This window comes from Aquitalea pelogenes (assembly GCF_001515305.1).
Classification (GTDB): Bacteria; Pseudomonadota; Gammaproteobacteria; order Burkholderiales; family Chromobacteriaceae; genus Aquitalea; species Aquitalea pelogenes.
The window spans coordinates 114,581-166,715 of sequence record NZ_LNQV01000002.1; the positions used below are offsets into that span (position 1 = coordinate 114,581).

47 protein-coding genes, 1 rRNA gene and 3 pseudogenes (1 of these 51 only partly in view) are annotated in these 52,135 nt (G+C 60.3%); 18 read left to right on the forward strand and 33 right to left on the reverse strand.

The genetic code is table 11. The annotated features are described in order from the left end of the window. From rffA to AWT75_RS01640, 12 genes are all read right to left on the reverse strand, one after another. A protein-coding gene (gene rffA, locus AWT75_RS01585; RefSeq protein WP_062786512.1) for a dTDP-4-amino-4,6-dideoxygalactose transaminase crosses the window boundary here: on the reverse strand, window positions 1–80 show its beginning. 1,069 nt of this gene lie to the left of the window's left edge; the window shows 80 of its 1,149 coding nt (coding positions 1–80); its start codon is at window positions 78–80; the stop codon falls past the left edge of the window. Next, complete coding sequence (locus AWT75_RS01590; RefSeq protein WP_045846805.1) at window positions 77–1,090, reverse strand: class I SAM-dependent methyltransferase; 1,014 nt, start codon at window positions 1,088–1,090, stop codon at window positions 77–79. The genes rffA and AWT75_RS01590 overlap by 4 nt, the downstream gene beginning before the upstream one ends. A 55-nt stretch (window positions 1,091–1,145) precedes the next feature. After that, window positions 1,146–1,370 (reverse strand): hypothetical protein, encoded by a 225-nt coding sequence (locus AWT75_RS01595; protein WP_045846804.1) that lies wholly within the window; start codon window positions 1,368–1,370, stop codon window positions 1,146–1,148. Window positions 1,371–1,411: 41 nt separating this feature from the next. After that, window positions 1,412–1,900, reverse strand: a complete 489-nt coding sequence (locus AWT75_RS01600; RefSeq protein ID WP_045846803.1) for an acyltransferase — start codon at window positions 1,898–1,900, stop codon at window positions 1,412–1,414. 8 nt (window positions 1,901–1,908) lie between these two features. Beyond that, on the reverse strand, window positions 1,909–3,021 hold the full coding sequence (locus tag AWT75_RS01605; protein WP_045846802.1) for a radical SAM/SPASM domain-containing protein: 1,113 nt from the start codon (window positions 3,019–3,021) through the stop codon (window positions 1,909–1,911). Window positions 3,022–3,110: 89 nt separating this feature from the next. Then, the gene (locus tag AWT75_RS01610; RefSeq protein ID WP_062786516.1) at window positions 3,111–4,493 is read right to left on the reverse strand and encodes an aldehyde dehydrogenase family protein; all 1,383 of its coding nucleotides are present in this window, start codon (window positions 4,491–4,493) and stop codon (window positions 3,111–3,113) included. After that, on the reverse strand, window positions 4,490–5,905 hold the full coding sequence (locus tag AWT75_RS01615; protein WP_062786520.1) for a class I adenylate-forming enzyme family protein: 1,416 nt from the start codon (window positions 5,903–5,905) through the stop codon (window positions 4,490–4,492). Before AWT75_RS01615 ends, AWT75_RS01610 begins: the two co-directional genes overlap by 4 nt. Before the next feature lie 44 nt (window positions 5,906–5,949). Then, complete coding sequence (locus AWT75_RS01620; RefSeq protein WP_062786523.1) at window positions 5,950–6,690, reverse strand: S-methyl-5'-thioinosine phosphorylase; 741 nt, start codon at window positions 6,688–6,690, stop codon at window positions 5,950–5,952. A gap of 182 nt (window positions 6,691–6,872) precedes the next feature. After that, window positions 6,873–7,337 carry a DUF3592 domain-containing protein gene (locus tag AWT75_RS01625; protein WP_062786526.1) on the reverse strand — a complete coding sequence of 155 codons (465 nt, stop codon included), beginning with the start codon at window positions 7,335–7,337 and terminating at the stop codon, window positions 6,873–6,875. Further along, window positions 7,330–7,842: a DUF3592 domain-containing protein gene (locus AWT75_RS01630; protein ID WP_062786529.1), complete on the reverse strand. Its 513-nt coding sequence runs from the start codon at window positions 7,840–7,842 to the stop codon at window positions 7,330–7,332. The genes AWT75_RS01625 and AWT75_RS01630 overlap by 8 nt, the downstream gene beginning before the upstream one ends. A gap of 11 nt (window positions 7,843–7,853) precedes the next feature. Beyond that, the gene (gene ruvX / locus AWT75_RS01635) at window positions 7,854–8,291 is read right to left on the reverse strand and encodes a Holliday junction resolvase RuvX (RefSeq protein ID WP_062786532.1); all 438 of its coding nucleotides are present in this window, start codon (window positions 8,289–8,291) and stop codon (window positions 7,854–7,856) included. Continuing rightward, the gene (locus tag AWT75_RS01640; RefSeq protein WP_062786536.1) at window positions 8,275–8,835 is read right to left on the reverse strand and encodes a YqgE/AlgH family protein; all 561 of its coding nucleotides are present in this window, start codon (window positions 8,833–8,835) and stop codon (window positions 8,275–8,277) included. Before AWT75_RS01640 ends, ruvX begins: the two co-directional genes overlap by 17 nt. A 142-nt stretch (window positions 8,836–8,977) precedes the next feature. On the opposite strand from AWT75_RS01640, the pseudogene AWT75_RS23915 reads away from it, so the two are divergent. The 5 genes and pseudogenes from AWT75_RS23915 to AWT75_RS01655 all read left to right on the forward strand — a co-directional run. Then, window positions 8,978–9,683, forward strand: a pseudogene (locus AWT75_RS23915) (chromosome segregation SMC family protein); the annotation flags it as partial. A gap of 913 nt (window positions 9,684–10,596) precedes the next feature. Then, a pseudogene (locus tag AWT75_RS23920) lies at window positions 10,597–10,752 on the forward strand (hypothetical protein); the annotation flags it as partial. Window positions 10,753–11,028: 276 nt separating this feature from the next. Beyond that, the gene (locus AWT75_RS22520) at window positions 11,029–12,459 is read left to right on the forward strand and encodes a coiled-coil domain-containing protein (protein ID WP_476726739.1); all 1,431 of its coding nucleotides are present in this window, start codon (window positions 11,029–11,031) and stop codon (window positions 12,457–12,459) included. 124 nt (window positions 12,460–12,583) lie between these two features. Further along, window positions 12,584–13,963: an MFS transporter gene (locus AWT75_RS01650; protein WP_062786541.1), complete on the forward strand. Its 1,380-nt coding sequence runs from the start codon at window positions 12,584–12,586 to the stop codon at window positions 13,961–13,963. A gap of 16 nt (window positions 13,964–13,979) precedes the next feature. Beyond that, window positions 13,980–14,675, forward strand: coding sequence for an energy transducer TonB (locus AWT75_RS01655; protein ID WP_062786544.1), 696 nt, complete (start codon window positions 13,980–13,982; stop codon window positions 14,673–14,675). Between the two features lie 77 nt (window positions 14,676–14,752). On the opposite strand, the gene AWT75_RS01660 is transcribed toward AWT75_RS01655, so the two are convergent. The 6 genes and pseudogenes from AWT75_RS01660 to moaA form a co-directional block, all read right to left on the reverse strand. Next, entirely contained in the window at window positions 14,753–15,295 is a 543-nt protein-coding gene (locus tag AWT75_RS01660) for a hypoxanthine-guanine phosphoribosyltransferase (RefSeq protein ID WP_045846793.1), read from the reverse strand. Window positions 15,296–15,359: 64 nt separating this feature from the next. Beyond that, entirely contained in the window at window positions 15,360–16,229 is an 870-nt protein-coding gene (gene galU, locus AWT75_RS01665; RefSeq protein WP_045846792.1) for a UTP--glucose-1-phosphate uridylyltransferase GalU, read from the reverse strand. A gap of 82 nt (window positions 16,230–16,311) precedes the next feature. Beyond that, the gene (locus AWT75_RS01670; protein ID WP_062786631.1) at window positions 16,312–17,751 is read right to left on the reverse strand and encodes a tetratricopeptide repeat protein; all 1,440 of its coding nucleotides are present in this window, start codon (window positions 17,749–17,751) and stop codon (window positions 16,312–16,314) included. 10 nt (window positions 17,752–17,761) lie between these two features. After that, entirely contained in the window at window positions 17,762–20,188 is a 2,427-nt protein-coding gene (gene ligA / locus AWT75_RS01675) for an NAD-dependent DNA ligase LigA (protein WP_062786547.1), read from the reverse strand. A gap of 55 nt (window positions 20,189–20,243) precedes the next feature. Beyond that, a complete protein-coding gene (locus tag AWT75_RS01680; RefSeq protein ID WP_062786550.1) occupies window positions 20,244–21,431 on the reverse strand; it encodes a cell division protein ZipA C-terminal FtsZ-binding domain-containing protein in 1,188 nt (395 codons plus the stop codon). Window positions 21,432–21,527: 96 nt separating this feature from the next. Then, window positions 21,528–22,507, reverse strand: a pseudogene (gene moaA / locus AWT75_RS01685) (GTP 3',8-cyclase MoaA). A gap of 139 nt (window positions 22,508–22,646) precedes the next feature. Between moaA and AWT75_RS01690 the strand changes: the two are divergent. From AWT75_RS01690 to AWT75_RS01705, 4 genes are read left to right on the forward strand one after another with little or no spacing between them, the layout of a single operon-like run. Continuing rightward, a complete protein-coding gene (locus AWT75_RS01690) occupies window positions 22,647–23,207 on the forward strand; it encodes a MarR family winged helix-turn-helix transcriptional regulator (RefSeq protein WP_239689418.1) in 561 nt (186 codons plus the stop codon). Continuing rightward, a complete protein-coding gene (locus tag AWT75_RS01695; RefSeq protein WP_045846786.1) occupies window positions 23,194–23,739 on the forward strand; it encodes a cytochrome b in 546 nt (181 codons plus the stop codon). Before AWT75_RS01690 ends, AWT75_RS01695 begins: the two co-directional genes overlap by 14 nt. 26 nt (window positions 23,740–23,765) lie before the next feature. Continuing rightward, window positions 23,766–24,317: a YceI family protein gene (locus AWT75_RS01700; RefSeq protein WP_239689419.1), complete on the forward strand. Its 552-nt coding sequence runs from the start codon at window positions 23,766–23,768 to the stop codon at window positions 24,315–24,317. 21 nt (window positions 24,318–24,338) lie between these two features. Beyond that, a complete protein-coding gene (locus AWT75_RS01705) occupies window positions 24,339–24,911 on the forward strand; it encodes a YceI family protein (RefSeq protein WP_045846784.1) in 573 nt (190 codons plus the stop codon). A 67-nt stretch (window positions 24,912–24,978) separates the two neighbouring features. Here AWT75_RS01705 and AWT75_RS01710 read toward each other — a convergent pair whose 3' ends face one another. The 9 genes from AWT75_RS01710 to AWT75_RS01750 all read right to left on the reverse strand — a co-directional run bounded on the left by AWT75_RS01710 (window position 24,979) and on the right by AWT75_RS01750 (window position 35,320). After that, on the reverse strand, window positions 24,979–26,448 hold the full coding sequence (locus tag AWT75_RS01710) for an amidase (protein WP_062786561.1): 1,470 nt from the start codon (window positions 26,446–26,448) through the stop codon (window positions 24,979–24,981). Window positions 26,449–26,577: 129 nt separating this feature from the next. Beyond that, window positions 26,578–27,903, reverse strand: a complete 1,326-nt coding sequence (locus AWT75_RS01715) for a citrate-proton symporter (RefSeq protein ID WP_062786635.1) — start codon at window positions 27,901–27,903, stop codon at window positions 26,578–26,580. A 334-nt stretch (window positions 27,904–28,237) separates the two neighbouring features. Continuing rightward, window positions 28,238–29,179, reverse strand: a complete 942-nt coding sequence (gene ylqF, locus AWT75_RS01720) for a ribosome biogenesis GTPase YlqF (RefSeq protein WP_045846781.1) — start codon at window positions 29,177–29,179, stop codon at window positions 28,238–28,240. A 3-nt stretch (window positions 29,180–29,182) separates the two neighbouring features. Then, window positions 29,183–29,395 carry a DUF3820 family protein gene (locus tag AWT75_RS01725; RefSeq protein WP_045846780.1) on the reverse strand — a complete coding sequence of 71 codons (213 nt, stop codon included), beginning with the start codon at window positions 29,393–29,395 and terminating at the stop codon, window positions 29,183–29,185. Window positions 29,396–29,748: 353 nt separating this feature from the next. Continuing rightward, entirely contained in the window at window positions 29,749–30,087 is a 339-nt protein-coding gene (locus AWT75_RS01730) for a DUF4870 family protein (RefSeq protein WP_062786568.1), read from the reverse strand. Between the two features lie 9 nt (window positions 30,088–30,096). Beyond that, a complete protein-coding gene (locus AWT75_RS01735; RefSeq protein ID WP_062786572.1) occupies window positions 30,097–30,711 on the reverse strand; it encodes a hypothetical protein in 615 nt (204 codons plus the stop codon). A 325-nt stretch (window positions 30,712–31,036) separates the two neighbouring features. Further along, a complete protein-coding gene (locus AWT75_RS01740; protein ID WP_062786640.1) occupies window positions 31,037–32,656 on the reverse strand; it encodes an electron transfer flavoprotein-ubiquinone oxidoreductase in 1,620 nt (539 codons plus the stop codon). A gap of 105 nt (window positions 32,657–32,761) precedes the next feature. Beyond that, the gene (locus tag AWT75_RS01745) at window positions 32,762–33,952 is read right to left on the reverse strand and encodes a CaiB/BaiF CoA transferase family protein (protein WP_062786577.1); all 1,191 of its coding nucleotides are present in this window, start codon (window positions 33,950–33,952) and stop codon (window positions 32,762–32,764) included. A 180-nt stretch (window positions 33,953–34,132) separates the two neighbouring features. Then, on the reverse strand, window positions 34,133–35,320 hold the full coding sequence (locus AWT75_RS01750) for an acyl-CoA dehydrogenase (protein ID WP_062786581.1): 1,188 nt from the start codon (window positions 35,318–35,320) through the stop codon (window positions 34,133–34,135). 190 nt (window positions 35,321–35,510) lie between these two features. Between AWT75_RS01750 and AWT75_RS01755 the strand changes: the two genes are divergently transcribed. Then, window positions 35,511–36,284 (forward strand): IclR family transcriptional regulator, encoded by a 774-nt coding sequence (locus AWT75_RS01755; protein ID WP_062786585.1) that lies wholly within the window; start codon window positions 35,511–35,513, stop codon window positions 36,282–36,284. Between the two features lie 59 nt (window positions 36,285–36,343). On the opposite strand, the gene AWT75_RS01760 is transcribed toward AWT75_RS01755, so the two are convergent. Together AWT75_RS01760 and argB are read right to left on the reverse strand one after the other, a co-directional pair. After that, window positions 36,344–36,778, reverse strand: a complete 435-nt coding sequence (locus AWT75_RS01760) for a CBS domain-containing protein (RefSeq protein WP_062786589.1) — start codon at window positions 36,776–36,778, stop codon at window positions 36,344–36,346. Window positions 36,779–36,923: 145 nt separating this feature from the next. Beyond that, window positions 36,924–37,796 carry an acetylglutamate kinase gene (gene argB / locus AWT75_RS01765; protein ID WP_231588865.1) on the reverse strand — a complete coding sequence of 291 codons (873 nt, stop codon included), beginning with the start codon at window positions 37,794–37,796 and terminating at the stop codon, window positions 36,924–36,926. Between the two features lie 164 nt (window positions 37,797–37,960). Between argB and AWT75_RS01770 the strand changes: the two genes are divergently transcribed. The 6 genes from AWT75_RS01770 (at window position 37,961) to AWT75_RS01795 (ending at window position 47,148) form a co-directional block, all read left to right on the forward strand. Next, complete coding sequence (locus AWT75_RS01770; RefSeq protein WP_045846772.1) at window positions 37,961–38,605, forward strand: TetR/AcrR family transcriptional regulator; 645 nt, start codon at window positions 37,961–37,963, stop codon at window positions 38,603–38,605. A gap of 14 nt (window positions 38,606–38,619) precedes the next feature. Further along, window positions 38,620–39,699: an efflux RND transporter periplasmic adaptor subunit gene (locus AWT75_RS01775; RefSeq protein WP_062786594.1), complete on the forward strand. Its 1,080-nt coding sequence runs from the start codon at window positions 38,620–38,622 to the stop codon at window positions 39,697–39,699. Next, window positions 39,700–42,762, forward strand: coding sequence for an efflux RND transporter permease subunit (locus AWT75_RS01780; RefSeq protein WP_062786599.1), 3,063 nt, complete (start codon window positions 39,700–39,702; stop codon window positions 42,760–42,762). It abuts the gene before it with no gap. After that, a complete protein-coding gene (locus AWT75_RS01785) occupies window positions 42,759–44,063 on the forward strand; it encodes a TolC family outer membrane protein (protein ID WP_062786603.1) in 1,305 nt (434 codons plus the stop codon). The genes AWT75_RS01780 and AWT75_RS01785 overlap by 4 nt, the downstream gene beginning before the upstream one ends. A 271-nt stretch (window positions 44,064–44,334) precedes the next feature. Next, window positions 44,335–45,600: a 4-aminobutyrate--2-oxoglutarate transaminase gene (gabT, locus tag AWT75_RS01790; RefSeq protein ID WP_045846768.1), complete on the forward strand. Its 1,266-nt coding sequence runs from the start codon at window positions 44,335–44,337 to the stop codon at window positions 45,598–45,600. 87 nt (window positions 45,601–45,687) lie between these two features. Beyond that, window positions 45,688–47,148: an NAD-dependent succinate-semialdehyde dehydrogenase gene (locus tag AWT75_RS01795; protein WP_045846767.1), complete on the forward strand. Its 1,461-nt coding sequence runs from the start codon at window positions 45,688–45,690 to the stop codon at window positions 47,146–47,148. A gap of 64 nt (window positions 47,149–47,212) precedes the next feature. Here the strand turns inward: AWT75_RS01795 and AWT75_RS01800 are convergent, their stop codons facing one another. The 3 genes from AWT75_RS01800 to AWT75_RS01810 all read right to left on the reverse strand — a co-directional run bounded on the left by AWT75_RS01800 (window position 47,213) and on the right by AWT75_RS01810 (window position 49,896). Continuing rightward, window positions 47,213–48,652, reverse strand: a complete 1,440-nt coding sequence (locus AWT75_RS01800; RefSeq protein WP_062786607.1) for a hypothetical protein — start codon at window positions 48,650–48,652, stop codon at window positions 47,213–47,215. Window positions 48,653–48,733: 81 nt separating this feature from the next. Then, a complete protein-coding gene (locus AWT75_RS01805; RefSeq protein ID WP_062786611.1) occupies window positions 48,734–49,498 on the reverse strand; it encodes a GNAT family N-acetyltransferase in 765 nt (254 codons plus the stop codon). Between the two features lie 8 nt (window positions 49,499–49,506). Further along, window positions 49,507–49,896, reverse strand: coding sequence for a rhodanese-like domain-containing protein (locus tag AWT75_RS01810; RefSeq protein WP_062786615.1), 390 nt, complete (start codon window positions 49,894–49,896; stop codon window positions 49,507–49,509). A 103-nt stretch (window positions 49,897–49,999) separates the two neighbouring features. On the opposite strand from AWT75_RS01810, the gene pdxR reads away from it, so the two are divergent. Beyond that, window positions 50,000–51,454 (forward strand): MocR-like pyridoxine biosynthesis transcription factor PdxR, encoded by a 1,455-nt coding sequence (gene pdxR, locus AWT75_RS01815; protein WP_062786618.1) that lies wholly within the window; start codon window positions 50,000–50,002, stop codon window positions 51,452–51,454. Continuing rightward, a complete protein-coding gene (locus AWT75_RS01820) occupies window positions 51,451–51,951 on the forward strand; it encodes a 2-thiouracil desulfurase family protein (protein WP_062786623.1) in 501 nt (166 codons plus the stop codon). Before pdxR ends, AWT75_RS01820 begins: the two co-directional genes overlap by 4 nt. A 77-nt stretch (window positions 51,952–52,028) precedes the next feature. On the opposite strand, the gene rrf is transcribed toward AWT75_RS01820, so the two are convergent. Next, window positions 52,029–52,135 (reverse strand): 5S ribosomal RNA (rrf, locus tag AWT75_RS01825); the annotation flags it as partial.

Sequence of the window (52,135 nt, forward strand, 5' to 3'; positions counted from 1 at the left end):
CTCATCACCGCCTGTGCGATGTAAAACAGCTCCTTGCCAACAATAAAAGGTTTGCCAAAAGGTATACGCGGAAGCGTCATGCCGCTACTTTCTGGAATAGTCCAAATAATTTGTAACCCAGCATTGCTTGATGAACATCATCAACGGTCAGTGCTTGCGGATCAGCCAGACGCTGATGCGTCAATTGCTGCCAGGCATCGGCTATCTCTGCGTCGGGATAAGCTTTTACCCGGTCCAGCTCGCTGATATATGTTTCCAGAAAGTGCATTTCAAACCCTGCCGCTTGCATCATGTCAGTCAAGGTCTCTGCTTCGAAATAGCTCCAGTGACCATGACAGATATTATTGTTACGGCTGCCTTCCATGGTAATCAGCAAGCTGCGGAAGTTGGGAACCTGTACCACGAGCCAAGCGCCCGGACGCATGTCCTGCGTCAGCCGCGCCAAAAATGCCAGCGGGTCTGGCAAATGCTCCAGCACGTCCAGCATCAATACTGCGTCATAGTTTGTCCAGCCCGAGGGCAGCAGGCAAGGATATTCGCCACAAATGGCGTCCAGCCCCTGTTGCTGGCAGTAGGCAACGGCTGCCGGGTTGATTTCCACACCATGTGCAATCCAGCCAGCCGCTTTGGCAGCGCGTAGCAGTGCACCTGTTGAAGAACCGATGTCCAGCAACTTGCCCCGTTTCACCATACTATCAAGTCGCTGCACCACGTAGCGTGCTTTTTCTTGCTCCAGCGCGGCGTAATGTGGATCGATTTTCAATGCCAGATTGGCATCAGAAGCCTGGCTGGCCTGGTAACGCTGTCTGTCGAAATTGCTGTTGATGACATCCCGGCTGTAGACCAGCCTGCACTGTGCACAACGGAGCAAATGCATGCCATGCGCCTGCAACAGCAGGCTTGCACCAGCAGACGGTGCCTGACAGCGGGGACAATCGCGCACAAAACTGGCACCTGGCAAAAACTGTCCTTGCTCATCCAGCAAGCTGCTGAACGCCTCATGCTCTGCCTGCCGCAAGGCGGTATTTGATGGGGCCAGTGCAGCGCGAAATCCAGGCTTCAACGCCGCATCGAAACTGTTTTTGTCCACGAAAACTCCCAGGGGTGAAGAGCAGGATCAGCCATTACCATCCAGCCGATCGATTCTAGTGCTGATACCGTGCCAGCAGGGTGGCCATTTCATCCAGCGTCAGGCCACTGAGCGCCTGGGCGGTGATGTCCTCAAAGCAGCTGAAACGCTCTTCGACCGCCATCAGGAAGCCCACCACACTGAAGGAGTCGATCTGTTCGAACAGGGGCAGGTCTGCTTGCAGATCGGTCTTGCCTTCGGCACGCAGGTAATCGCTTATCCAGTTGCGTATTTCTTCCATCTGTTTTTTTCCTTGCAAGCACAGCAGACCGGTCTGCTGGCTCAGGGTAGTTGTACCGAGCGGATGCCCATGCTGACATAGCGTCCGCCATCAGCTACCTGGTCCTTGATCACGCAGCCCACGCCGATGGAGCAATGACGCCCGACCACGGCACCGGGGAGGATGACGCACTGCGCACCAAAGATGGTGTGCGCGCCGATCAGCACATCACCTTCCACCTTGTTGCGCGGGCCATCTGCCTGCTGCTGGTAGTCGTCGCTCTTGGTGAAAACGCTGACATGGGTGGAGAAACCGACGCCCTCCTCCAGCACGATGCGCCCTCCGGTTCCGCCCAGAAAGCAGAATGGGGAAATATGGGTACGCGGGCCGATGTCCACCCGGCCGGTAAGGATGGCAAAGTCGTCGATGCGCGCACCATCGCCGATATGGCCGTCAATGACATAAAACACGGCACGGCGTGATACCCGCACGCCTTCGCCTACGGTATGAAAGCCAATGGCCAGCAGTTCTTCGCGACTGAGCAATTCCATGGGCAGGCTTAGATGAACAGGTCGAAATCGGACACGCTATCCACCACCTCACCGGCGGCCATGCGTTCGAGCAGCAGGTTGGATTCGTGGCGGATGCAATGGAAGGTGCAATGACGCGCCGGGTCCACCCGGTTCATCACCGTCTTGCGCCGATCGCCCTGCCACAGCTCTTCCAGCGACACCTTGGCAATGTCGCCGATGCGCATGTTGAGGTTGCCGCGATGATAAGGGCAAACATAGGCACCACTGGGGGTGATGACGGTGCGCAGCTCGGCGGTCAGGCAGCGGTTGTAGGGCTTGATCTGGGTGCCGACCCCGCGCAGGGCTTCTTCCAGCGTGAATGGCGCGATGATCTTGAAATTGTCATCTGCCAGTTCGTGAATGGCCTTGAGGTTGCGATTGACCAGATCCACCACCGACAGGTCCTGCTGCTGCAGGAAGTGCATCATGTCGAATGCGGGTTTGACTTCGAAATAGTCGCAGCCGATGTCCTTGGCCAGCTGCGCAGCTTTTTCGATGTCGACCGCATTGGTACGGTGCAGGCTGCCGTCCGGATTGAACTTGGATAACAGCAGGAAGGAATAACCGAGCAGACCCTTCTTGCTGGCGGCCATCTGCCGCATGTTGTCGATCACCAGATTGAACTGCGACTTGCCGCTGGCATGGGGGCGGAATTCGGCGAATACCTCTTCGCTGCCGGCATCCACCGACACCCGCAGCCAGCTGGTCATGTTGATGCACTGGTCCATGTAGCGTGGCATCAGGGTGCCGTTGGTGGTGACGCCCACCTTGATGCCTGCCTGATAGAGGGACTCCACCAGCGCACCGAATTTGGGATGCGCCATCGGCTCACCGCCGCCAATCAACACCACGGCACGCACGCCGTGCTGGGCGAATTCCTCAGCCAGGCGCAGCAGTCGTTCGTTATCGATACCGCCCTGGTTGAGCAAATTGGCACTGATGCAGTCATGGCAAGCCAGATTGCACGCCGTCGTGGGGTCCAGCTCCACCACAAACGGTGCGCTATTGCTTTTGTTCCACAGGAATTTGTTGATGAACTCCTGTACCGACTCCTGCTTCAGCTTTTCGACCAGCGAAAGCGGACGGGATATCTGACCCATGGACTCACTCCTTGATGACCCGCTGTGCTGGCTTGCAGCCCGCTCACACCGGGTAAATGTCCCCCGTGCATGGCACGCGGGATGTTTGTTCAGTAAATGATGGCAGCCTTGGGCAGGGAGTAGGTATCCAGCGCCCGGATGCCCCCTTCGCGCCCTACGCCGGAATCGGCAAAACCGCCCACCGGCAACTCCGGCAGCCAGAATTCCGGATCGGCATTGACCCAGATCCGTCCGACACGTAACTGCCGGACAGCCTGCAAGGCCGTGCTGCTTGCCGCCGTCCAGACATAGACGGCCAGCCCATACTGGTTATCGGCAACAATGGCATTAAATTGACTGGCCGCGACACGACAAATGGTGATGACCGGGCCGAACAGCTCCTGCTCACGCAAGGCAGAGTCCGGTGCCACATGGTCGATCAGCACCGGGCCGAGGAAATGGCCAGGGCCATCCAGCCGGGAGCCGGGCAAGGCGACGCCCCCCTGTGCCAGACCGGCTTGCACCAGCGACTGAATGCGCTGCTTGTGTGCCAGGGTGATCATGGGCTGCAATCCCTCGGGCACGGCATCGCTGCTGCTGGCAGGAAAACGACGCTGCAAGGCCTGCTGCAGCTGGCTGACAAACTCATCGGCCACTGCCGGGTCCACCAGCACATGGGTGCCGGCAATGCAGGCTTGTCCGCCATTGCGCAAAGCCCCGGCAATCACGCCGTCGGCCGCAACGGCCAGGTTGGCATCGGGATACACCAGCACCTGGTTGTTGCCACCCAGCTCGGCCGTCACCCGCTTGCCGCAGCTTGCCGCGGCGGTTTCGATGGCACGGCCGGTAGCGGTGGAGCCGACAAAGGCAATCATGTCGACCGCCGGGTGACGGGTGAGTGCCTGACCGGCTTCCTTGCCCACGCCGTACACCACCTGCACCACATCGGCAGGAAACAAGGGGTTCTGCTGCAAATGGGCGACCAGCAGGGCCAGCGAGCCGACCGCCAGTTCACTAGGCTTGAGAATGACGCAGCAACCGGCGGCCAGCGCAAAGGGCATGCGCTCGGCGGTGGTGATCAGCGGGTAATTCCACGGCACAATCAGCCCCACCACCCCCATCGGCTCGCGCAGTGTCAGGGCCAGTCCGCTACCGGTGGCACTGCCCAGGGTTTCGGTATGCTCCACACGCGCCAGGGCGGCGGCATATTCCCACAGTCCGGCAGCACCGGCCACCTCGCCACGGGCGGTGGCCAGCGACTTGCCGGTATCGGCCGCTTCGGCGGCGGCAAAGGCTTCCAGTTGCTCGCGCAGGTGGCGGGCGACACTCAGCAGGGCCTCGCTACGCCTGGCGGCAGGCAGGGTACGCCAGTGCTGGAAAAATGCCTGCCGGGCACGTTGGCATATCTGGTCAATCTGCGTGGCATCGGTACAGGCATGGTGCGCAACGGCAGTGCCGGTACGCGGGTCGTGAGTCAACAGCATTTGTGTCATTGCACCGCCTGATAGCTGATCAGCCGCTTGATGGGCTTGCCCGAAGCGGTACGCGGAATGCTGTCCACCGCCTGCACCTGATCCGGCCGCTGCACCTGTGGCAGCGCGCCATTGAACAGACGAATCAGTGCATCTCGAATGGCTTCGGCATTGCCATCGGCGCGCGGAATGAAAAACACATCGTAGGTTTCACCCCAGAACAGGTCCGGCTTGCCCACTGCATAACACTCTTCGCACAGGTCCGCCGCATGGACCATGTCTTCGATTTCGGAGAGATTGATGAGCTCGCCACCCTTCTTGATGGAGTCTTTGCGACGGCCGGAGACAAACAGTTCGTTTGCTTCCAGATGGCCCAGGTCCCCGGTGCGGAAAGGCTGGCTGCGATCGAAGGGTTCGATATGGCCGTCTGCCCCCAGATAGCCAAGCGCCATGTAAGGCGACTGCACCAGCAGTTCTCCATCAGCCTGACTGTCGATGCTGACGCTGACCCCCGCCATGACCTGCCCCACCGAGAAAGGAGCACTCTGGCCGTGACCGATGGTAAACGAGCCACCCAGTTCGGTAATGCCGAAGCAAGGGCGGATTTCCACACCACACACCTTAAGAAACTCGTCCTTGATGGCCGGATACAGAATGGAGCTGGTGGAAATGACGCTGGCGCGTTGCAGGGGTGCCAGATCAGCCTTGAAGAACTTGTAGGTCTTGCTCAAGGAGGCGGCCATGGTGGGGGACAGGTACAGATAGTCTGGCTGATGACGTGCCACATCCTCCCAGAAGCCGCCCATGGATTTGGCGCTAAAGCGCGGGCAAACCGCAATGCAACCACCACTCATCAGGGGGCAGGCAAACAAGTTGAACAGACCGGCGTTATAGAACATCGGCCAGTTGTGCAGGGTGATCTGCCCCGGCTGCTGCCCCACCGCACTGGCAAATGCCCCCGCAGCGGCAAAGAAATTGCCCAGCGATTGCACAATGCCTTTGGGCGCGCCGGTGGTGCCGGAGGAAAACACCACCAGGAATGGCTGGTCCATATCCCCCTGTGCCACGCAGTCCGGCAGACTGTTGTCCAGTGAATAGGCCAGCTGGTCGTAGGAGGTGATGCTCATCGCAGCACTGACCACCTGGCGGGTCTTGTTGAGCTGGGCGACGGTAATGTCCGGGTCCACCGGGCAGGCAGTCATGCCACCCAGCGCCAGCGCCAGCATCAGTTCCAGGTACTCCGGCCGGTTCTCCAGCCCGATGACGATACGGTCGCCATGGCGGGCACCTTGCTGCACCAGGTGGTTCAGCAGGCGGATGGCCCGGTCAAGGAACTCACCATAGCTGACACTGACGCCGTCATGCAGAATCAGCGGCTGCTCGCGCCGCGGCGCGAAAATGGCATCAAAGAAATCATATCGAACCGAAGACATTACCTTCTCCATATCTAGGCCGTGCCAGCAAAGCCGGGCCGGACTCAGGCCGTGGTAGTGGCAGACAACAAGGCCAGCAGCACGGCAGTGACATCATTCATGCCCGCTTCGGCCGTGGCCGGGTCGAAATTCACCGTGGCACTGCCTCCCTTGCCTGCCGCCCAGTTCACCACCAGGCACAGATGGACATAAGGCAGGTTCATTTCACGGGCGAGGCAGGCCTCCGGCATGCCGGTCATGCCGACAATATCGGCACCATCCCGCTCCAACCTGAGGATTTCCGCTGCGGTTTCCAGCCGCGGGCCCTGGGTGCAGGCATACACGCCCTGATTCACCGCCGGTTTGCCACTGGCATTGACGGCGGCAATCAGCTTGTTACGCAATGCATCGTCGTAAGGATTGCTGAAGTCGACATGCACGACCGGCCGCTCCGGGCCATCAAAAAAGGTGTGCTTGCGACCCCAGCTGTAGTCGATGATGTTGTCCGGCACCACCAGGGTGCCCGGCCCCATGTCGGCGCGGATGCCACCGACCGAGCCGATGGACAGGATGCCCTTGACGCCCTGGTTGTGCAGCGCCCAGATATTGGCGCGGTAATTGATTTCGTGCGGGGCCAGCGAGTGACCGTGACCGTGACGGGCAATGAACACCACGTTTTGCTGGCCGATATGGCCGAATGTCAGTGCGCAGGACGGGTCGCCATAGGGTGTGCGCACCACCTGACGATGGGTTACTTCCAGTAAGGGCAGCTTGGCCAGGCCGCTGCCTCCGATGATGGCCAACATAGTCGGTCCCCCCTTGTAATGACATGGCGTCAATGCAAACGCCATGCCGCTTGGTTTTTACCGCATTATGGCTGAATCGGACGGGGGGATAAATTGCTTTATCCCCGGACAGGGCAAACCGGGAGTGATTTGCCGGAGGAAAACCATCAGCCCGGCAGATGGCATCAAGCGGCTGCAGCCGCTTAATCGGCGCGCAACAGCAGCCAGGCCGCCACCGCGACAATCAGCAAGGCAATGGCCTTGCCAACCCATGCCGTCCAGTGCTGGCCGGTTTCAAGGCAAGCCTCGGCCGGATTGGCCGGGTTGTAATACACCCGTACCTGCGCGCCTGCCGGATAGCGCGCCAGAATGGCCGCCACTTCCTGCTGGCTGCGGCTGTAGCCGGGATTGGGAAAGCGGCGGTTGCCGGACTGGTAGGTTTTACCCTGCACCTGATACTGATACCGCAGCTGCGGGAAATATTCCCAGGTATTGTCGCGATCGCCGCCGGCATTGACCTGACGCTGTTCCTGACGGCTTTCCAGCACGCTGCCCACCGCACTGGGCCAACTGGCCGACGCATCGCCCTTGGCACCCAGCCACCACAAATAAGCGAAGGCGGCCAGCCCGGCCAGCAGCATCAGGCCTTGCAGCAGTTTCTCAACCATGGACACCAGCCCTCAGCCGCCGCACATGGCGCCAGCGTTGCAGCAAGCGGTCACACAAGGCCCAGCCGAACAAGGTGCTGAGCGCCGCCAGAATGAAACGGCCACTGCCGATGCTGCTGTCGCCCTCGCGGATCAGCACCGAGCGCGCCGGTTCTTGCGGGTTGTAATACACCACCACGGCCTTGCCGGTGGGAAAGCGCCGTGTCAGGTCTTCGGCACTGCTGTGATCGCCGGGCAAGGCAGTGGCAAGCGCATACAGCTGGTCGCCGTGATAGACCTCGCCATTCACGGTGTAGAGGTACTGCACGTAAGGCTCCCAGCGGGTCTGGTCCGGATGCCCTTCCGGGCTGCTGACCATGATGCGGCTGGATTCCACATGACCGGGAGCAGCCTGCCAGTGCCGTACGGCCTGGGCCGGGTCCAGCAGCAGGTTGATGAGGCCCATCAGGCTGAGCAGGAATGCCAGCATCAGGATGGAAGTTTGCCAACGCGGGGAAAGATGCATGATGGACAGGTTCAGACGGCCGTACCGTGACTTTCAAACCAGGTGGTGAGAATGGCCTGGGCGGCAACCTGGTCCAGCGCCGGTTTCTGCTTGCGGCCACGCACGCCGGCCTCGGCCAGCATGGATTCGGCAATCACCGAGGTCAGCCGCTCGTCCACCAGCCACACCGGCAGGCCAAAGCGCCCTTTGAGCCGATTGGCAAAGCGCCGTGCCAGCTGGGTCATCTGGTGTTCGGTATCGTCCTGATGCATGGGCAGGCCCACCACCAGCTGGGCCGGCTGCCATTCGTCGATCAGCTTGCCGATGGCGGCAAAGCGGGCGTCGGTCACCTCGGTATCAATGGTCAGCAGCGGGTGGGCGATACCCAGCATGGTTTCGCCCATGGCCACACCGATACGACGTTCGCCAAAATCAAAAGCCAGTACCGTTCCCTCAGGCATGACCGACATCTCCGGACAGCAGGGACGGGTCAAACCCCAGCAAGGCCATGGCGGCGTCGTAACGCGACTCGGCGGGAAGATCAAACAGGATGTCCGGATCGGCCTTGACGGTAAGCCAGCTGTTGTCGCTGATTTCCTGCTCCAGCTGCCCGGCCGACCAGCCGGCATAACCCAGGGTCAGCAACATGCGCTGCGGGCCACGCCCTTCGGACACGGCAATCAGCACATCCTTGGAGGTAGTGAGCGCCAGCTCGTCCTTCACCACCAGGCTGGACTGCCAATGCCCCGCCGGAGCATGCAGCACAAAGCCGCGATCCGGTTGCACCGGACCGCCGAAGAACACCGACTCGCCGCGCAAGGGGTCGATCTCCAGCGGCAGGTCGATCTGGTCGAACAACTGTGCCATGGCAATGCCCGAAGGCTTGTTGACAATCAGGCCCATCGCCCCGTGGTCGCCATGCTCGCACAGGTACACCAGCGAGCGGGCAAACAGCGGGTCGGCCATATTGGGCATGGCAATCAGAAAGTGATCGGTGAGCGATAACGGTTCCATGAGGGCATTATGGCACAACACTTCTGACAAAAGTTCTGCCACGCCACAACAGCAGCCGCACCCTTGTCTTGCAGCAAAAGCAAACAAAAGCCGCCACCCTGATAAAATGCCGCGGTTGCTTCTTAATTCTTGCGAGAACGCCTTGCGCCTCACCCACGTCAAACTGTCCGGCTTCAAGTCATTTGTCGATCCCACCAGCATTCCGGTCCCCGGCCAGCTGGTAGCCGTGATCGGCCCCAATGGCTGTGGCAAATCCAATGTGATTGACGCGGTGCGCTGGGTGCTGGGCGAATCCAGCGCCAAGCAGCTGCGCGGCGAGTCGATGCAGGACGTGATTTTCAACGGCTCCTCCACTCGCAAACCGGTCAGCCGTGCCTCGGTGGAACTGGTGTTCGACAATGCCGACGGCCAGCTTACCGGCCCGTGGGGGCAATATGCCGAAGTCGCCATCAAGCGGGTACTGACCCGCCAGGGCGAATCCAGCTATTACATCAACAACCAGCAGGTGCGCCGCCGCGACATTACCGACCTGTTCCTCGGCACCGGCGTGGGTGCGCGTGGCTATGCGGTGATCGAACAAGGCATGATCTCGCGCATCATCGAAGCGCGGCCGGAAGAACTGCGTGCCTATCTGGAAGAAGCCGCCGGGGTGTCCAAATACAAGGAACGCCGCCGCGAGACCGAACACCGCATTGCCGATACCCGCGCCAATCTGGAACGCATCGAAGACCTGCGCCAAGAACTGGAACGCCAGGTGGAACGGCTGAGCGAACAGGCCGAAGTAGCCGCCCAGTACCACGACCTGCGCGGCACCCTGACCCACAAGCAGAACCTGCTGGCACTGGCCCGGCGCGAAGAAGCCGGCCGCAACGAAGCCCATGCCCGCGCCGAACTGTCGCGCATCGAAACCGAAGAAGCCGCCATGGAAGCGGCACTCACCCATCTGGACACCGAGCTGGAAACCGTGCGCGAAAGCCACTACGCCGCCAGTGACGCGGTGCACGAAGCCCAGCAGCAACTGTTTGAAGCCAATGCCGCGCTGGCGCGGCTGGAAGAACAACAACGCCATCGCCAGCAAAACCAGGTACGGGTAGAGCGCGAACTGGCCAGTGCCCGCAATGAGCGCCAGCAACTGGCGGAGAGTCGCCAGCAGGCCGCCATGGAGCTGGACGACTGGTTGCCACGGCGCGAAGAAGCACAAATGCGGCTGGAAGAAGCCCAGATGGCACTGGAAGACGGTGCCGACCTGCTGCCCAGTGCCGAAGCCGAATTCCGCGCCAAGGACCAGTTGCAAGCACAAATGCTGGCACAGCAAGCCAACCTCACCCGCGAACGCGATCTGGCCCGGCAAAAGGGCGAACACCAGCGCCGCACGCTGGAACAGCTGGCCAGCCGCCAGCAAGCCCTGCAACGCGAGCTGACCGAACTGAACCTGCCCGACCAGGACCAGCAAGCCGCCGCCCAGGCCGAAGTCGAGCGCGCACGCGCCGCACTGGACGCTGTGCGCGCCCGCGTGGTGGCCGATGAAGCCAAGCTGGCCGATCTGGCTGCCGAGCGCGAAAAGCTGGATGAACAACTGGCACAGCACGCGCCGAACTGGCGCGCGCCGAAGCCGAAGTCGCCGCGCTGGCCGCCGTGCTGGCACGCGAAGCTGCCGGAGAAAAACTGGGCGACTGGCTGCACCAGCAAGGCCTGGCCGATGTCCCGCAGCTGTGGCAGGCAGTACAGGTTGCGCCACAGTGGCAAACCGCGCTGGAAGCCGTGCTGGGCGAACGGCTCAATGCCCGTGCCGCCTCCAGCCAGCACATTCCCCCCGCCGCACTGACCCTGGTGGATGGTCAGGCCGCTCCCTTGCACAGCCCGGCTCAGGACTGGCCGCAGCTGCTGGATCAACTGACCGCCAGCGCACCTTTTGACGCCGCACTGCAAGACTGGCTGGCAGGCGTCTACCTGGCCGATGACCTGGCACAGGCCATCAGCCGTCGTGGCCAGCTGCGCGCCGGCGAATGCCTGCTCACCCCGCAGGGCCATCGGATCAGCGCCAGCAGCGTGTGCTTTTACAGTGCAGCCAGTGGCAGCGGACTGATGGAGCGCAAGCAACAGCTGGAAGCCGCCCAGGCCCGCCAGCAGCAACTGCAACCGGATATCGACCGCCTGCAGAAGCGGCGCGAGTCGCTACAAAGCATGAACGGCATGCTGGCCGAGGCAGTACGCGCACAAAAAGGTGCACTCACCCGGCTGGAAGCCGAACTCAACGCGGTGACGCTGGAGCACGTCAAGCTGGATCAGGCCGCGCGGCAAGGTGCCGCCCGCCTGTCCTTCATCCATGCCGAGCAACAACGCTTGCAGGAAGAACGCCAGCAAGCCCAGCTGGACATCGAAGAGAGCGAGCTGCAGGGCGAAGAAGCCACCATGACGCTGGAGGAACTGGCGGTGCAGCTGGAGGAAGTGCGGCTGGACCGGCTGAATGCCGAAACCGGCCTGCAACTGGCGCGCAACAAAACCCGCGATGCCGAACGCCAGCTGCATGAAATCCGCCTGGAACTGCACACCGCCGAACAAAAGACCGCCGAACTGGCCCGCCGCGCCCGCGAACTGGACGAGCGCGACCAGCAACTGGCCGAGCGGCTGGAAACACTGGCCGAAGAAGCCGAAGTGGTGGAAGAAACCGTGCCGGAAGAGGCCATGCAACAGGCCATCGAACTGCGTACCCGGCACGAGGCCGCCCTCGCAGCCACCCGCGACCGGCTGAACGGCCTGACCGAGCAACTGCGCCAGCTCACCCAGCGCCATCACGATACCAATGCCGCCCTGCCGGCACTGCGCGAGGCGCGCTCCGACTGGTTGCTCAAGCATCAGGAAGCGCGGCTGGCGATGGAACGCTTTGCCGAAGAACTGAAGGAAGCCCAGGCGGATGAAGCCGCCCTGCTGGCCGACCTGACCGACGCCATCAAGCCCAATGCGCTGGCTGCGGAAATCGCCCGCCTGGCCCGTGCACTGGAAGGACTGGGCGCAGTCAATCTGGCGGCACTGGAAGAACTGGAAGAAGCACGCAAGCGTGGCGAATACCTGGCCAACCAGGCCGAGGACCTGAACCAGGCCATGGCCACGCTGGAAGAAGCCATCCAGAAGATCGACGGCGAAACCCGCCAGATGCTGCAGGGCACTTACGAGGCGGTCAACGCCAAGATGCGCGAGTTCTTCCCCACCCTGTTTGGTGGTGGCCGTGCCGAGCTGGTGCTCACCGGCGAGGACTTGCTGGATGCCGGAGTGCAAATCATCGCGCAGCCGCCGGGCAAGAAAAACAGCACCATCCACCTGCTGTCCGGTGGCGAAAAGGCGCTGACCGCCATGAGCCTGGTGTTCTCGCTGTTCTCGCTCAATCCGGCACCGTTCTGCCTGCTGGACGAGGTGGATGCTCCGCTGGATGACGCCAACACCAGCCGTTTTTGCGATCTGGTCAAGCAAATGTCGGAACGCACCCAGTTCCTCTATATTTCACACAACCGCCTCACCATGGAAATGGCCGAGCAGCTGGTGGGGGTGACCATGCAGGAACAGGGGGTCAGCCGCATCGTGGCAGTGGATATCGTGGAAGCCCTGAAGATGCGCGAAATTGCATGACGCATCTACGCAAGTTTCAGCGTAGCCCGGTTGATGCATCGCAATTTATCCTCTGACTGTCACGTTCATACTGCGCGACTTGCGTTGCAACGACGCGCCTTTTGACTTCTGCGAGACCTCTGGCATGACCGTCAGCATCAAGCGCTGGGAGCCGGAAAACATCATTTTCTGGCTGACCCGTGGCCGCAGGATTGCCAACCGCAATCTGCTGCTTTCCACTCTGGCCCTGCATCTGAACTTCAACGTCTGGATGATGTGGAGCATTGTCGTCAGCAATCTGCCGGCAGTGGGCTTTGCCATGACCGGTCAGCAGCAGTTTCTGCTGGTCTCCATTCCGCCTCTGGTGGGTGCCATCATGCGCCTGTTTTATGCCTGCATCTGGAGCTGGGTGGGCGGCGGCACCTGGCTGGGCATTTCCACCCTGTTCCTGCTGATTCCGGCGCTTGGCGTCGGCTGGCTGGTACAGGACATCAGTGCGCCCTTTCCGCTGCTATTGCTGGTGGCGGCCTGCTGCGGCATTGGCGGTGCGGCGTCCTCGTCCCACTTGTCCAACACCAGCTTTTTCTTCCCCAAATCGTCCAAGGGTTTTGCCATGGGATTGAATGCGGGCATGGGCAATCTTGGCGTGTCGGTGGTGCAGATCGTGGTGCCGCTGGTGATCAGCGTGCCACTGTTCGGCAGTCTGGCCGGCGATGCGCAAATCTGGGGGCGTGGCGCACAGGTGCATCCGGTGTGGCTGCAAAATGCAGGCTATATCTGGATTCTGCCGATTCTGCTGATGAGCATGTTTTGCCTCTTGTATGCACACGACCTGCCCAAGCTGCGGCTGACCCTGCACGACCAGTGGCTGATGATGAAAGAACGCCATACCTGGTATATCTGCCTGCTTTACCTCAGCAGCTATGGCACTTTCATCGGCTTTTCCGCCGCCTTTCCACTGCTGGCCCATGCCCTGTTCCCGCAGGTGAATGCCACGCCCTATCTGTTTCTGGGGCCGATGATCTGCGCGCTGGCCCGCCCGATTGGCGGCTGGTGCGGCGACCGCATCGGCGGCGGCATCACCACGCTGATGTGCAATCTGGTGATGGCACTGGCCACGCTGGGCATTCTGTTCAGTCTGCCGGGCGACAGCGATGGCGGCAGCTTCAGCCTGTTTCTGGTGTCCATGCAGCTGATTTTCTTTGCCGCCGGCGTGGGCAATGGCTCGTCCTATCAGCTGTCGCCCAAGGTATTCCTGATCGAGGCCGGACGGCAGGCCAGGGATAGCGGCGAAAGCGTGGCCGATGCCTATGCGCGCGGTGGCCGCCGTGGCGTTGCCGCCATGAGCATCAGCTCGGTATCAGCCACGCTGGGCGGCTTTTTCATTCCCAAGGCGTTTGGCAATGCGCTGGACTGGTTTGCCAGCTTTGTTCCGGCATTTTTGCTGTTTCTGGCTTTTTATCTGGTTTCGATGGCGGTAGCATGGTGGCAATACGCCCGCCCACGCGCCAGCATGCGTTGCTGAGCCCCAAAGACCAACCGTGAAGCCTGTCATCTTTCTGCCCCGCTCCAGGCTGTCCACCGCCTTGCTGTTGTCCGGCCTGCTGCATGGCACATTGTTGTTCGGGCTGGCCCCTGCCCTGCTGCACACACCACCGCCGCTGCCCGCCGCCTTGCCATTGCAATTACAAGCCGCTCCCGCCCCTTCAGCCACCAAGGCAAGAACACGTGCAGCAGCCAGCCAGTCCCCGCTGCACAGCACGATGCACAGCCCTCATGCGGCAATGACTGCGCCAGCCATCACACGGGAGCAGCCTGTGGCCGACAGCAGCCCGCATCCGGCGGCCACTGCCAACCCGGCTGCAACAGTCAGCACGGCACCGGGCAGCACCATGACCAATACTGGCGAGGGCAGCAACGCCAAACCCGCAAACAGCGGGGCAAGCGTGCATCAGCCTGCGCTGTACCGCTCGGCCTATCTGCATAACCCCGAACCACCTTATCCGGAACGTTCGCGCGAACTGGGCGAGCAAGGCCGGGTGATCCTGCAGGTCAGGGTCAGTGCCGAAGGGCGTGCGCTGCAAGTGGAAGTGATCGGCCACAGCCACAGCCGTCGTCTGGACGAAGCCGCCCGGCAAGCCGTGGCCGACTGGCGCTTCATTCCGGCACGGCAGGATGGGGTGGCGATCGAGTCCAGCCTGCAAGTCCCCATTACCTTCTCGCTGCAAGCGCCCTGACCGGGCCGCCTGGCATGAAAAAAGCCGCCGGCAGTCAGACTGCGGGCGGCTTTCTGGCCGATCTGGCGTATGGCTTATTACTTCAACGCATGGATGGCCGGCAGGTTACGCCAGGCACCGCGTACGTCCATGCCATAACCGAATACATAACGGTCCGGCACGTCCAGGCCGACAAAGTCAGCAGCAATCGGCTTGTCCTTGGGGATCAGCTTGTTGGCAAACACGCCGCTGTAGAACTCCTTGGCGCCCATGCCCATCACCTTGTCGCGGATGGCAGCCATGGTGTGGCCTTCATCCAGAATGTCGTCCAGTACCAGTACCACGCGGTCCTGTACATCTTCTTTCGGAGCCTGTTTCCAAACCAGTTCGCCGCCATGGGTCTTGTCGCCATAGCGGGATACGTGCACATAGTCGAAATCCAGCGGGAAGTTCAGACGCGGCAGCAGCTGACCGGTAAACACCACGGCACCACCCATCACGGACAGCACCAGCGGGTAGGTTTCACCCAGCTTGGCAGTGATTTCTTCTGCCATGCGATCGACGGCTGCGCTCACTTGTTCGGCAGTGAACAGAATGTCCGAACTGTTGATCAGGCCGCGGGCTTCGGCAATGTTAGGCATGTTGGCTCCTAGAGAAAATGCAAACGCGCTCCGTCGCTGGAGCGGCGTGATGGTTAATAATGGATCAGCCCTGCAGTTCTTGCAGATAAGCCGAGAAATCTTTTGCTACTTCATGGTGCTTCAGGCCGTAGCTGACCGTGGCTTTCAGATAACCGAGCTTGGAACCGCAATCGAAGCGGGTTCCCTTGAACGGCAGCGCCAGTACTGCTTCTTCTTTCAGCAAGGCGGCAATACCGTCGGTCAGCTGGATTTCACCACCGGCACCCGGCGTGGTATTCAGCAATTTGTCGAAAATGCGCGGGGTGAGGATGTAACGCCCCACCACGGCCAGATTGGACGGTGCCACATCCGGATGCGGCTTTTCCACAATGCTGACCACACGCTGCCGGCCATGCGGCTGGCTGCTGACTTCCACAATGCCGTAAGAGCCGGTTTCTTCGCGCGCCACGGTTTCCACGCCCAGCACCGAGCTGTGGGTGGTATCGAACAGGCTGACCATTTGCTCCATGGCACCGACTTCGCCATCAATCAGGTCGTCCGCCAGAATCACGGCAAACGGCTCGTCCCCCACCACCGGGCGGGCGCACAGTACCGCATGCCCCAGGCCCAGTGCCTCGGACTGACGGATGTAGATGCAGCTGACCGACGGCGGAATGATGCCGCGCACCGTGTCCAGCAGCTTCTGCTTGTTCTTGTTTTCCAGCTCGGTTTCCAGCTCGTAGGCCTTGTCGAAATGATCCTCGATGGAGCGCTTGTTACGACCGGTGATGAAAATCAGTTCGGTAATACCGGCGGCAATGGCCTCTTCCACCGCATACTGGATCAGTGGTTTGTCCACCACTGGCAGCATTTCTTTCGGACTGGCCTTGGTTGCCGGCAAAAAACGGGTGCCAAGACCGGCAACCGGGAATACAGCCTTGCTGATTTTTTTCATCGTCGTAAAAAGTCTTCAATTGAAAATATTTCTGACTGGCGCGCATTCTATACCTGACTTGCACGCCGCTCCAAACAACAACTCAACAGGGGTGCCACTGACGCAGCGTTTTTGCCACGCTGTCAATCAGTGGCGGCCAGTCGCCCGGTATCTGCTGACGACAGATACGCATGCTGGCATACCAGGGTGACACTTCTGCACTGGCCATGAAAAACGGTGCGCTTTCCGCGCGCATCAACACCCACACCGGCTTGCCCAACGCTCCGGCCAGGTGCACCACCGAGGTGTCGACACTGATCACCAGATCCAGCTGTTCGATAATGGCGGCGGTATCGGCGAAATCGCCGATCTGCGCGGCATGGACACGTCCTTGCAATTCATCCGGCAGCGCGCCCAGCTGCAGCGAGACAAAATCCACCTGCGGCATGTCCAGCAAGGGCAGGAACTGCGCAAGCGGCACCGATTTGTTCTGACGGCCATGATCGGCAATGCCCACGCCCCAACTGCCGGTTTCCCAGACTATCCCCACCCGCAGGCGGCCAGCCTGTCTGGCTGGCAAATACTGCTCCTGCGCGGCACACAGCGCAGGGTCTGCCCGCAGATAGGCTTGGTCGGACAAGGTGTCCAGGGTGACATCCAGCCGCAGCGGCAAGGACATCAGCGGAATCTGCCAGTCGTAGGCTGGCGGGGTATCTTCCAGTGGCACCAGATCAATGCCTTCCAGCTGCCCGAACAGGCGCAGGCAGGCCGTCTGGCAGGCCAGCGTAATGCGGGCTGCCGGGTGCTGCTGGCGCAACACGGGCAGGAAGCGTGCCATTTGCAGGGTATCGCCCAGCCCTTGTTCGGCCCACACCAGCAAGTGCTGCTCGCCCAGCGGCTGGCCTTGCCAGGCATGTTCGCGGTAACGCGGCTGCATGATGGTGCGCCAGCGCTGTTCGTACAGCGGCCAGGCTGCGCGGTACTCACCTTGCAGCAGCAAGGCCACCGACAGGTTGAAACCGAGGTAAGCATCGTCCGGCTGCAGTTCCAGCCCCTGACGATAGGCACTCACCGCTTCATCCAGCCGCAAGGCGCAAGTCAGGGCATTGCCCAGATTGTTCAGCCGTCCGCCACTGGGGCCGGCCAGTTGCAAGGCATTCTGGTGGCAAACCACGGCATCGTCGTAACGCAGCGCGTATTGCAGCACCACGCCCAGATTGCTCCAGGCCTCGGCATGCTGCGGCTCGGCCTGCAACACTTCCAGCAGCAGGTTTTCCGCCAGGGTCAGCTCACCCAGTTCCTTCAACAACACCGCCAGATTGCACTTGATATTGCTGGAGGACGGATTCAGGCCAGCGGCAGCCAGATAATCCTCCAGCGCCTGCGGGTATTGTTTCAGCCGCATATGGGCCGTGCCGCGGTTGAACAAGGCCTGCCAGTCCTGCGGATTGTGCTGCAGACAGCTACTGAAGGCGGCAATGGCCTGCTCTTGCTGATCGGCTGCCGCCAGACGGTTGCCGCGCTCGAATGCCGTTTCACGCATGATGTCCCTTTCAGTCCGCGGTTTGCTGCAGCATGGCTTGCAGGCCGGCTTCATCCAGAATGGCAATGCCCAGCTCTTCGGCCTTGGCCAGCTTGCTGCCGGCTTCGGCCCCCGCCACCACGAAATGGGTCTTTTTCGATACGCTGCCCGCCACCTTGCCACCGGCAGCCTCAATCAGCGCCTTGGCCGCATCGCGTGACAATGTGGGCAGGGTGCCGGTCAGGACAAAGGTTTTGCCGTCAAACAGCGGATGGGCAGCTGCCGTCTCGGATGGCAATTGCGCCAGAATCTCGTCGCGCAAGGCAGATAGTGCTTGCAGGCCGCTGCGCTGGGCCGGGACATCCAGCCAGTCGGCCAGCGCGTTGATGACTTCGGCCGGCAATTGCAGCAGCAGGAGCTGGCGTCTTTCCATGCGCGCCAGTTGTTCCAGCCCACTGACTTGTGCCGCCAGTTGCTGGCTGCGCACCTCGGTCAGCCGTGGAATATCCAGCCTTGCCAGCAGGACAGCCGGTTCGAGCCGCTCTGCGAGTTTGGCAGACGGGGCGTGCTCGTCGGCCGGGCTGACATACTGCAACAGGGCATCCAGTGCCGCTTCGTTATTGGCTTCGGCAAAAAAGTCGGCCAGCGATTGCGCCACCACACCGCCAATATCGGGCAGCGCGGCAAACAGGGCGGCGGGCGCGCGGCGGATCAGCGCCACGGAGCCCAACCAGTCGGCCAGCGTCTTGGCGGTGGATTCCCCGACATGGCGGATGCCCAGTGCAAACAGCAAACGCGCCAGCGGCGGGGTACGACTGGCGGCAATGGCCTCCAGCAGGTTTTCTGCCCACTTGCTGGCCACCTTGCCGGCCTTTACCGTTTCCGGGGTCACGCCTTCGTCTTCATCGGCCCGGCGTTTCATTTCCAGCAGATCATCCAGCGTCAGGCGGTACAGGTCCGCCACGCTGTGCACATAGCCATACTCCACCAGCTTGTCGATGTAACGCTCGCCCAGGCCATCGATATCCATCATGCGGCGGCCGGCAAAATGCTGGATGGCCTGGCTGCGCTGCGCCCGGCAGGATAGCCCGCCCGAGCAGCGAGCCACCGCCTCGCCTTCCTCACGTACCACATGGCTACCGCATACCGGGCAATGGCTGGGCAGACGATAGGCCGGATACTGCGGTTCTTCACCCTGGCTGAACAGGTCGCCACCGGCTTGCGGGCGCATCGGGCGGCGCTCCAGCACCACGGCCACCACTTCGGGAATCACATCACCGGCCCGGCGCACGATGACGCTGTCACCAACGCGTACATCCTTGCGCCGCACTTCGTCTTCGTTGTGCAAGGTGGCGTTGGTGACGGTCACCCCACCGACAAACACCGGTTGCAGGCGTGCTACCGGGGTGATGGCACCGGTGCGCCCCACTTGCTCCTCGATGGCTTCCACCAGGGTGATGGCCTCTTCGGCCGGGAATTTGTGGGCAATGGCCCAGCGCGGTGCGCGCGACACAAAGCCCAGTTCCTCTTGCAGGGCGCGGCTATCCACCTTGTACACCACGCCGTCAATTTCGAACGGCAGCGCCGGACGGCGTTGCATGACCGTTTCGTAATAGCTGGCCAGGCCTGCCGCACCTTCCACCACCGGTCGCAAGTCTGCTGCCACTACCGGAAAGCCCAGCTGCTGCAGCCAGTCCATTTCTGCGGCATGTGTGGCGGGCCAGCTGGCACCTTCCACCTGGGCGATGGCATAGGCGAAAAAAGACAGCCGGCGCTGAGCAGTAATACGGGAATCCAGCTGGCGCAGACTACCTGCCGCCGCATTGCGCGGGTTGGCAAAGGTCTTGTCGCCACGGGCCACTTGCTCGGCATTCAGGCGTTCGAAGTCCCGTTTGAACATCAACACTTCACCACGCACCTCCAGCAAGGCCGGTGGCTGGCTGATGGCCAGTTTCAGCGGAATGGACTGAATGGTGCGGATGTTTTCCGTCACGTTCTCGCCGGTAATCCCGTCGCCGCGGGTTGCTGCCTGCTCCAGCACGCCGTCACGGTACAGCAGGCTGATGGCCAGACCGTCAAACTTGGGCTCGGTGGCATAGCGGATTACCGGTTCGCCCAGCTCGCGGCGGATACGCTCGTCAAACTGGATCAGCTCGGCATGGCGCAGGTCAAAGTCAGCGGCCTGCATGTCGGAAAAGGCATTACCCAGCGACAGCATGGGCACGCGGTGGGTGACCTGGCTGAACGCTGGCAAGGGCGCACCACCCACCCGCAAGGTGGGTGAGTCCGGGGCTTTCAGTTCCGGATGGGCATCTTCCAGCGCTTGCAGTTCACGGAACAGCCGGTCGTATTCGGCATCCGGGACGCTGGGGGCATCCAGCACATAGTATTCGTGGCCATAGCGCGTCAGCAGTTGACGCAAGTCGCTGGCACGGGCAACAAGATCGTTGGTACTCATCTCGTGGTCTCAAACAGAAAAAGGCCGGCATGAGCCGGCCTGCGTGCAATGGGTATCAGGCAAACAACCTGAGGGCAGCCACGCTGCCCGGCGCAATGCCCCGGTCATCCATGCTGCTGTAAATATGAACGAGTTGGTCACGGATGCGGGCCAGCCCCACATCGGACAGCACGCGGCGGTTGTCATCCACCAGCTGGGCATCAAACTCCACCGCCAGTTGCTTGGCAAACAGCACGGCGCGGTCGAATACATCCACCCCGCCAGCGACACGCGGTACGTCAAACAGCAGGGTGAGCGCCGGGAAGGATTTGTCCAGCAGGGTATGGAAGGTGAAGGGCATCTGGTCTGCCGCCATCAGCGAATACAGGGTATTGCCGGAGTCGGCCAGATAGTGGAATGCGCCATCCGGCTCCAGCTGCAGGCCACCGGCCTCGACGAAGCTGCGCAGGCGGGTGCCTTCCACGGCCACGCGTGGCACCACGTTGATGCCGATCAGCACGTCCACATCGGCGCAGAAGCGGTCCAGCTCGCGCGCGGCCACCAGCTTCTGCTGGCGTTGCGGGAAGCTGACGGCTGCATCGTGTTCTTCGGCAAAGCGGGAAACCTGCTGGCAAAAGCCGGCCAGTTCCGGTTCGGTGACAGCACCGCTGCGGTCCACCATCTGCATACCGATGTTGATCTGCTTGTAGCGGGTACCCGGCACTGCTTCGGCCGGTTTCCACAAGCCCTTTTCGGTACGGCCGATGATGTGGGTGCGCTTGCCGACATTGAAACGCGGCATGGCAGCCAGTTCGTGCGGCTCGTGGAAGACCACCTCGGCGATGAAGTCCAGCGAGGGGTCAAGCAAGGCTGCGACCAGTGCCTGGTGATCGGCCGATTCGAAACCACTGTTCTCTTCGTCATCACGCGAGGGCAAGGGCATGGGTTCGGGCTGCGGCACCGGGCGTTCGACCGCTGCGGGCATGATCAGGCTGGTATCTTCCGGAATTTCCGGCTCGAATGGCTCGTCGCCGTATGCCGCCGGAACATGCACGCTGTCAGCCAGCACCGGCTCCATGCGGTCGGCACGCACACCGTCACGCACATTGTTTTTAGGGACATTCAGCAGTACGTCGTCATGAGGGCGCGCAAAAGCCTGGCTGGCCTTCTTGCGAAAGCGCCACTCTTGAAAAACATTGAATCCGAACACCAGGGCAATCACTGCCACGCCCAATATCAATACACCAATCTGCAATTCGCTCATTAGGCCGTCCGCGTTAAGGCGAATAATTTGCCAATAGTATAACGAAAGCGGGCCCGTGCAGGCTATGTCTGGCGCAAACTTGCAGCGTTTGTGCGCTTAACCGCCGGTCATCGACATGATACGGATGAGTTTGCCCGGCTTTTCGCGGAATTCGTGGCGCTCGGGTTTCAGTTCGATCGCCTCCCGGATAGCCATTTCCAGTCCGGCATCGCTGATCCCTGCCCGTAACAGCGGGCGCAGTGCGAAGCGTTCTTCCTGGCCAAGGCACATATAGAGTGTGCCATCTACTGACAGCCGTACCCGATTGCAAGTTGCACAGAAGTGCTGGGAGATCGGTGTAATCACCCCCAGAGTGAAAGCGCCATCGGCACTGCGCCAATAGCGGGCAGGCCCGCCGCCCAGCTCCAGGCTTTGCGGTAGCAGGTCAAAGCGCTGGCGCAGTTGCTCCAGCACGGGCTGCAAATCCAGATAAGCGGTGTTGCGACCGGTATCACCCATCGGCATGGCTTCTATCAGCCGCAGGATAAAGCCGTGCTCGATACAGAAACCGACCATGGTTTCAATATCGGCCTCATTGACACCTTTCATGGCGACCATATTGATCTTGATCGGAGAGAGGCCCGCCGCTTGGCAGCCTGCAGGCCAGCCATGACCTGCGGCAGACTGTCGTGACCGGTGATGCTGTTGACGCATTCGCGGCGTAAGGAATCCAGACTGACATTCACCCGGTTGACTCCTGCCGCATGCAAGGACTCGGCATGACGCGCAAGCTGGGTGGCATTGGTACTGAGCGAGAGGTCCTGCAGCCCGGGCAGCGCAGCCAGGCTGGCCGCCAGCTGCGGCAGGTTGCGCCGCAACAGGGCTCGCCACCCGGTCAGGCGGACCCGACGCGTACCCAGACGGACAAACGCGGCCACCACGCGGGTGATTTCCTCAAAGGTCAGCCAGTGCTCCGGTTCTTCGAAGTCCTTGAATCCTTTGGGAATGCAATAACTGCAACGCAAGTCGCAACGGTCGGTCACTGACAGGCGGAGATAATCGATACTGCGGCCAAAACGATCCTGCAGAGTGTTCATGATGTTGCTGCCGGGTTGTAGGGTGTTAAACCGATTGCACACAAACGGATAGTATTCAGAATAGCGATTTCTTTTCCTTGTCGACAGCCATCAGGAATTATTTTCGTTTAGTACAGTCAATCTGCGCCGGGATACAGCTGTGGCGTTTTTGTTGCTACGACGAGAATTATTCTCGAATGGCTTGTTATTTTGTACTAACAAGAACTATACTGATCAAAACAAAGGTTGCATCATGCCTCATGCCAACAAGGAGCTGTCCCTGTCTGTCATTCGTGAATTGGCCCGGACTTACCAGGCATTCGAACAATTATCGGCCTTCCACATCCGGCAGATGGATCTCACCCCGCCACAATTTGACGTTGTGGCGACCTTGGGGAATACACCCGGGATGAGCTGCAAGGAGCTGTCGGAAAAGACGCTGATTACCAAGGGCACGCTGACGGGTGTCATTGACCGCTTGATCGACAAGGGCATCGTCACCCGCTGCACGCTGGAGCAGGACCGCCGCAGCGTGATGGTGGCTCTGACAGCGCAAGGCGATGCTTTGTTCCAGCAGGTTTTTCCGGCTCATCTTGCATTCATGAAGCCTGCATTTGATTTGCTGGAGCCTGCCGACATGACTGAGCTTTGCCAGCAGCTGGCCCGCTTGCGTGCAGCCTTCAACCAAGTACTGGAGCAAAAGAAAAATGAAACCGAATGAACGCTACGCGCCGCCAGCCATTTTGCTGCACTGGCTGATTGCCGGCCTGATCATTGCCACCTTCATCTGGGGGCTGGTGGTGTCCGACATGCCGCTCTCTCCGGCCAAGTTCAAATATATCGCCTGGCACAAATGGGCTGGCATCTCGGTTCTGGCCCTGGTTGCAGTGCGGCTACTGGTTCGTTTGTTCAAGCGGCCACCGGCACTGCCGGCCCATATGAACAGCATGGAACGTTTGCTGGCACACGGCGGTCACCTGGCTCTCTACCTGCTGATGTTTGCCGTACCGCTGACCGGCTGGCTGATGAGCTCCGCCTATGGTTTCCCGGTGGTGCTGTTCAAACTGGTGCCATTGCCGGATCTGGTAGCCCAGAACGAACAACTGGCCGCCACGCTGAAAACCGTGCATGAAACGCTTAACTGGCTCATGGCAGCCTGTGTGGTCGGCCATGTACTGGCAGCAGTGAAACATCATGTGGTGGACAAGGACGGCATGCTCTATCGCATGAGCCTGCGCGGCCCCCGTCAATAAACCCGTTAACTGGAGCAAGAATGCGCATGCAACAACTGAAACTGATGGCAGCAGCCCTGATTGTTGCCGCCCCGCTGACCCAGGCCGCCGCACTGGATGCCGGCAAGAGCCAGATCAACTTCACCATGAAACAGCTGAATGTTCCGGTGAACGGCAGCTTCAAAAAGTTCAGCGGCAATGTGGTGCTGGACCTGAAAAAACCTGAAGCAGGCAAGGCGGAGATCACCATCGACACGGCCAGCATCAACCTGCCCACTGCAGAAGCCGTGGGCGAGGCCAAAAAAGCCGACTGGTTCAATGTGGCCAAATTCCCCACTGCGCGCTTTGTCAGCAGCAGCATCAAGCCGCTGGGTGGTGGCAAATTGCAGGTGGCGGGCAAGCTGACCATCAAGGGCAATACCCGTGATGTGACTGCGCCATTCACCGCACGCCAGGAAGGTGGCCTGACCGTGGTGGAAGGTGTACTGCCGGTTTCGCGCCTGGCTTACAAGATTGGTGAGGGCGACTGGGCCGATACCGGCACAGTGGCTGATGAAGTGCAAATCAAGTTCAAAGTGGCCATTCCGGCCAGCAAATAAACACTCAGGAGAGTTGAAGTCATGATGAAGAAAGCCCTGTTCGCTGCCGTGTTCTCTGCCATTGCAGGTGCTGCCGTTGCAGCTCCGGTAAGCTATAGCGTTGATCCGACCCACACCGTGGCCCAGTACGATGTGCGCCACCTGGGTTTCTCGGTTCAGTCCGGTGTGTTCACCAAGGCCGCCGGCACCGTAGTGCTGGATACCGAAGCCAAGAAGGGTGCTGTTGATATCACCATCGATACCAACTCCCTGCAAACCTACCTGGCCGCCCGTGACAACCACCTGAAGAGCAAGGATTTCTTCAACGTGGCCCAATTCCCCACCATCACCTTCAAGTCTACCGACCTGAAGTTTGCCGGTGACAAGCTGACTGCCGTCAACGGCAACCTGACCATTCTGGGCGTAACCAAGCCGGTTACCCTGACCGTTACCAACTTCGGCGGCGGCAAGAACCCGATGAGCGGCCAGGAAACCTATGGTGCCAACGCAGAAACCACCATCAAGCGTAGCGATTTCGGCATGAAAACCTTCCTGCCGGCCATTGCTGACGACGTGACCCTGAAAGTGGCCATCGAAGCTGTCAAGGCTCAGTAAGCAGCAACAGGTCTCATACGGAAAAAACCCGCTACGGCGGGTTTTTTCTTGCCCAGCAAATGTACGCTCAGACAGCGTCTGCCGACTGCTGCAATAGTGGTGGAAGACAGCGCGACACCCACTGTCGCTGCTGGTCGTAGGCATGCGCCAGTTGCAACACCGCCATGTCGGCATGCGGCCGCCCGATGATCTGCAAGCCCATGGGCAAACCCTGACTGCCAAAGCCGACCGGTACATTCATCACCGGCAAACCAGCCATGGTGGGACCAATCACCACCTCCATCCAGCGGTGATAGCTGCTCATCGCCCGCCCGGCAATCATGCGTGGCCAATGCTGTTCCAGTGCGAAGGGATAAACCTGGGCACTGGGCAAGAGCAGGAAGTCGTAGTTCTCGAACATACGCAGTACTGCACGATACCAGTCGCTACGGATACGGGATGCACGGTAGACATCCAGCGCAGTCAACTGCAACCCGCCTTCTATCTCCCACAGCAATTCAGGCTTGAGCTGGCAACGGCGTGCCGGGTCCTGATAATCGGCATACAGGCTGCCAGCCATCAGCCAGTGGCGGTGCACCTCCCAGCTTTCCCACAAGCTGGATGGATCAAAATCGATGGTGCAGGCCTCCACGGAACAACCCAGCGCAGTGAAATCGGGCAGCACAGACTCGCATTGCGACAACACACCCTGTTCCATCGGCAAATAACCATTCCAGTCTCCCAGCCAGCCCAGGCGACAAGCACGGAAATCATGCTCCAGCGATTGCTCGGGCAAGGTCCGGGCGGAGGACAGCGGTGCGCGCGGATCAGGCCCCATCTGGGTGCGTAACAAGGCAAGAATGTCCGGAACATTGCGTCCCATCGGACCTTCGGTAGCCAGTTGCTGCAAGAACGACTCCGGAGACGGGCCCAGTGGCACCGCTCCCCAGCTGGGGCGAAAGCCGAATACATTGTTGAATGCCGCAGGATTGCGCAGGGAACCCATCATGTCACTGCCATCAGCCACCGGCAGCATGCGCAAGGCCAGGGCTACCGCAGCACCACCACTACTGCCTCCGGCGCTGCGACCGGGATCGTAGGCATTACCAGTGGCGCCGAACACGGCATTATAAGTATGCGAACCGGCACCGAATTCGGGCGTATTGCTCTTGCCGATGACAATGGCACCAGCACTACGCATGCGCGCCACCATGATGCTGTCCGCTGCAGGAACATGATTCTGATACAAGCGCGAACCCATGGTGGTGGGGATGCCCTGCGTGGCCGACAGGTCCTTGATGGCTTGTGGCATGCCGTGCATCCAGCCGCGCGACTTGCCGGCATGCAGTTCGGCATCACAGTGTGCAGCCTGTTGCAGCAAGGCCTCTTCAGCCTGCAAGGACACCAGCGCGTTGACCCGGGGATTGAGCAAGGCGATATGGGACAGATAAGCCTGCATGACCTCGACACAGGAATAGTGCCGCTGATGGATGGCATCTGACAATTCCAATGCATCCAGCGCCACGATCGGATTGAGAGAGGATGTACTGGCCAGCATGAAAACTCCTGAAAGATAGATGCAAATGCAGTTAAACCGCAGAAAGCAACGACCGAAGGCTACACATCAACTGCGAATAACAAACAGCGCTACAGCCCGATATGCCGGATGGGCCTCGCACACGCAGTGTCAGGACGGATGCTGGCCAACAGGAATAGCGTCTGGCCGTGGCTGCGTCCCGGACTCTGCTTTTGGCAGGTAGTAGCAGGCCACCACACCCAGGGCAGTGGAAAACAACAGATAGTAAACAGGGGCAATGGGTGAACCGGTGGCGCCGGACAGCCAGGTAACGATGAATGGAGCAAATCCGCCAAAGAGCATCACGGCCAGGTTGTAGCCGATGGAAACCCCGGTAGAACGCACCTTGACCGGAAATAACTCCGAAACCGCCGTGGGCGCCGGGCCAAAGCTCAAGCCCAGCAAGGTGCAAAACAGCAGCTGAACCATCAACAAACGCTCTATGCCGGGCGCGGCTGCCAGCCAGGCAAAACCGGGATAAACGGCCAGCAGCAAACCGACATAGGGCCACAGCAGCAATGGGCGACGCCCGATGCGGTCGGACAGGGCACCTGACAGCGGAATCAGCAATGTCATCCAGGCGACTACCAGCATCTGAATGGAAAAGACCTGATCCAGCGGCAAGCCGAACTGGCGATGCGCATAAGCCGGCATGTTCACCAGCAATACATAGAAGGCAGCGGTTCCGGGGATGGTGAGTCCGATGGTGAGCAGGATCTGACGGCGATTCTGCTGCAAGGCAGCCGGCATGGAGGGTGCCTCGGTTTTTGCATCTGCTTGTGAGGCATCGACAAATGCCTCGGTTTCATCCATGTAGCGGCGTATCCACAAGCCCACCGGAGCAATCAGCAGCCCCACGACAAAAGGCAGCCGCCAGCCCCAGTTCTCCAGTTGGCCCTGATCCAGATTGTGGGTGATCAAGGCCCCCATTCCTGCCCCTCCCAGAATGGCCAGCATCTGCCCGACCAGTTGCCAGGAACCGTACAGGCCACGCTGATGCGGCGGTGCCGCTTCAACCAGAAATGCCGTTGCGCTGGCGTATTCCCCTCCGGTGGCAAAGCCCTGCAGCAAGCGGGCCAGCACGATGAGCAAGGGAGCTGCCACACCAATGGCAGCATAAGGTGGAGCACAGGCGATCAGCAGCGAAACCAGGGCCATGATGGCCATGATCAGCTGCATGGCGGCCTTGCGGCCCTTGCGGTCGGCATAAATGCCCAGCAGCACCCCACCGACTGGCCGCATGAAGAAGCCGACCCCGAAGGTGGCGGTTGCCATCAGCAGGGAAATGAATTCATTGCCATCCGCCGGGAAAAACAGTTTGGAAATGATGCTGGTCATGAAGCCGTAGACAATGAAGTCATACCACTCCAGCGTATTACCGATAACGGCGGCAAGAATCTGTCGTTTGCGGGAAACCGGTTTATGCGTACTGTTCACCTTGCCACCTCCAGACCAGCTGATTGGACTATTGCTCCGGGCCGACAGCGCACAAGCATCGAACAGGAACAAGCGGACGAAACAGTCCTGCAAGGTAGAGAGGGATCAAATCGTATGCTACTGGCCTATCTGCCAAGCCCAGAGCAGCCATGCGCAAGCGGACTAGGCAGGAATGTTCAGCAAGGGATTGATATTGAAAACAAACAGAGGTGGACTCGCCTGATTGGCGAGCACCATTTCAGGGACGGCGCTCACCGGCAGTAGCCGGTAGCAAGAACAGGAAGAATCAGGATGAGCAGGCTCAAACCGAAGGGGTTTGAGCCTGTAGCAGAAATCAGCTGTTGCGCGATGCGTGCTTGCGCTTTTCCTTTTCGCTGAGCATGGCCTCGCGGGCGGCAGCCTTCTGGGCCGCCAGTTCCTTGGCGCGCTTTTCCCACACCACCCATTCTTGCGGACGTTCCAGCGTGATGCGGCCGGTATTGCCATCGCGAAAATCGGTCAGCACGATTTCAGCTGCTTTCTGGATATTGACGCGACCGCCGCCCAGCATGGCACCACGCTTGCGGCCAATCATTTCCAGCACCTGCCAGTCCTGCAGGCCATCCACCTCATCCAGCTTGTAGCGGGCGGTCAGTTCAGGGACATAGTGTTGCAGCAGGTATTTGAGCAGCTCCAGCGACACTTCTTCCTCGTCCATGGCATTGCGGCCAACGGCACCGCTGGCGGCCAGATTGTAGCCACCCTCTTCCACTTCGATCTTGGGCCACAGCATGCCAGGGGTGTCGTACAGCTCAACGTCATCGGCCAGGATAATGCGCTGCTCGTTCTTGGTGACACCAGGCATGTTGCCGGTCTTGGCTATCTTGCGGCTGCTCATGCTGTTGATCAGCGTGGACTTGCCGACATTGGGAATACCGCAAATCAGTACACGCAGCGGCTTGTCCAGCCCGCCACGGTTGGGTGCCAGTTCGCGACAGGCTGCCACCAGCTTTTGCGACGGCGCGCGCTCGCCGGCATCCAGGCCAATGGCCTGGGTCTGCTTTTTGGCGCGATACCATTCCAGCCACTGGCTGGTGATGGCGGGGTCGGCCAGGTCTTGCTTGTTGAGGATCATCAGGCGCGGCTTGCCTTTGGCCATGCGTGCCAGCATCGGATTGGCGCTGGACGCCGGCAAGCGCGCATCCAGCATTTCGATGACCACATCGATTTCTTTCAGGCGCTCCATCACATCTTTGCGCGCCTTGTTCATGTGGCCGGGAAACCATTGAATTGCCATGCTTTAACGCTTTCTTAACGGGTCCAGTAAATAACTCAGTCCATTGTGGTCGATCTCCTGCATCAATTGCAGCAGACGTCCGATCTCACTCTTGGGAAAACCCTCGCGGGCAAACCAGTTGAGGTAATTGCCGGGCAAATCACAAATCAGTACACCCTGGTGTTTGCCAAAGGGCATTGCGGTGGTAACCAGACGCTGCAGATCTTCTTGTTGCATGCTTTCAGACCGGACTGAAGGAGGCGCATTGTGCCAAAGGCTGCCATTTTACGCCACAGCCTTGTTTTGTCGGACTTTTATTGTCGAGTTGCCGGATTTGACCTGCGACAAGTGCCGTTGTCATTTTTCTGTCGAAAACCGGCGTGGACGGGATAGCATGGTGGCCATTCGTTACCGGGGCCTTGTCGGTTCCGATTGCGACCGCAATGCGAAGTCAGTTCAGTAATAGCGACGTAGGTTCTTTGGCGCAGGCAGCGTGCCCATGCATGCTTGCACATGGCAGCAGGCGGCAGCCTGCTTTCGCGCTCAAGGCCTCTTCGGGCAGCCAGCCTTGGTTGCCCTTCTTTTTTTGCTCAGTACGGCAGTGCTTTGCCGTCATTCAAGGCCAGAATGCCGCGCAATACCCGGTACAGGCACCACAGCCAGGTCAACCCCAGAATGGCAAAGCCGACCAGTATCCATAGCAAGGCGTAGCCCAGCACACTGCCGAGCAGGCAGAACCAGAAGGTGCGGATCTGCCAGTCAAAATGGCTTTCGTACAGCGTTCCGCGACAATCATCGCGTTTGAGATAATTGATGATCACCGCCACCACCATGGGCAGGCCGGTAAACAGGCTGATGCCTTGCAGGATATACACCAGCAGGGTGAGGTTGTTCAGCCGGCGCTCATCTTCGCGGGTGAATAAATCCATACTTGTCTTTCAGTTGCTGGCCGGGGCCTGCAGGCGCTGCCACAGCGGGTGCAGACGGTCGCGGCATTGCTGGGCCGCCAGACGCGACGCCATGAACAGGGATTGCATGCCGTGCGCCACTCCGACCATGCCGCTCATGCGCTGGCGGCTCCAGCCCTGCAACATGCCCGGATTACGCTGGGGCGCAGTCAACAAAACCGGTGCGGCCGTTGGCAGCGTCATGTGCAGCTGCTCAGACAGCATCCGCAGACGGCGGTTGGCTTCGTCCAGCAGGCTGAGTTCCGGTAAGGTAACGGCGACATGGCTCAAGGCGAGGACGGCAATACGGGCAGCGAGCCAGTCGGCTTCATCGGCAAAGCGGCTAGGGGAGCAGGTGCTTTTGCTGCGCAGCGAAGACAGCAACATGGCCAGGGCGCGGATGTCCGGCAGCAGGGACTCCAGCACCGGGGTGGCCGCGGTCTGGTCGTGCTGTTGCAGGGTGTGATACAGGCTGTCCGTTTGTGGTGCCACGGTATTGGCCAGGGCCTCACCATCGGTCAACAGGGTTACGGACCATACGGCGCCGTCCAGCACCAGATTGGCGCTTTCTCGGGCAATCTGCCTTGCATCACTGACTTCATTCATGACCTGGATCTCCAGTCTGCTTGCCTGGGTGGGTCCGGCGCCTGCTTTGTCTGGAAATAACAAATGCCGCCGGATTGACCGCGGCGGCATTGTTCGGGTTTGTTCGTTCTCTGTTACTTTTTACTGCTGCAGAGACGCCCCTTGGAGCCGCCGTGATGTGCGGTACCAATAAAAATAGGCGTTAAAGACTGCGGAAAAAGTAATCATGTCGACCATCCTGCCAACAAGGGCAGTGGGCTGTCAAGGCGGAATGCAAGAAATCGTTGCATTGCACAAAAAAACCCGGCCTTGGCCGGGTTTTTGCAACAGCAATACTGCGCGCTGCTTACATATTGGGATAGTTGGGACCGCCACCACCTTCCGGGGTGCACCAGTTGATGTTCTGGCTGGGGTCCTTGATATCACAGGTTTTGCAATGCACGCAGTTCTGCGCATTGATTTGCAGGCGCGGGCTGCCTTCTTCCTGACCGACGATTTCATACACACCGGCCGGGCAGTAACGCTGCTCGGGTGCATCATACTTGGCCAGGTTGAAGCTGATCGGCACGCTGGCATCTTTCAGCTTCAGGTGTGGCGGCTGGTCTTCGCTGTGATTGGTGTTGGAAATGAACACCGAGGACAGGCGGTCGAAGGTCAGCACCCCGTCCGGCTTGGGATAATCAATACGCGTGCATTCGCTGGCCGGGCGCAGCGCTTCGTGGTCGGCATGCTTGTGACGCAGCGTCCACGGGGCCTTGCCACGGAACAGGAAGGTGTCGATGGCCGAGTAGATCATGGCCGGCCACAGGCCCCAGCGGAAGGACGGGCGGATATTGCGCACCTGGTGCAGTTCTTCGTGCAGCCAGCTTTGCTTGAAGCTGGCTGAGTAAGCGCTTGCTTCCAGCCCCTGGGCTTCCGGATTGGCCTGCAGCAAGGCAAACACGGCATCGGCCGCCAGGATGGCGGACTTCATCGCAGTGTGCGTGCCCTTGATCTTGGGCACATTGAGGAAGCCGGCGGTGTCGCCCACCAGCAAGCCACCGGGGAAGGTGAGCTTGGGCAGACTCTGGATGCCGCCTTCGGACAAGGCGCGCGCGCCGTAGCTCAGACGACGGCCACCTTCAAACACGCCCTTGATGGCCGGGTGGGTCTTGAAGCGCTGGAATTCCTCAAACGGCGACAGATAGGGGTTGGTGTAATCCAGCCCCACCACATAGCCCACCACCACCTGATTGTCTTCCAGGTGGTACATGAAGGAGCCGCCGTAAGTGGCGGTGTCCACCGGCCAGCCCACGGTGTGGGTGATGGTGCCGGGCTTGTGGTTTTCCGGTTTGACTTCCCACAATTCCTTGATGCCGATGCCGTAGGTTTGCGGGTCGGCGCCGTCACGCAGGCCAAAGCGCTCGAACAGCATCTTGGTGAGCGAGCCGCGACAGCCTTCGGCAAAAATGGTCTGTTTTGCCCACAGCTCCATGCCGGGTTCGCCCGGCTGGTCGCCATTCTTGCCGGTACCCATGGCACCAGTGGCCACGCCCTTGACCGAGCCGTCGGCATGGTAGAGCACTTCTGCGGCGGCAAAACCGGGGTAGATTTCCACGCCCAGGGCTTCGGCCTGCTCGCCCAGCCAGCGGCAGAAGTTACCCAGGCTGACAATGTAATTGCCGTGATTGTGCATCTGCGGCGGGGTCGGCAGCTGGATGGACTCGGTTTCCGTCAGGTAGAGGAAACGGTCGGACAGCGCCGGGGTATTCAGCGGTGCACCTTTCTCTTTCCAGTCCGGGATCAGCTCGGAAAGCGCCCCGGTTTCGATCACGGCACCGGACAGGATATGTGCGCCGATTTCCGAGCCTTTTTCCAGCAGACAGACACTGATTTCCTGGCCGTTCTGTTCGGCCACTTGCTTCAGGCGAATCGCGGCAGACAGCCCGGCAGGGCCGCCGCCGACGATCACCACGTCGTATTCCATATAATCGCGTTGCACCACATCTCCTTTGCGCCCGGAGGGCTGTCCTTATTAGCTGGCAGTCATCATGCAATGAAGCAGCCACGCTCGTCAAAATCAAACAAGCGTTTAAACGGTGCCTTGCTCACGCAGTGTGGCAATCGTGGCAGCGTCGTAGCCCAGCGCGCGCAGTACGTCGTCGGTATGTTCACCCAGTTTGGGAGGGGCCTGATTGTACTCGACCGGCGTACCGGAAAGTTTGATCGGACACCCTACCAGGGGCACATTTTGCCCCACACTGTCCTGCATGTGTATTTCCATGCCGCGATGGCGAATCTGCGGATCGCGGAAGGCCTCGTCCACTGTGTTGATCGGGCCACATGGCACTCCAGCCTCATCCAGCCGTTTCAGCCATTGTTCGCGGGTATTGCCCATGAAGGCTTCGGCCAGCAAGGGTACCACGCTGTCGCGGTACTTTACCCGCTGCGGATTGCTGGCAAAGCGTTCGTCATCGGCCAGTGCCGGCAGGCCGATGACCTGGCATACCGCACGGAATTGCTTGTCGTTGCCGCAAGCCAGAATGAAGTGGCCATCGGCGCAGGCAAACACCTGATACGGCACGATGTTGGCGTGGGCATTGCCCAGACGCGGCGGCACTTGCTGACCAATCAACCAGTTCATATTGATATTGGCCAAGGACGCCAGCGCGCAATCAAACAAGGCCATGTCGATGTACTGGCCCTTGCCACTGCTCTGGCGCGCAATGATGGCCGCCAGAATGGCATTGCTGGCATAGATGCCGGTGAACAGGTCGGTGACCGCCACGCCCACCTTGTGCGGTTCGCCATTGGCGGGGCCGGTAATGCTCATCAGGCCGGACATGCCCTGCACGATGTAGTCGTAGCCGGGCAGCTCGGCATAAGGGCCATCCTGACCGAAGCCGGTGATGGAGCAATACACCAGCCGCGGATTGAGCTGGCTGAGGCTGTCGTAATCCAGCCCGTATTTTTTCAGCCCGCCCACCTTGTAGTTTTCAATCACCACGTCGGCATCGCGTGCCAGCGCGCGGACAATCTCCTGCCCTTCCGGCTTGGTGATATCGACAGTCACCGAGCGCTTGCCGCGGTTGGCACACAAAAAGTAGGCTGCCGTGCCATCCGCCAGGCTGGGCGGTGCCCATTGGCGGGTGTCGTCCCCGGCACCCGGGCGCTCCACCTTGAGCACTTCGGCCCCCAGATCGGCCAGCAATTGACCAGCCCACGGCCCGGCCAGTACCCGGGAAAGATCCAGAACCTTGATGCCTGCAAGTGCGCCCGCCATGGTGTTCTCCTGATTGATTCGTTAGTGGCCGTCTGGCGGCCGGATGGACAGTGTGATGCCGCCGCTTAAGCAGCCACATGACAGTGTTCACCAAAAAAAGGGCCCGGTAAGCACCGGGCCTCGCAAGGACAGACAGGAACCAACAACGGGGGCAGGTGGAGCCACACCCCCGCTGTGCTATCAGGCAAATGCCTGAATACCGGTCTGGGCGCGGCCCAGAATCAGGGCATGCACATCGTGCGTGCCTTCATAGGTGTTGACGGCTTCCAGGTTCATCACGTGGCGGATGACATGGAATTCGTCGGCAATACCGTTACCGCCGTGCATATCGCGGGCGATGCGGGCGATGTCCAGCGACTTGCCGCAGTTGTTGCGCTTGATCAGCGAAATCATTTCCGGCGCAGCCTTGCCTTCGTCCAGCAAGCGGCCGACGCGGATGGCGGCCTGCAGGCCCAGCGCGATTTCGGTCTGCATATTGGCCAGCTTCAGCTGGATCAGCTGGGTGGCGGCCAGCGGTCGGCCAAACTGCTTGCGGTCCAGCGTGTACTGGCGTGCAGCGTGCCAGCAGAATTCGGCGGCACCCATGGCGCCCCAGGCGATGCCGTAGCGGGCCTTGTTCAGGCAGCCGAACGGGCCTTTCAGGCCTTTCACACCCGGCAGGATGGCGTCTTCCGGCACCAGCACTTCGTCCATCACGATTTCACCGGTGATGGAGGCGCGCAGGCTGAACTTGCCGTGAATCTTGGGAGCGGACAGGCCCTTCATGCCTTTTTCCAGCACGAAGCCGCGGATTTCACCTTCGTCATCCTTGGCCCACACCACGAATACATCAGCCACCGGGCTGTTGGTGATCCACATCTTGCTGCCGGACAGGACATAACCGCCGTCCACCTTACGGGCGCGGGTTTTCATGCCGGCCGGGTCGGAACCGGCATCCGGTTCGGTCAGGCCGAAACAGCCCACCCATTCGCCGGTGGCCAGCTTGGGCAGGTATTTGTCTTTCTGTGCTTCCGAGCCGTAGGCCCAGATCGGGTGCATCACCAGGCTGGACTGCACGCTCATGGCCGAGCGGTAGCCGGAGTCGACGCGTTCCACTTCACGCGCCACCAGGCCGTAGGCCACGTGGCTGAGGCCGGCACAGCCGTAGCCGTCGATGGTGCAACCCAGCAGGCCCAGTTCGCCCATCTCGCTCATGATTTCTCGGTCGAAGCGTTCTTCACGGTTGGCCGTCAGCACGCGCGGCAGCAGGCGGTCCTGACAGTAGGCTTCGGCAGTCTGCTGGACCAGGCGCTCTTCTTCGGTCAGCTGGTCGGCCAGCAGGAAGGGATCTTCCCAGGCAAAGGGTGCGCGGCTGTTGGATGCGGCCATCGAGAGTTCTCCTTGATTAGCTTGTTCCGCATTGCGGAATTGCGTTTTACATTGCAGAATAGACTAGCAACTCCAAAATCGGCTGTAAAGCGTTTTCTTTTACCGGCGTCGCAAGCAGGCTATCCTTGCCGCTCGCGCCAGACAGCCCGGAGGGAAAATCCTGGCCATCCATACAGAATCGAGGAATGCAATGCAGGAAGAAGATGACAAGGACCGACTGTTCGTCACCGCGCTGGCGCGTGGCCTGCAGGTGATGGCCGCGTTCCGGCCTGGGGAGTCGGCACTGTCCAATCTGGAAATTGCCAAGCGCACCGGGCTGCCCAAGTCCACGGTATCGCGGCTGACCTACACCCTGACCACGCTGGGCTATCTGTCCCAGGACGAACACAGCGGCTTCTACCGCTTGGGCGTAGCCTTGCTGGCACTGGGTTCGGTAGTACTGGCCAGCTACGACATCCGCCAGGTGGCCGGGCCGCTGATGCGGGAATTTGCGCTGGAGAACAATGTTTCCATCAGTCTGGCCATGCGCGACGGCACCGACATGGTTTATCTGGAAACCTACCGCAGCCAGTCGCGTGTCAGTGTGCAACTGACCGTGGGCTCGCGCGTGCCCATTGCCACTACCGCCATCGGCCGGGCTTTTTATGCCGGGCTGCCGGTAAATGTGCGCCAGCAACTGGATGGAGAGCTAGCCACGCGTTATGGCGAGCGCTGGCCGGAGCTGCAGCAACGGCTGCAACAGGCGATGGAGGAATACCAGCGCTGTGGCTACTCTGCGTCATTCGGGGAGTACGAGCCGGACGTGATGGCCGTGGGCGTACACCTGCCCTCGCCCACTCCCGGCCAGCCGCCGATGAGCCTGAACGCCAGTGGCCCGGCCTTTGCCTTCAGCGCCGAGGTGATGCAACAGCAAGTGGCACCTGCGCTGATTGCCTTGCGCCAGCGCATCGTGCCGGTGGCCTGATGCTTGACGCGAAATGCAAAAAGCCCGCTTGTGCGGGCTTTTTTGCATCATGCATGACTTCAGGCGCTCTGGATGTAATGCACCAGCTGGTTGATGACCTGCTCCTGCTCCTTGATGGTGGCGTGAACCAGATCGCCAATCGACAGCATGCCCAGCACCGTGTTGCCTTCCAGCACCGGCAGGTGGCGGATATGCTTTTCGGTCATCAGCGCCATGCATTGGTCGGAATTCTGTTCCGGTGTGACATACACCACCTTGCTGGTCATGATCTCGCGGATGCGGGTGCCAGCAGAAGTGCGCCCCTGCAGCACAATGCGACGCGCATAGTCCCGTTCGGAGAAAATGCCGACCACTTCGCCGCCCTCCATCACCAGCACCGCGCCGATATCATGTTCTGCCATCACCTGTAATGCCTGAAATACGGTACTTTCCGGCGTAACGGTAACCAGTACCCGCCCGGACTTTTGCTCCAGCAACTGTCTGACTGTCTGCATTGCACCCTCCTCATCGGCCAAGAGAACCTGAAACAGGCTGTTTCAATACTATAGAACAAGTTTGATTAACAACATGGCTGACGGCAGGACAAGAAAAAGGCCGGCGGGCATGACGCCCCCGGCCTGGTCAATTCGAAGCAGTGGTTCAGCTGGCGCGAATCATGGTGCCCACGCCGTCATCGGTCATGATTTCCAGCAGCAGTGCATGCGGTACGCGACCATCAATGATGTGTACGGTATTCACGCCGCTGCGGGCGGCATCCAGCGCCGAGCTGATCTTGGGCAGCATGCCGCCGTGGATGGTGCCATCGGCAAACAGGGCATCCACTTGCTGGGCGGACAGGCCGGTCAGCAGCTTGCCTGCCTTGTCCAGCACGCCGGGAGTATTAGTCATCAGGATCAGCTTTTCGGCGTTCAGGGTTTCCGCCAGCTTGCCCGCCACCAGATCAGCATTGATGTTGTAGGCTTCGCCATTGGCACCCACACCGATAGGCGCCACTACCGGGATGAAGTCCTGGCGGTCCAGCAAGGACACCAGCGACGGGTCGATGCTGGAGATTTCACCAACCTGGCCGATGTCGATCTTTTCATCGCTCTCATCGCTGAGGAACATCTTTTCCGCACGGATGAAGTGGCCGTCCTTGCCGGTCAGGCCAACAGCCTTGCCACCATGGGTGTTGATCAGCGAGACGATTTCCTTGTTCACCAGGCCGCCCAGCACCATTTCCACCACGTCCATGGTTTCCTGGTCGGTCACGCGCATACCCTGGATGAACTTGCCTTCCTTGCCGACACGCTCCAGCAGCTCGTTGATTTGCGGGCCACCGCCATGCACCACCACCGGATTGATGCCCACCAGCTTGAGCAACACGATGTCCTTGGCAAAGCCTTCCTTGAGCGCATCGTCGGTCATGGCATTGCCACCGTACTTGATCACGATGGTCTTGCCGGAAAAACGGCGGATATACGGCAGGGCCTCGGCGAGAACCAACGCTTTTTCAGCGGCATTTACAGACACAACGATCTCCTTCTGCAGGGTGAAGGCCGGAAGCGCTCCGGCCATGGGCGACAATGTGTTGCATTCTAATCAATCAAGCTACTGAACACTGATTTATTAATTGTATTGGCCACTGCTTTGCACTACATTGCACAGCATTAATGAACAGGCATTCAGATAAATCCATGACAGAAAACTGCCCAATCGCCCGCTGGCGCAGAAAAAAGGAAGCCCGACCGGCCGAAATTCTGGACGCAGCACTGATCCAGTTTGTCGAAAAAGGCTATCGCGCCACCAAAATGGAAGACATCGCGCGGGCTGCCGGTGTGACCAAGGGCACGCCTTATCTTTACTTTCAGAACAAGGAAGAGATTTTCAAGGCCATCGCCCGTGGCACCATTGTGGCCAATCTGCAGCAGCTGGCGCAGGTAGCGGCCGACTTCCAGGGCAGTACCAGCGAACTGCTTCATCACATGATAGAGCACTGGTGGCAGGAGGTTGGCTCTGCGCCATCCGCCGGCCTGTGCAAGTTGATGATTGCCGAGGCGGCCAACTTCCCGGAACTTGCACAGTTCTACTTTGAAGAAGTGATTGCCCCCAGCAACCAGATGCTCAGCACGGTGCTGGAGCGCGGCATCGCCAGCGGCGAATTCCGCCAGGTACCGCTGGTACACACGGTAGATGCCCTGCTGGCCCCCCTGCTGACCACCATGATTTTCAACCACTCCTTCGCCCAGCTGCCCGGCTGCTGCATCGGCTCCACCAAGGACCCGCTCGGCTTCCTCAAGGATGCACTCGATCTGGTACTGCACGGCCTGAAAAAGAACTGACAGGAATACTGCCAATGTCCATTCCCTTCCGACTCGCCGGCCTTGTGGCACTCACCCTGCTGCTGAGCGCTTGCCAACAACCCGACAACAGCGTGGAAGAAATCCGCCCGGTGCGCGTGACCACGGCCGGTACCCTTGGCAACACGCCAAGCGATAGCTTTGCCGGGCAGATTCGCGCCCGCACCGAAACCGACCTTGCCTTCCGCATTGGCGGCAAGATGGTCGCAAAACTGGTGAACAGCGGCGAACACGTGAAAAAAGGCCAGGTTCTGGCGCGTCTCGACCCCAACGACACCAGCCTGGATATCAGCGCCAAACAGGCCCAGCTGGCCGCAGCAGAATCCGATCTGGCCCAGCAGCAGTTGAACTTGCAACGTTATCAACAGTTGCTGGCCAAGCAATTCATCAGCCAGGCGCAGGTGGACAGCCAGCAAAATGGCGTCAACGCCGCCCGCGCCAAACGGGATGAAGCCCGTGCCCAACTGGCTGCCAGCCGCAATCAGGGCAGTTATACCCAGCTGCTTGCCGACGCCGACGGCATTGTCAGCCAGATGCTGGCTGAGCCGGGTCAGGTCGTGGCAGCCGGCCAGCCAGTGGCACGACTGGCACACGATGGCGAGCGGGAAGCTGCCATTCAGGTGCCGGAAAACGCCTTGCAACAAGTTCGTCAGCAAAAACAGTTTGTTGTCACCCTGTGGGCTGGCAAGCAGCAGTTCGAGGGCAGCTTGCGTGAGCTGGCCGGTGATGCCGACCCGGCCACCCGCACCTACGCCGCCCGTATCAGCCTGCCCCATGCCAGCGCACTGGCACTGGGCCAGACCGTTACCGTCACCCTGAGCGGCAATGGCGCAAGCCAGAGCCAAAGCCTGCGCCTGCCGCTGACGGCCCTGCTGGACGAGCAGGGCAAGCATTATGTGTGGGTGGTGGATGACAAGACCTTGCGCGTCAGCCGTCGGGCAGTCAGCGTACAAAGCATTGACAGTCAGAGCGTCACCCTGCAGGGCGGGGTACGGCCGGGTGAAAAAGTGGTCAGCGCCGGGGTGCACCTGCTGCACGACCAGCAGCGCGTCACCTTGCTGCAAGGTGCCCTGTAAATGAAAAAACTCAATCTGTCGGAATGGGCGCTGCGTCATCAGGCGCTGGTGCTGTACTTCATGGTGATGCTGATGGTATCGGGCCTGTGGGCCTATACCCAGCTGGGGCAGAAGGAAGACCCCGAATTCACCTTCAAGGCCATGCTGGTACAAACCTATTGGCCGGGTGCCAAGGCCGTGGAAGTGGAACAGCAGATCAGCGACCGGCTGGAAGAAAAACTGCAGGAAATGCCGGAAATCAAGTACGTGCAAAGTTACAGCAAGCCGGGCGAATCCCTGCTGCTTGTCACCCTGCGCGAGGACGTCCCGGCAAAAAATGTGCAGTCACTGTGGTATCAGGTGCGCAAAAAGCTGGGCGATGTACGCCACAACCTGCCAGCCACCACCCAGGGGCCATTCTTCAATGACGAATTCGGCGATACCTTCGGCAACATCTATGCCTTTACCGGTGACGGTTTCACGGCGGAAGAACTGCGTCGCTACGTAGACCAGGCCAAGGAGGAAATCCTGCGGGTGCCGGATGTCGCCAAGGTCAGTCTGGTCGGCGAGCAGAGCGAGAACATCTATATCGACCTGTCCAGCAGCAAGCTTGCCTCGCTGGGCCTGGACACCAGCACCATCTGGAGCGCCCTGCAACAGCAAAACGCCATGATGCCGGCCGGTACCTACGAAACCGCCAGCGACCGCATCTGGGTGCGTCCGACCGGCAATTTCAGCACGGTGGAGTCCGTCGCCAACACGCCCGTCATTGCCAATGGCAAGAACCTGCGCCTGGGCGACATCGCGCAGATTCATCGCGGTTTTGTCGACCCGCCCAGCTTCCGCATGCGCTTCAATGGCCAGCCTGCGCTGGGCCTGGCCATCACCATGAAAAGCGGCGGTGATGTCTTGCAACTGGGCGAGCACCTGGATACCACGCTCAAGCAGATCCAGTCCAAGCTGCCGGTGGGCATCGAGATTCATGCGGTTTCCGATCAGCCCAAGGTGGTGAAGGGTGCGGTCAGCGAATTCATGCGCTCGCTGATTGAAGCCGTGCTGATTGTGCTGGCGGTCAGCTTCTTCAGCCTGGGCCTGCGCACCGGCGTGGTGGTGGCGCTGTCGATTCCGCTGGTACTGGCCATGACCTTTCTCGCCATGTACTTCTTCAAGCTGGACTTGCAGCGCATTTCGCTGGGCTCGCTCATCATCGCACTGGGCCTGCTGGTGGATGATGCCATCATCGCGGTGGAAATGATGGCGCTGAAGCTGGAACAGGGCTGGAACAAATTCCAGGCCGCAACCTATGCCTACACCAGCACCGCTTTCCCCATGCTGACCGGCACGCTGATTACCGCCGCCACCTTCCTGCCGGTGGGGCTGGCCAAATCCGACGCGGGCGAATACGTGTTCAGTCTGTTCGCGGTGGTGGGGCTCGCCCTCATCCTGTCCTGGATTGTCGCGGTGGTGTTCACCCCCTTCCTCGGCTACAAGTTGCTGCCGGAACAAAGCACGCATCACCAGCAGCATGACGTCTATCACAAGCCGTTCTATCTGCGCTTCCGCGCGGTGCTGGAATGGTGCCTGCACTACCGCAAGACGGTGATTGCTATCACGCTGGGCGTGTTCATCCTGTCCTTGCTGGCTTTCCGCCTGCTGGTGGCACAGCAGTTTTTCCCTTCCTCCAACCGGCCGGAGCTGATGGTGGACCTGTGGCTGCCACGCGGTGCCAGCTATGCGGCGACCGAAGGCGAAGTGAAAAAACTGGAAGCGCTGATACGCCAGGACAAGAATGTACGCAGCGTCACCAGCTATGTCGGCAGCGGCAGCCCGCGCTTTTACCTGCCGCTGGATCAGCAGCAACAGCACCTGAACTACGCCCAGCTGATGGTGATGACCGGTGACGAACATGTGCGCGAACTGGTGAAAAGCCGTATCGAGCAGATTTTCGATCACGACTTCCCGCTGGTGCGCGGCCGCGTCACCCGACTGGAAAACGGCCCGCCGGTCGGCTACCCGGTGCAGTTCCGCGTGATGGGACCGGACCACGACAAGATCCGCACCATTGCCGCCGAAGTGGAAAAACGGGTACGTGCCAACCCGGCCACCCGCCACGTCAACATCAACTGGGGTGAACAGCTGAAGGCGCTGCGCATCACGCTGGATCAGGACAAGATCCGCCTGCTGGGCATCAACAGCCAGTCGCTGTCCCAGCAGCTGCAAATGCTGATTTCCGGTGCCACCGTCACCGACTACCGCGACGGTAACCGCACCGTCGGCATCGTGGCGCGGCTGAACAAGCAGGAGCAGAGCGATGTGGCGGCACTGGGCAATTTGCAAGTGCAAACTGCCAGCGGTCGCTTTGTGCCGGTGTCGCAACTGGGCAAGATCGACTATCAGCCGGAGGAATCCATCATCTGGCGGCGCAACCGTCTGCCTACCATCACGGTCAACGCGGATGTCGCCGACGGTGTGCAGGGCGATGACGTCTCCACCGCGTTGTGGCCGCAAATGCAGCAGCTGGAGGCAAGCCTGCCCCTGGGCTATCACATCGAACTGGGCGGCTCGCTGGAGTCCAGCAGCAATTCGCAAACCGCCATTGCGGCAGTCGCTCCCTTCATGATCGTGGTGGTGCTCACCCTCTTGATGCTGCAATTGCACAGCTTCCAGCGCACCTTGATGGTATTGCTGACTGCACCGCTGGGCATGATAGGCGTCACGCTCACCCTGATCCTGTTCCAGGCACCGTTCGGCTTTGTCGCCATGCTGGGGGTGATTGCCCTGTCCGGCATGATCATGCGTAACTCGGTAATCCTGGTGGATCAGATCGAACATGACATCAGCGAAGGCATAGACCGTCACGAAGCCATCATCGGCTCGACGATCCGGCGTTTCCGCCCCATCATGCTTACCGCACTGGCGGCCATCCTGGCCATGATTCCGCTCACCCGCAGCACCTTCTGGGGGCCGATGGCGGTGGCCATCATGGGCGGACTGCTGGTGGCCACGGTACTGACCCTGCTGTTCCTGCCTGCCCTGTACGCCCAGTGGTTCAAGGTGGACCGTCCGCAAAAGAGAACAACATGAAACATCTTGTCCGCTTCACCCCGCTGCTGCCTGCGCTGGCCCTGCTGCTGGCCAGCCCCGCCACCCTTGCCTTCGACCTGAGCGAGGCCTGGCAGGCGGCCCGCAGTTACAACAGCGACTACGCCGGCTCACGCGCCGACCTGACTGCCGGGCGCGAACTGGCTGTGCAGGGCCGCGCCCAGTTACTGCCGCAAGTGGCCCTCACCGGCAGCTACAGCCACACCAACCCCACACAGCCGGCCGGACAGGCCAGCTACGACAGTTCCGGTTATGGCGTCCAGCTGGCGCAGCCCCTGTTTGATGTCAGCAAATACAGTGCTTACCAGAAGGGAAAGATCGCCAGCCAGCAGGCAGATACCAGCTTTGGTGCTGCCGAACAGCAACTGATGGTGGAAATTGCCCGCGCTTACTTCGACGTGCTACTGGCCGAAGACACCCTGACTGCCACCCGTGCCAGCAAGAAGGCGTACCAGACCCAGCTGCAGCAGGCAAAAGCCGCCTTCGATCTGGGCACCGCCACCATTATTGACACCCACGAAGCCCAGGCCGGCTTTGATGCTGCCAGCGCCAGGGAAATCGTGGCGCTCAACCAGCAGGAAATCAGCCAGAACAACCTGCGCCGGCTCACCGGGCTGGACCCACGCGCCATCCAGCCACTGCAAGCGCAGCTCCCTCCTCCCCCGACCGGCGATCTGCAGAGCTGGCTGGAAGTGGCCACGCACAACAGCCTGGCGCTGCGCGCAGCCGAACAGGGCTTGCAATATGCCAGCCAGACCGTCACCGAAAAGCGCGGCAACCAGTTACCTGTCGTGGCGCTGAATGCCGGTTACAACGACAACCGCAGCAACCAGAACGGCGCACTGCCGGTCACCCGCGGCAGCAGCATCGGCGTGTCGGTCAGCCTGCCGCTGTTTGCCGGTGGCGGCATCAACTCGCAAATCCGCGAAGCACTGGCCAAGGAGGAGTCCGCCCGTGACAAGCTGGAATCCACCCGCCGCCAGTTGCGCGAGGATGTACGCAAAAGCTGGCTGGGTGTGACCAATGGCGCCGCCCTGGTAAGGGCGCAACAACAGCTGCTGGTTTCGGCCAAAAGCAAGGTGGACTCCACCAAGCTGGGCAAGGAAGTCGGCATCCGTACCAATCTGGATGTGCTGCAGGCCGAGCAGTCTTACTACGATGCCATGACCAGCCTGGCCACCGCCAAGTACGACTACCTCACTGCCCGCCTGCAACTGGAGCAAGTGGCAGGCACCCTGGATGAAGGCCGGCTGCAGATAGTCAACGCGGCGATTCGACATTAGACAACTTGCCATTTGTGATCAAATAGGGCTACTGTTTGCGCAGCAGCCCTTTTTTCATGGTGTGCTTGTCTTGCAACAAGTGTTTAACTTTTTGATGCAGGTGTAGCTTTTTGCTAAACACCTGATTAGAATCAAACCACTCTGGAAAACGCCAGAATCTGGCCCAGCCAACTGGTTGACACTGATAAAAGCATCGCCAAATGCCATAGGTGCTCCAGCATTCATGTTCAGGACAATGCCACCAGGCACCCCAATCTTTAGGAGAGATGGAATGAGCAACAAAGATCTGATGCAACGCAAGGCCGATGCAACCCCGCGCGGCGTGGGCGTAATGTGTACTTTCTTTGCCGACAAGGCCAAGAACGCCGAAGTATGGGATGTTGAAGGCAATCGTTACATCGACTTTGCTGGTGGTATCGGCGTACTGAATACCGGCCATCTGCATGCCAAGGTACAGGCTGCCGTAGCCGAACAACTGAACAAGTTCAGCCACACCTGCTATCAGGTTGTGCCTTACGAATCCTACGTTACCGTGGCCGAAAAGCTGAACAAGCTGAGCCCCGGCAACTTCGCCAAGAAAGCCGCCTTTTTCAGCACTGGTGCTGAAGCTGTCGAGAACGCCATCAAGGTGGCACGCGCTGCCACCGGTCGCCCGGGTGTGATCGCATTTGGCGGTGCCTTCCACGGCCGCACCATGCTGGGCATGGCACTGACCGGCAAGGTTGCCCCGTACAAAATCGGTTTTGGCCCGTTTGTAGGCGAGATCTACCACGCCGCTTACCCGAACGCCCTGCACGGTGTTTCGGTTGAAGACTCGCTGGCCAGCATCGAAAAACTGTTCAAGTACGACATCGAAGCCAAGCGCGTTGCCGCCATCATCTTCGAACCGGTACAAGGCGAAGGTGGTTTCTACTCCGCACCGGCCGAATGGGTACGTGCCATCCGCAAGCTGTGTGACGACAACGGCATCGTGATGATTGCCGACGAAGTACAAGCCGGCTTCGCCCGTACCGGCAAGCTGTTTGCCATGGAACACTTCGACGTTGCCGCCGACCTGACCACCATGGCCAAGTCGCTGGCCGGTGGTTTCCCGCTGGCTGCGCTGGTAGGCAAGGCCGAACTGATGGACGCACCGGCACCGGGCGGCCTGGGTGGTACTTATGCCGGTAGCCCACTGGGCCTGGCTGCTGCCAATGCCGTGATCGATGTGATTCAGGAAGAAAACCTGCTGGAACGTTCCAACAAGCTGGGCGACCTGCTGAAGGAAAAACTGCACAGCCTGAAGAAGGACATCCCGCAGATCGCCGACATCCGTGGCCTGGGTGCCATGGTGGCTGTTGAATTCAACAAGCCGGGCACTCACGAGCCGGATGCCGAATTCACCAAGAAGGTACAGACCAAGGCGCTGGAATCCGGCCTGATCCTGCTGACTTGCGGCGTGTACTACAACGTGGTTCGCTTCCTGTTCCCGCTGACCATCGAAGACGAAGTGTTCGCCGAAGCGCTGGCCAAGCTGGAAGCAGCCCTGAAGGCCTGATCCGTCACGGACTGATGATGACGGCCAATCCCGGCAACGGGGTTGCGTCTGCACACACACCATCCTCCACCCATTCTGGAGAGACACATGCTGAATCTGAAAGACCCTTCCCTGCTCAAGCAGCAGTGCTACATCAACGGCCAATGGCTGGATGCTGACAACGGCGAGACCATTCCGGTCACCAACCCGGCCACCGGCGAAGTGATTGCCACCGTACCGAAAATGGGCAAGGCCGAAGCCGAGCGCGCTGTAGCCGGTGCCGCCGAAGCCTTCAAGAGCTGGAAAAAGAAATCTGCCAAAGAGCGCTCTGTCATCCTGCGCCGCTGGTTTGAACTGATGATGGCCAACCAGGACGACCTGGCCGTCATCCTCACCAGCGAACAAGGCAAGCCGCTGGCCGAAGCCAAGGGCGAAATCGCTTACGGCGCTTCCTATATCGAATGGTATGGCGAAGAAGCCAAGCGCCTGTATGGCGACACCATTCCGGCACCGGCATCCGACCGTCGCATTCTGGTCACCAAGGAGCCGATCGGCGTTACCGCAGCCATCACGCCGTGGAACTTCCCCAACGCCATGATCACCCGCAAGGCAGCCCCGGCGCTGGCCGCTGGCTGCCCGATGGTGGTACGTCCGGCCAGCCAGACTCCGCTGTCCGCCCTGGCCATTGCCGTACTGGCCGAACGTGCCGGCATTCCGGCTGGCGTGTTCTCGGTACTGACCGGCAGCTCCAGCGAAATCGGTGCCGTACTGACCGGTAGCGACACCGTGAAGAAGTTCTCCTTCACCGGCTCCACCGAAGTAGGTCGCAAGCTGATTGCCCAATGTGCCGACACCGTCAAGAAAGTGTCGATGGAACTGGGCGGCAACGCACCGTTCATCGTGTTTGACGATGCCGATCTGGATGCCGCCGTGGAAGGCGCCATGATTTCCAAGTACCGCAATGCCGGCCAGACCTGCGTCTGCGCCAACCGCATTCTGGTACAGGACGGCGTGTACGATGCCTTCGCTGAAAAGTTTGCCGCTGCCGTAGCCAAGCTGAACGTGGGCAATGGCCTGGAAGCCGGTATCACCCAAGGCCCGATGATCGACCAGAACGCCGTGGCCAAGGTGGAAGAGCACATTGCCGATGCGCTGGCCAAGGGTGGCAAGCTGATCGCCGGTGGCAAGCGCCACGCGCTGGGCCACAGCTTCTTCGAACCGACCGTAATCACTGGCGTGACCCCGGCCATGAAGGTGGCCAAGGAAGAAACCTTCGGCCCGCTGGCTCCGGTATTCCGCTTCAAGACCGAAGAAGAAGCCATCCAGATGGCCAACGACACCGAGTTCGGCCTGGCCAGCTACTTCTACGCCCGTGACGTGGGTCGTATCTTCCGCGTTTCCGAAGGCCTGGAATACGGCATGGTTGCCGTCAACAGCGGCCTGCTGTCCAACGAAGCAGCACCGTTCGGTGGCGTGAAGCAATCCGGCCTCGGCCGTGAAGGCAGCAAGTACGGTATTGAAGACTACCTGGAAATCAAATACGTACTGCTGGGTGGCCTGGACAAATAAGTCCGGCTCCCGCCAAGCAAAAAGCCCGCATCAGCGGGCTTTTTGCTTATGGTGCCAGCACAGATCAATGCAGCTTGACGATGGTTTCCGACAGCGGGATATCAGCCTCGCGCAGGCAGTCACACAGGTCTTTCCAGCCAGCATCCTTGTCCGGCGCCACATCCGGCACCAGCAGCCAGGGCGAACGTGCCAGCAGCTCATCCTTGCCCTGCAGCTTCAGCCCTACTTCGTAACCCTGCATTTCCGGCTGGTATTCCGCCACGGCTTCCAGCTCCTGCAGCCCGCCCACCTTGCTGGCAATCAAGGCCACTGTGAGGCCCAGGCGCTTGCGGTTCCAGGCCCGTACACCGGCGGACAAGGCCTCCCACCATGGCAGCGGGGCAAACAGTTCGGCCTCGCCATATTCCATCTCGGCACCAATGGCCTGCTGCACCAACGGCATCACCGCATCCAGTGCCTTGCGCGACAGCTGTCTTGCCTGGTCAATCGGCAAGGCACCACGCTCCACCAGGAAGGGCAGCCAGGAAATCACCAGTTGCGGATCCTGCGTCTTGCGCGCGGCCTCGTAAGTGGCACGTGAAGAGGCCGGGTCCAGCGGGGCAAAGTCACAACCGGCATCCATCACGCTGGCCAGATGCATCAGGTTCTGACAAGCACGCTCATTGAGCATGTCGACGGTAAACAGGGTGGGAGATATCCACAGGATGGCCTTTTCCGGTACATCCAGCGCATCCGCCAGCGGGGTTTCCAGCCGCTCCAGCAAGGGAAAATGCCACCACACACCACCTTGCGCACGCGAGAAGGCAAAGGGCAGTGCCCATAATTCGAAAGACACCACAGAGCCGTCTGCACGCACCACTTCGGGAAAGGCAATGGCATCCCGCGCACTGTTCACCAGCAAGGCACGCGCTGCCGGTTCCGCCAGCAAGGAAAGCTGGGCTTCGGTGAACACGGCCTGGTCACCGCCCATCAAGGCCTGCTGCACCTGGGCGGCAAAACCGGCACGATGCATGGGATCAAGGGCGGCGGCACGGGCTGCATCACGCAGCGTGCGAATGGCAAGGCTACGCTCAGCAGGTGGCAGCGGCTCGGTCGGCCCCTGGCGCATTTCACGCGGGCGCGGGCCAACCTCACGCTCGGCATAGGCTTCATGCAGGCGCTGATAAGTGCTCATGGCTTCATCGCAGATTGCCTGCAAGCGCGCCGCCGTCGGCACCTCGGCACTGAAGACAAAATCAAACAGCCGCAAACCGCGATTGCAGACATAAACACTCTGGTTGGCGACCGGATCAAACAGCAGGTCGCTGGCGAAGGCTTCGGTATCGCGACCGGCAAACTCGGTAAAATCATTGCCAACCAGGCGGCAAACAAAGGCGGGGGCTGCGGTGTGGATCAGATATTCGGTGGCCTCCAGGCCTGACGCGTCCACGGCATCGCCAAAGATGAAACGGTTAGGCGGCTGCGGCTCACCCTTGATACGGGCATTACGGGGATGCGGAGTCATCGATCAACCAAAAAAATCTGCAAAAACATCCCATTGTACCCGCCACCCCCATGTGGCGAAACCGCTGCAATGCGAAATGCCCTAGTTGCCTGTTACGCCACCGTTACGCCAGTCGGACATCAACCGGGACAAGGCCAGTCGCTGCCGGCCGACCGCATCAAAGTTTTCCGGTGCCAGCCATTGCTCCAGCGCCTGGCGTACCGCCGGCCATTCGCTATCCAGGATCGAATACCAGGCGGTATCCCGATTACGCCCCTTGATCACCATGGACTGGCGGAACAGTCCTTCAAACAGAAAGCCCAGCCGCTCTGCCGCCCGGCGCGATGGCAGGTTCAGAGCATTGCACTTCCATTCATAACGGCGGTAACCCAGTTCGAAAGCATGACGCATCATCAGGTACATGGCCTCGGTGGCAGCAGGTTTCTGCTGCAACAGGGGCGAATAGTTAAGATGCCCGACTTCAATCACCCCGTTGGCCGCATCGATGCGCAGATAGCTGGCCAGACCCACCGGCTGGCCGCTGGCAGCGTCGATGATGGTATAAAACTGCGGATCGCTCAGACCTTCCATTCCCCTCAACCAGGCGGTGTAGTCGGTGAGACTGGCAAACGGTCCGTAGCCAAGATAAGTCCAGTTCGCCTCCGCGCCATCTTCTTGCATGGCGGCATACAGCCCTGCAGCATGCTGCGCCACCGACAAAGGCTCCACACGGCAATACTGCCCGTGCATGACCACCGGCTGCGGCACCGGGCAAGCCTGCCACTCGGGCAAGGCCACACCATGTAACTGGCCGTACTGGTTCACTTCACCCTGCGCCAGGCGTTGCGCAATGAATTCCTCAGACATACTGCCTCCTAACACGCACACTGAATGGCAGACCCGGCAGTCGCATGGCTACCTGCCGTGGCAAAACCATCGCGCTTCCACCAGTCCAGCCCACCCTGCAGCTCCTTCACCCGGAAACCCAGCTGCAACAGCTTGATGGCACCATTGGTGGAGCCATTGCAACCAATGCCATCACAAAATGGCACCAGCAGTGCATCCCGAGGTAATGCGGCCGTGGTTTCCGCATTCATGGTGCGGTGTGGCAGGGACAAGGCACCGGGAATGCTTTCACGCTCGAATGCGGCGGTGGCACGCGTATCAATCAGAATCAGTTTCTCGCCCGCTTCCAGCGCCGCCTTGACATCGGCAGCATCAATTTCATAGGCCAGCTTGGCCTGGTAGAACTCCAGCTGAGTCATTGGCTTCTCCTTGCTTGCTGTATTTGCAATAGCAGCAGATTACGGGCAAATTGATTCCTTCAAAAGAACCACTCTTTGTACCAGCGAAGGAACCACTTCATTCATGCATGCCGACTGGATCATCGACTATCTGCAAGGACAGCTGCAGCGGCAAGGGCAATCAACGCTATCACAGCAGGTGTACAAGCTGCTGCGCGAAGCCATTGCCCGGCAGCAGCTTGTCGCTGACACGGCACTGCCCGCCAGTCGCATGCTGGCGCAGGCCTTGCAGATCGGTCGCAATACTGTGCTGGCAGCCTACGATCAATTACTGGCCGAAGGCTATCTTTACAGCCGGCCAGGGGCCGGGACCTTTGTCAGCCCGGCCTTCAGCAGTCTGGGTCAACCCACGGCAACAGCACGCGGGCATGCCGGCCTGTCACAACGGGGGCAGGCACTATCCGAGCAATACCGGCTGCCCACCGGCCTGACCGGAGCCTTTGCTCCCGGCTTGCCGGAGTTGCGCCAATTCCCGCATGCCGTCTGGCAGCGACTGCAGCATCAGCATAACCGCCTGGCACCGTCGCACTGGTGGCACTACCAGCAAGAAGGCGGTCTGCCAGCCCTGCGCCAGGCCATATGCACCTATTTGCAGCTATCACGCTCGGTGCACTGCCAGCCTGAGCAGATTCTGGTGGTGCAAGGTGCGCAGCAAGCGCTGGAACTGACCGCACGACTGCTTGCCGACCCGGCTGACCAGGCCTGGATGGAGGATCCGGGTTACGCCGGGGCACAGGCAGCCATGCAGGCAGCCGGTTTGCACATCATCCCGGTGCCGGTCGACAGTGAAGGGCTGAATCCCGCTGCCGCACCGCCAGATAGCCGGCCGCGGCTGGTTTACATCACGCCATCACACCAGTACCCCAGTGGCGTTGTCATGTCCCTCGCCCGCCGCCTGGAACTGCTGCAACGTGCAGAGGCCGATAACAGCTGGATCATCGAAGACGACTACGACAGCGAATTCCGTTACGATGCCCAGCCCATCGCCTCGCTGCAGGGGCTGGCGGACAGCGCACGGGTCATCTACATCGGCACCTTCAGCAAAGTCATGTTTCCTGCCATGCGATTGGCTTATCTGGTCATCCCACCCGCGCTGGTCGATGCCTTCCGCTCAGCCTACGCCCGTCTGTATCGTGAGGGCTGCTATGCCCATCAGGCTGCGCTGGCCGACTTCATCGAGCAGGGGCATTTTGCCCGCCACATCCGCCGCATGCGCGACTTGTACCGGATACGCCAGCAATTGCTGCGCAGCACATTACAGCAGGCCGTGGGAGATGCCGTTCCCCTCTCATCCGGCCAGGCCGGCATGCACCTGGTGGCAAGTCTTCCTCCCACGATCAATGACCAGCAGCTCAGTCAGCAAGCAGCACGAGAGCAATTATGGCTGCGCCCGCTGTCACGCCATTTTCTGGGTGCACAACAGCGTAACGGGCTGGTCCTTGGCTATGCCGGGGTCGAAGAAAATGACATTCGCCGGTCGGCATTGCGACTGGCCCAACTGGTGGAGCCCTTATTGTGAGTACCAACAAACCCGCATTACTGATCAGCGCCTGTCTTCTGGGCGAAGCTGTTCGCTACGATGGTCAGGCAAAAGGACAAGCACCAGACCAACTGGCTGCATTGGCTGAGCGTTTCCGGCTGATTCCTACCTGCCCGGAATGCGCCGGAGGACTGCCCATTCCCCGCCCGGCTGCAGAAATCAGTGGCGGAGATGGTTCCGACGTATGGCAAGGCAAGGCAAAGGTCGTGACTGCTGATGGCCAGGACCTCACCACGGCCTTTACCAATGGCGCAGAGCACAGCCTGGGACTGGCGCAACAGCATGGCTGTCAACTCGCCTTACTCAAGGCCAATAGCCCGTCTTGCGGCAACCGGCACATCTATGACGGCAGCTTCACAGGTCAGCTACAGCCTGGCGAAGGCGTAAGCAGCAGCCTGCTACGTCAGCACACTATCCGGATATTCAATGAGGAAGAAATCAGCAGCTTGCTGGAGCTTGCCGCTCGAAAGACATGATCTTGCATCAGAAAAATGCAAAAAGCCCGGAACATGATGTCCGGGCTTTTTACTGCCAGCTGGCTGGCGAATGGGGAGTTTGGCGGTGTCCTACTTTCACATGGCGAATGCCACACTATCATCGGCGCTAAGGCGTTTCACGGTCCTGTTCGGGATGGGAAGGCGTGGGACCACCTCGCTATGG

Coding starts and splice junctions, on each gene's coding strand:
- AWT75_RS01605 (WP_045846802.1), bottom strand. CDS start 3,021: ATGGGTCAGATATCCCGTCCGCTTTCGCTGGTCGAAAAGCTGAAGCAG.
- AWT75_RS01725 (WP_045846780.1), bottom strand. CDS start 29,395: ATGCAACAAGAAGATCTGCAGCGTCTGGTTACCACCGCAATGCCCTTT.
- AWT75_RS01795 (WP_045846767.1), top strand. CDS start 45,688: ATGCTGAATCTGAAAGACCCTTCCCTGCTCAAGCAGCAGTGCTACATC.
- AWT75_RS01705 (WP_045846784.1), top strand. CDS start 24,339: ATGATGAAGAAAGCCCTGTTCGCTGCCGTGTTCTCTGCCATTGCAGGT.
- ligA (WP_062786547.1), bottom strand. CDS start 20,188: ATGAGTACCAACGATCTTGTTGCCCGTGCCAGCGACTTGCGTCAACTG.
- AWT75_RS01680 (WP_062786550.1), bottom strand. CDS start 21,431: ATGAGCGAATTGCAGATTGGTGTATTGATATTGGGCGTGGCAGTGATT.
- AWT75_RS01800 (WP_062786607.1), bottom strand. CDS start 48,652: ATGACTCCGCATCCCCGTAATGCCCGTATCAAGGGTGAGCCGCAGCCG.
- AWT75_RS01640 (WP_062786536.1), bottom strand. CDS start 8,835: ATGGAACCGTTATCGCTCACCGATCACTTTCTGATTGCCATGCCCAAT.
- AWT75_RS01620 (WP_062786523.1), bottom strand. CDS start 6,690: ATGTTGGCCATCATCGGAGGCAGCGGCCTGGCCAAGCTGCCCTTACTG.
- pdxR (WP_062786618.1), top strand. CDS start 50,000: ATGCATGCCGACTGGATCATCGACTATCTGCAAGGACAGCTGCAGCGG.
- AWT75_RS01610 (WP_062786516.1), bottom strand. CDS start 4,493: ATGACACAAATGCTGTTGACTCACGACCCGCGTACCGGCACTGCCGTT.
- AWT75_RS01600 (WP_045846803.1), bottom strand. CDS start 1,900: ATGGAATTGCTCAGTCGCGAAGAACTGCTGGCCATTGGCTTTCATACC.
- AWT75_RS01750 (WP_062786581.1), bottom strand. CDS start 35,320: ATGGCCGCATCCAACAGCCGCGCACCCTTTGCCTGGGAAGATCCCTTC.
- AWT75_RS01770 (WP_045846772.1), top strand. CDS start 37,961: ATGACAGAAAACTGCCCAATCGCCCGCTGGCGCAGAAAAAAGGAAGCC.
- AWT75_RS01780 (WP_062786599.1), top strand. CDS start 39,700: ATGAAAAAACTCAATCTGTCGGAATGGGCGCTGCGTCATCAGGCGCTG.
- AWT75_RS01810 (WP_062786615.1), bottom strand. CDS start 49,896: ATGACTCAGCTGGAGTTCTACCAGGCCAAGCTGGCCTATGAAATTGAT.
- AWT75_RS01615 (WP_062786520.1), bottom strand. CDS start 5,905: ATGTCTTCGGTTCGATATGATTTCTTTGATGCCATTTTCGCGCCGCGG.
- AWT75_RS01650 (WP_062786541.1), top strand. CDS start 12,584: ATGACCGTCAGCATCAAGCGCTGGGAGCCGGAAAACATCATTTTCTGG.
- AWT75_RS01630 (WP_062786529.1), bottom strand. CDS start 7,842: ATGCATCTTTCCCCGCGTTGGCAAACTTCCATCCTGATGCTGGCATTC.
- ruvX (WP_062786532.1), bottom strand. CDS start 8,291: ATGTCGGTCATGCCTGAGGGAACGGTACTGGCTTTTGATTTTGGCGAA.
- AWT75_RS01625 (WP_062786526.1), bottom strand. CDS start 7,337: ATGGTTGAGAAACTGCTGCAAGGCCTGATGCTGCTGGCCGGGCTGGCC.
- AWT75_RS01730 (WP_062786568.1), bottom strand. CDS start 30,087: ATGGATTTATTCACCCGCGAAGATGAGCGCCGGCTGAACAACCTCACC.
- AWT75_RS01660 (WP_045846793.1), bottom strand. CDS start 15,295: ATGCCTAACATTGCCGAAGCCCGCGGCCTGATCAACAGTTCGGACATT.
- AWT75_RS01595 (WP_045846804.1), bottom strand. CDS start 1,370: ATGGAAGAAATACGCAACTGGATAAGCGATTACCTGCGTGCCGAAGGC.
- AWT75_RS01735 (WP_062786572.1), bottom strand. CDS start 30,711: ATGAATGAAGTCAGTGATGCAAGGCAGATTGCCCGAGAAAGCGCCAAT.
- ylqF (WP_045846781.1), bottom strand. CDS start 29,179: ATGGCAATTCAATGGTTTCCCGGCCACATGAACAAGGCGCGCAAAGAT.
- AWT75_RS01785 (WP_062786603.1), top strand. CDS start 42,759: ATGAAACATCTTGTCCGCTTCACCCCGCTGCTGCCTGCGCTGGCCCTG.
- AWT75_RS22520 (WP_476726739.1), top strand. CDS start 11,029: ATGCTGGCCGAGGCAGTACGCGCACAAAAAGGTGCACTCACCCGGCTG.
- AWT75_RS01775 (WP_062786594.1), top strand. CDS start 38,620: ATGTCCATTCCCTTCCGACTCGCCGGCCTTGTGGCACTCACCCTGCTG.
- AWT75_RS01745 (WP_062786577.1), bottom strand. CDS start 33,952: ATGGCGGGCGCACTTGCAGGCATCAAGGTTCTGGATCTTTCCCGGGTA.
- AWT75_RS01710 (WP_062786561.1), bottom strand. CDS start 26,448: ATGCTGGCCAGTACATCCTCTCTCAATCCGATCGTGGCGCTGGATGCA.
- gabT (WP_045846768.1), top strand. CDS start 44,335: ATGAGCAACAAAGATCTGATGCAACGCAAGGCCGATGCAACCCCGCGC.
- AWT75_RS01695 (WP_045846786.1), top strand. CDS start 23,194: ATGAAACCGAATGAACGCTACGCGCCGCCAGCCATTTTGCTGCACTGG.
- AWT75_RS01805 (WP_062786611.1), bottom strand. CDS start 49,498: ATGTCTGAGGAATTCATTGCGCAACGCCTGGCGCAGGGTGAAGTGAAC.
- AWT75_RS01700 (WP_239689419.1), top strand. CDS start 23,766: ATGCAACAACTGAAACTGATGGCAGCAGCCCTGATTGTTGCCGCCCCG.
- AWT75_RS01740 (WP_062786640.1), bottom strand. CDS start 32,656: ATGGAATACGACGTGGTGATCGTCGGCGGCGGCCCTGCCGGGCTGTCT.
- AWT75_RS01755 (WP_062786585.1), top strand. CDS start 35,511: ATGCAGGAAGAAGATGACAAGGACCGACTGTTCGTCACCGCGCTGGCG.
- AWT75_RS01670 (WP_062786631.1), bottom strand. CDS start 17,751: ATGCGTGAAACGGCATTCGAGCGCGGCAACCGTCTGGCGGCAGCCGAT.
- AWT75_RS01760 (WP_062786589.1), bottom strand. CDS start 36,778: ATGCAGACAGTCAGACAGTTGCTGGAGCAAAAGTCCGGGCGGGTACTG.
- galU (WP_045846792.1), bottom strand. CDS start 16,229: ATGAAAAAAATCAGCAAGGCTGTATTCCCGGTTGCCGGTCTTGGCACC.